Below are 57,671 nucleotides of genomic sequence, written 5' to 3'. Positions count from 1 at the left end.
GGTGGTCTCCTCCGGCTCCAGCTCGCTAACAGTGCTCGAAGTCGCCCCCGGCGGCGCGCTCAACCCGGCAGAACACGTGGTCGATAGCCTTGATACCCGCATGTCCGGCGTCACCGCGCTTGATGTCGTCGAGCTTGGCGGTGGGCGAGTGCTGGTGATCGCCGGGGGCAACGACGGCGGGCTCACCGTGTATTCTCTGCTGCCCGATGGCCACCTCGTCCCCTTTCAGGTCATCGAAGGCAGCACCGATGCACCGCTCGACAGGATCTCGGCCATCGGCACCAACCTCACCGGCGACAGCCTCGATCTCTTTGTCACCACCGAGGGCGCGCCCGGCGTGACGCAGTTCACCCTCGATGTGTCCGACATCGGCAACCTCGCCTTCACCACCTCCGGCACCCACCACGGATCCGCGCAAGGTGATCTGATCATCGCCGGGAGCGAGCCGGTGCAGGTTCATGCGGGTGCGGGCGATGACATCATCGTCGACGGTCAGGGCCGCGACAGGCTCACCGGCGACGCGGGCGCCGATACCTTCGTGCTGATCGACGGCGATGCAGAGCGAGACCGCATCCTCGACTACGAGTTCGGGGTCGACACCATCGACCTGAGCGCATGGAGCATGTGCTATGGCACCCAGTGGATGACCTATAAGGCCCTGTCCACCGGCGCCCTGCGGATCACCTGCGGCAACAACAGCTTCGACGTGTTTTCCTCCGATGGCACGCCAATGACCGTGGAGGATTTCAACCATATCTCCTTCACCTTCTCCAACAGCTACGATGTGGTGCGTGCCCCGCTGCAAGAGCCCGGCCCCAACACCGGGGCCGAGTATTTTGGCACGCATGAGGCCGATGTGCTGACAGGCACGGCGGGCGACGACCAGATGCACGGCGGCGGCGGGAATGATCTGATGATCTCCGGCGGCGGCGCAGATAGCTACTGGGGCGGCTCTGGCATGGATACCGTCAGCTTCGCCGGCACCGGCCAGGCCGTCCGCGTCAACCTCTCCGACGCCAGCCAGAACACGGGCGAAGCCGCCGATGACCTTTTCTACGATATCGAGTCGCTCACCGGCTGCATCGCCTCCGACCACATCACCGGCACCGACGCTGAAAACCGGCTTGAGGGCGGCAGTGGCAACGACTGGCTCGACGGTCTCGGCGGCGATGACGTGCTGATCGGCGGTGAAGGGCACGATGATATTCTCGGGCGCGGCGGCAATGACTACATGGAAGGCGGCGCGGGTGACGACAACATGCCCGGCGATCTGGGAAATGACGAAATCCACGGCGGCCTCGGCAACGACCTTCTCGGCGGGGGCGAGGGCAATGACCTGCTGTATGGCGACGACGGCCACGACTGGCTCGGTGGCGGCGCGGGCAATGATGCGCTCAACGGCGGCGCGGGCGATGACCAGATGTCAGCAAGCTATGGCGACGATTCCCTGACCGGCAACTCAGGCAACGACCAGATCGCAGCCGGCCCCGGTGCCGATCACGTGCTCGGCGGGTCGGGCAATGACAACATCGGCGGCGGCGCGGGCAAAGATGTGATCTATGGCGGCGTGGGCAATGATACCGTCGGGGCCGGTGACGGTGATGACCGGATCTGGGGCGACCATGGCAACGACACCCTCAATGGCGGGGCCGGGAATGATGTGATCAACGGTGGCTCTGGGGCCGACCGGATCAACGCCGGAGCGGGCAACGATGTGCTGACCGGCGGAGCCGACGCCGACACCTTCGTTTTTGCCACCCACGGCGCGGGCGAATACGATGTGATCACCGATTTCGAGGCCGATGGCACCGATGTGATCCAGATCGCCGGGGTGAGCGGCAGCTCCATGATGGATCGCTTCAACGCGCTCGATGCCACGCAGATCGGCGATGATGTGCACCTCACCTACGGCAGCCACACGATGGTGCTCGAAGATGTCTCGCTGCTCGAACTGGGCGTGGATGACTTTGTGTTCGTCTGAAGCGGAGCCAAGGCCCTACAGCGCGGGTGGCGGGCTCTTCATCAGCTCCTGATGATGGCGGATCGCCTCTGCAACATCGGTGTAATAGTGCATCTGGCCATTCTCCAGCACCGCGCCCTCGGTGCACAGCCGCTCCACCTGCCCCAGCGCGTGGCTGACAAAAATCGCCCCCGCCTCCTTGAGCCGCGCCTGAATCATCATCTCGGACTTCGCTTTGAAAGCCGCATCGCCCACGGCGGTGATCTCGTCGATCAGGTAGGTGTCAAAATGAATCCCCATCGACGCGCCGAAGGCAAGCCGCGAGCGCATGCCGCTGGAATAGGTGCGCACCGGCATCCTGAAGTGCCCGCCCAGCTCGGCGAAATCCTCGACAAAATCCACCAGTTCGCCGGTGTCGACACCATAGACCCGGGCCAAGAACCGCACGTTCTGCAACCCGGTCAGCTCTCCATGAAAGCTCCCGGCAAAACCCACGGGCCATGACACCGTGCCATGAATTTTCACCTCACCGCGGTCTGGCTCCATCGCGCCCGAGATCATCTTGAGCAGGCTGGATTTGCCCGCGCCATTGCGGCCCAAGATGGCAACAGCCGTCTGCGCCGGAAAGGTCATGCTGAGGTTGTCGGCCACCAGCTTGCGCTCCCCCTTCACGTGGTAGGCCTTGCTCAGGTTACGCAGTTCGATCATCGTTCAGCCGCCCGCGCCGGTCAGCGCCGGTCTCTCAGCGAGTAATACACCATCGTCAGCACCGTCCATGTGGTGGCAAGCGCGCCCAAGAGCGTCATCAATATGCTCCAACGGCGCGGAAACAGCGGCGTCTCGGCCAATTCCGGTTCGATGTATGTGGCAAGGTAGCGTGATTGGCGCTGGCCATCCGCCACCGCCACATCATATGCCGCCAGCGTCGCCACATAGGCCTCTTCAGCAAACTTCTGATCCACCGCCAGCGCCTCGTATTGGCCGATAAGCTGCGAATAGGCCTCGCGTTCTTCGTTGGCGTCGCCCTCGCTGGAAAAGCGCGCGCGCTCCTCCGAGATCCGCTGGCGGATCACCTCTACCCGGCGGTCGGCCTGCACGATACGCGGATCATCGTTGCGGCTGTTCTGGCGTAGCAAATCCAGCTCGATCAGCGCATTAGCCAACTCGCCCTGCAGCGTATTGAGCAGCCCCATACGGCCCCGAATATCCGCCTCCGGGTCAACGATCTGGTTGCGGGTGCGAAACTCCGTCAGCGCGGCGCGCGAGGCCTTGAGGCGCTCCAGCGCCCTATCCAGCTCTGCACGGGCATAGCGAGTGGCATCCTCACGGGCCACGGCAGACAGGGCGTTGATCGTCCGGTCGCTCTCCTTGCGTATGGCCAGAGCGATGGCATGGGCATCCTGAGGGGTGAAGGCCTTCACGCGTATCTCGATCAGGTGGTTCGAACGGTCGAAATACACCTGCACCATGCGCGTCCAATAGTCCGACATCGCCTCGATGCGGGTGTCTTCCCCGAGCGAGAAGACCGGGTCCGAAGCGCGGGTATAGGCCGCAACAAGGTCAACCTCCTGCATGACGGCGCGCACCATGTTCGGGCTCTGGATGTATTCAAACAGAATGTCGGTGTCGTTGGTCGATGAGCCCCCCGTCAGGTCGGTGATCCCGCCAAGGATCTCCACCGCACTGCCGGTGTCTTCCTTGCGCACCGAAAAACCGAGGGTGCTGGCGTATTGGTCCTCCGCCTGCGTGAAAAGATACCACGCCGCCACCGCCACCGGGGCAATCACCATCAGGATCATCGAGATGAGCAGGCCCCAATGCCGCCGCCGGGGCCGCGCACGCGGCGCAGGGGCGCGGACGGGCTGGGGAGGCGCGGCTTTGGCAGGGGGCGCGCCGGGCGGCGAGGCCGCAGGCCCGGCACGGTTTGCCGCGACCGGCCCGGCAGGCGGTGCCTTGTCGGGGGGGCTTTGGGGTGCTGCTGGGGCGGCGGCCTCGCTCTGGGGCGAGTCGCTCAATCTGTTGGCTTTCATCCTGCCGCTATGCAATCAAGAGGTAACTAACCCGTTGAGGTTGCGCTACCTGTGACAAAGTCACCCACAGATAACGACAAGGCACCTCTACCACCGCTCCCAGGCTCGCGGCCTGCCCGGTTTCGCACATGGCGTACGATTGCGGCGCTCTTCGTGCGCGAAATGTCCACAACCTACGGCCGCAACGCGATGGGCTATGCTTGGGCGGTGATTGAGCCCGTCGCCGGAATCGCGCTTCTGTCGCTGGTGTTCTCTCTGGCGTTTCGCTCGCCCTCACTGGGCACGAATTTTCCGCTGTTCTACGCCTCGGGCCTCCTGCCGTTTCTGGCCTACATGGACGTGAGCCAGAAGGTCTCGCTGTCGATGCGGTTTTCACGCCCGCTGATGTTCTATCCCGGTGTCACTTTCGTCGATGCTCTCGCCGCCCGGTTCCTGCTCAATTCGATCACCCAGATCCTCGTGGCCATGATCGTGATGGCCGGCATCATCCTGCTCTACGACATCCGCGTCATCCTCGACATACCCCGCCTGTCTCTGGGGATGGGGCTGGCGCTCTGGCTGGCTTTGGGCGTGGGCACGCTCAACTGCTACCTGCTCTCCACCTTTCCACCATGGGAGCGGACATGGGCCATTCTCAACCGGCCCCTCTTCATCGTTTCCTGCATCTTCTTCGTCTTCGACAGCGTGCCCCAGCCCTATCAGGATTGGCTCTGGTTCAATCCGCTGATCCACTGCATCGGCTTCATGCGCGCAGGCGTCTATGCAACCTATGACGCAAGCTATGCCTCGGTGGGCTACGTTCTGGCCTGCGGAGGCATATCACTGGCGCTTGGCCTGTTGTTTTTGCGGCGCCACCACAAAACGATCATCGACAACGGATAGAACAGCGCGGTGCATGCGCCGCAGCAAAAACGGGCGCAGGCGAGAATGCCCGCCGCGCCCGCCAATTCATATCGTCAGCCCTCAGACGAAGTCGAAGTGGTCCGACACGCCAAGCGCGTAATCCTCGGTGCCATCCACAAGCTCGCCGTCAAGGTCCAGCTCCACCGGCATGTCAAAATCCATCACCGGCTCACCAAGCTCCGCAGCGGTATTCTCGGTGTCTTGCTTGAAGATAAAGACATCCGCCTCGCTAACGATCATCTCTTCTTGGCCGAAGAGGACGCCGCCAAACAGGCCACCGCCTCCGCCGCCTGTGCTGCCGCCGCCACCGCCGGTCGAACCGCCGCCACTGCTGCCGCCACCGCCAAACAGGCCGTCGAACAAGCCGCCTCCGCCGCCCGTGCTGCCGCCGCCACCGCCGGTCGAACCGCCGCCACTGCCGCCGCCGCCGCCAAACAGGCCGTCGAACAAGCCGCCTCCGCCGCCCGTGCTGCCGCCACCGCCGCCGGTCGAACCGCCGCCACTGCCGCCGCCGCCACCAAACAGGCCGTCGAACAAGCCGCCTCCGCCGCCCGTGCTGCCGCCGCCACCGCCGGTCGAACCGCCGCCACTGCCGCCGCCGCCACCGAACAAGCCGCCGCCGAACAGGCCACCGCCACCGGTCGAACCGCCGGTCCCGGGTTCGGGCTCGGGCTCCGGTTCCGGCTCCGGCTCGGGCTCGGGCTCAGGTTCCGGCTCAGGCTCTGTGCCCGCCAGTTCAAGCATGTCCGAATAGGTGAGTGTGTCGTCGCTGAACTCGTAAACCTCGACGCTGCTGTAAGTGTCGGTGCCGAGGCTCGAAGTCACCTCAATCGTTCCGCCGCCCATGTCGGTGACAGTGATGCCGCCGGTGTCGATGGAATAGACCACGCGATCCGTGCCGCTGCCGCCGTTGAAAGTATCGTCGCCAAGGCCCTCAAAGTACCGGTCGTTACCGCCGCCGCCCTGGATGACATTGTTGGCGTCATTGCCATAAATCGTGTCGGCACCCGAGCCGCCAATGACGTTCTCGATCACGGTGCCCTGCGCGATGACGAAGCTGTGCATCGCGGCGGCGTTGCCGTTGTCTTGCCCGACAAGGCTGATCTGGCCTTCGCGCAGGTCGATGGTCTGCGCAACCGAGACGGTCGAGAAGTCGAAGGTATCGGTGCCGCCGGTATCAAGCACGGTCAGGGCCACGTCCCCGCCTCGGTAAATGCTGGAAGAGATGGCATCGCCATCCCAGATCGCACCCATCACATCGCCCGTCAGGCCACCGAGGGTGTTGTTGGCAAACCACGTGGTATCACCGCCATAAACCGAGACCGGCTCACCATAGAGCGCCCAGACGGCGGCAATATCGGCGATCATCGGCGTGATGACGTTGGCGTAGGGCGCAAAGCCCGCTTCTTCCATGTCGAAATACGACATGATGGTGAACATCGTGCTGTCGTTGTTGAAGTGGTTGTTCACACCCCAGTTGGCAAATCCATCGTAATTGCCCGAGTGCACGAGGCCCAGCGCGTGGCCGATCTCATGCATGTAGGTCAGGAAGGAATAGCTATCGAGCGTGGTGCCGTAAGATGTCAGCCAGCCTGCACCCACGTTCACGTCGGAGTAGTTGATCACCCCTGTGTTCGGGTTAAAGCTCGAAGGGCCGGCAAAGGCACCGCTCTGATCGTCATCAAAGCGAATGTCGGCGATGCTGGAGTTGTAGGTCACGGTAAAGGTGATGCCGGTCACAACCGACCACTGCTCAAGCGCCTGAAGCGCAAGCTGCTGGCCAGCCGGGTTCAGATTGGCGATGTAGACATACATCGTATCGCCGGTGTTCTCATCATGCCCGATCGCAGTCGGAATGCCCCAGCCAAACTCGGTCAGCTGGCTGACGATATCCTCGATGCGGAAATCATCGGTGGTGGTGCGGATGATATAGTCGCCAGTCGCATTGGAGTCATAGCCGCTGACGGCAATGTAATAGGTGCCGGTCGCCGGCACGGTGTATTCGATCAGCGAAAAGTAGTTCTGCCCGGAATAGAAGGCATCATCGTTGAAGGCGACCTGCGTGCCGTTCGAGTTGTAAAGAGTCAGCGTCGTGTCGGTGATCCCCGCAACGGCGCCATTGGTGCCATAGACGTTGATAACAACCGATTCGCCCGCCGTCAGCTCAATGGCCACCCAGTCGTCATCGCTGCCAGAGCTGATCTCGCCCTCAAAGGTATCGCCCAATTCGATGGTATAGGCCGTGCCCATGCCCGCAGCCGCATCAGCGCCTTCAAAGTGGTCTGCCGCTGGCAAATCGTTGAGGAAATGCTGGGTTAGGTCAGAGCCCTGCAAGGCACCAAAAATCGGAGAAAATGAAATCTGCGGGGTCGCCTGATAGCAAAGCTGACACATTTTAAACTATTCCCATCCATTCTGCGCCTGAACACGGAGCTTGGGCTCCGAACCAGTGGGCTGGACCCTGTCCGAGCCCGATGACCATTCTAGGGCGTATACATGACCGAAAAGTGCAAACCTGCCGTTACCGTAAATACAGCACATGCAGAAGCCACGCGCAGCCTTCCTCAAAGTTCAGCCCGCCCTACCGGCGGTTCTGACTTGTTCTACCCGACAGGCACAGCCGAGGGAATCGCAGATGCCACAGGTCGGCAGGATTACGTTGCAGTCATTATGGCGGTGTTTCGCCCCAACCACACTCAACTGGAGGCGCAGGTTGCAAGCATCGCGCGCCAAACCCTGCGCCCCTCGCTGCTGATCGCCGTCATCGCCGATCTGGAATCAGGGCCGCTGGTGCAAGAGATCGCCAGCCGCCATGGGCTTGAGTGTTCGCTTGTCGTGCCCGAGCAGGGGCTCGATGCGCCCCGCGCCTTTGCCGCCGGGCTCACGGCGGCAACCGAGCAAACGCCCCCCGGCGCACTCATCGCCTTCTCCGATCAGGATGACATCTGGCACCCCGCCAAGCTGGAGCGCGGGGCCGTGGCGCTCGATGACCCAAGCGTTAGCCTCGTGCACTCCGACGCCCGGGTTGTCGACGCCGCCGGAACGGTGATGCATCCCTCGCTCTTCGCGTTGGAGCGGCGGCAACGCAGGCCCGGCCTGCGCGACTTGCTGCTGCGCAACAACGTCACCGGGATGACAATGCTGTTCCGGCGCGAGCTGGCAGAGCTGTCACTGCCCTTTCCGGCGCAGGCGGGCGTGCACTTCTATCACGATCTGTGGCTTGGGCTTCTGGCCACCGCGCGGGGGCGGGTGGTGGTGTTGGATGAGCCGCTTGTCGATTATCGCCAGCACGAGGGCAACGCCATCGGCGCCCTGCAGCGCGGGCGGGGTGGGTGGCGCCCACAGTTCGGGCGCAAGGCGCTCTGGTCCTGGGGGCGGCGGCGCGCCACCAGCTATGCCCTTGCCCGCTACCTCGCCCGGTCGGTGCAGGCCCGCATCTCCGAGTTCGTGCTCGCCGGGCGGCTTGCGCCCAACACCGCCAACACCCAAGCGCTCAAGCCCTACCTGCGGCGGCGCGGGCTTGGGCTGCCGCTGGTGGCCGATGCCGCGCGCCTCCTGCTGTTCGGGCGGCTTGATCTGGCCCGCATTTCCATGTGCCACGCCACCATCACCGCCGGGCGGCTCGGGCTTTCGCTGCGTGAGGCGCTCAAGAGCGGGCTCAACGAGTCCCTTGGCCGCTTCGACACCCGGCTTTACGGGCTGTCACCCGGCGTCGCACCACCCGAGCTCGACAGCGGCGGCAACGTGATCATCAAGGAGCTGGCGCTGGAGCCCGCCCCGCCGCCCCAGCAACGCAGCAAACCCGCGTCGAGCTTTATCGACACCCGCAAACTGCCCTCTTGGCGGCCCCGGTTTGATGCGCCGGAGCCCGCGCTCACCCTGCTGGTGCCCACGCTCAACCCCACCGAGGCCTTTGCCGGCATCGCCACCGCTATAGACATCGGCATCGGCCTCGCCGCGCGCGGGCACAGGGTCCGGATGATCGCCACCGACCTGCCCATTGCCAACGCCGCAGCCTCTCGCGCCTTCGTCGAGGGCCGCATTGGCAATGGCGGGGCCGAGGCCGCCTCGCGGATATCGCTCCATTGCGGCATCACCGGCGACACCAGCGGCCCAGAAGGGCCGGAAATCTCGCAACACATTGATGATTGCTTCCTCGCCACCGCATGGTGGACAGCCCATGTCGCCCGGAGCCTGACCAAGGAATACAACATGGGGCAATGGCGTTTCATCTACCTGATTCAGGACTACGAGCCCAACTTTTACGCCTGGGGCACCACCTTTGCCGAAGCGGCCGAGAGCTATGGCATGGATTATCTGCCGGTTTTCAACACCACGCTCCTGCGCGATCACTGCGCCAATCTCGGCCTCTGCGCCCCGGATGCGCTGGCCTTCCGCCCTTCCATCGAGGTCGCGCGCTACAGCACCGGCACCCGCCCGGCCCGCAGCGGGCCACGGCGGCTGGCGCTCTACGGTCGGCCCGAGGTGGAGCGCAACATGTATCCGATGGCCATCGAGGCGCTGGAGCGCTTTGTGGTTGCCGAGGGGCTGGGCCGCGATGACATCGAGCTTGTCTCGGTCGGGCTCCAGCATGATCCGGTCGAGTTCTCCACCGGGGCCCGCCTCACCAGCCTCGGCAAACTCCCTTGGGAGGACTATCCGGGCTACCTGCTCTCGGTCGACCTCGGGCTTTCGCTCATGCTCTCCCCGCACCCCAGCCACCCGCCAATCGAAATGGCCGCCTCTGGCGTTCGCGTGGTCACCAACACCTACGGCAGCAAGGATCTTTCGCGGCTGTCTCCCGCAATCCTCTCGCCCCAGCCCACGGCGGAGGGCCTCTCTGCCGCCTTGTCCCACGCCTGGGCCGCAGGCCCGGTGCCTGACGCCGAGCGCAATATCGACCTCTCGCCACTCGGCCTGCCGATCGACGAGATGATGGACCAGCTCTCTAACCTGCTCTCGCAGATGCAAACCAAATCGGAGGCCGCCGCATGACCCGCTCCATTCTTCTTCACATCGGTATGCACAAATGCGGATCGACCTATCTGCAGCAGGTGCTCCTGCGCAATCAGCAGGCCCTCGCGAAGGCGGGCATTGCCTATCCGCATGACGGCAAAGGCCACCCCGGCAATGCCGAGGGGATCGAGCGGGCCGGGGCCGCCCGGCTGGAGGCCCTCTTTGGCCCGCATCAAAAGCTGGTGCTCTCCTTCGAAGACCTCATCAGCCTCGGCTCCAAGGCCCGGCCCTTTGCCCGCGCGGTGAAAAAGCTGGGCGCAGAGGTGGAGATTGTCACCTTCACCCGGCCCTTCAACGAATACATCTTCGGCGATTACTCGCAGATGATGAAGCAGCACTTTCGCACCTTCATCGCCTCCGCTGCACCCTACGGCGGCAAGAGCTTTGAGCAGTTCGTTGTCTCCCGCGCTCGCCAGATGAACCCCCGCGGCTGGATGAAGGCATGGCGAACGACCCTGCCGGAGGCGCGCTTCACCCTCGCCAGCCACCGCGCGATCCGCACCACCATCGAGCCGTTCTTGGAGGGGGCCACGCTGGATTGGGAGGTGCCCCGCGATCTCACCAACCCCTCCCTGCGCACCGAAGATTGCGACCGCATCGCCAAGATGATCCGGCTCGGCGAGGCCCCGAAAGAGATCGTCACCGCCGTAAAGAAGGCGCTGCACGAGCCCTCCAAACCCGACGCAGGCCGAACCTCGGAGCGCATCGCCTGGATCGAGGCCGTGTTTGAGCGGCACAATCAGGCCCTGCGCGAAGAGTTTGGCTACGACAATCAAGCGCCCCCCGCCTGACGCGCACGGCGGGGGGCGACCGCAAATCGGGAGAGCGGGCGCCGCTTACAGGCGCCCGAGGATCACCGAAAGCCACATCACCGAGCTGGCGAATTGCGTTTGTCGGTGAATTCCCACGTTGCGCAGCATCTTCATGCGCACAGCCAACGGCTGGTGCCGGGCAATGACCAATCGGCGCAACAGGCTGCGGTTCTCGGGGGTGAAATGCTTGGCACAGGCCTGCAGGGCGGCGAGATTCACCTCCATCCAGGTCTTGTAGGTGCCATCCAGTACCATCCGCAGCCGGCTCGCCCGGGCGCGCATGCCGTCATTCGCGCCAATCAGGTTGTCGCCGTGCTGGCGATACAGCAGGCTCGGTGCGTCGTCATGAATCACGGTGCCGCCCGCGCCGGTGATCAGCTGATACAGCCACCAATCATGCACCACCACATCCTCCACGTCATGCGAGGCGGCATGCACAAGGCGGCTGGCAGCCGGGTTCAGCACGATGGTGTTGCCACCGGCGATGTTCTGCACCAGCGCGTTGGCAAAGCTCGGTGGCCTGGGGCGGGCGGCAGACAGGCGATGATTGTCGAGCCCGACATCGGTAACGAGGCTCCGGCTATGATACATCGCTGGCGTGTTCCACGGCATGTCCTCAAGCCGCTCCACCGCCCGTCCCAGCTTGTGCGGAAGCCAAAAATCATCCTGATCAGAGAAGGCCCAGTAACTCCCCGGCTCCACCTCCCGCATCAGGTGCAAAAAATTCGCCGCAGCGCCCCGCCCGGGGCCGGCAATCCGGGTAATTCGCGCCGCAGAGGGGTGGGCCTCAAGGATGTCACCCGAGCCGTCATCTTCGCCATCAATGCTGGCAACGAGGGACCAGTTCTTGTGCTGCTGATCGGTCAGGCTATCGAGCTGTTCGGGCAGATGCGCCGCGCCGCGATGCACCGCCATCAACACGGTCACAGGCGGCCAATCGGCCCGCGCCTCATATCCACAAACTGCCGTCTGCCATTCCGGCGTTGCCTGCAACATGGCCATCCCCAAACCCTAGTTCCACTCCGCAAAGCCGCCCGAGCGAGCGCTGGCCCGTTCTTCATCACGGACCTACGGCAGCACGCCGCCGCAATCGCCCATCCCCCGCCTCGACGCAGGCAGCTTTTTTGCTCTTCGGAGTTTTGCAGACAGCCGTGAAAAGCCGGTTAATGCGGCCCTAGGAACGGTCCTGCGTCCAGGTCGACATACAGGGGATCTTGGACCTGTCGCAGCGCCCCGCATACTTCTGCGCAATTTCACGCACTTCCGCGATGACCCCTTCGGAAAGCCGGATCGGATCGAGCCCCATGCCGAGAAACCGGTCATTCGCCACATGCAGGTCGTTCTCGGCCGCCTCCTTGCGGGGGTTTTCCAGATAGGCAATCTCGGCCCCCACCTGCTCTTGCAGCAACTGCGCAAGATCCCGCACCCGGTGCGTCTCGGTCATCTGGTTCAGAATGTTGACGCGCTCGCCGGTCCGCGGCGGGTTCATCAGCGCCAGCTCAATGCAGCGGCACGTGTCCTGAATGTGGATAAAGGCCCGCGTCTGCCCGCCGGTGCCATGCACCGTCATCGGATAGTCAATCGCCGCCTGCATGATGAAGCGGTTCAGCACCGTGCCGTAATCGCCATCATAGTCGAACCGGTTGATCAGCCGCTCATCCATCGCGGTCTCATCGGTCTGGGTGCCCCAGACAATGCCCTGATGCAGATCGGTAATCTTCACCCCGTCGTTCTTGTTGTAGAACGCAAAGAATAACTGATCCTGGCTCTTGGTCATGTGGTAGATCGAGCCGGGGTTGGTGGGGTAGAGAATATCGGTTTCCGTCAGCCCCTCCGGCGTGTCCACCTTCACCTTCAGGTAACCCTCCGGAATCTTCATCCCGGCGGTGCCGTAGCCATACACCCCCATCGTTCCGAGATGCACAAGGTGAATATCCTGTCCGCTTTCCACGATGGCCGAAAGCACATCATTGGTGGCGTTCAGGTTGTTGGACACCGTGTAGCGCTTGTGCGCGCTGGATTTCATCGAATAGGGCGCGGCGCGTTGCTCGGCAAAGTGAATCACCGCATCCGGCTTTTCCTCGGCAAACAGCGTCAGCAGCCGGTGATAGTGCTCGCCCACCGTGAAGTCATGAAAGCCAATCTCGCGGCCCGTCAGCTCTTTCCACACCCGCAGCCGCTCCCCGATGGGGCGGATCGGCGTGAGGCTCTCCACTTCCAGCTCAATGTCGATCTTCCGGCGAGAGAGGTTGTCGACGATAATCACATCATGCCCGCGCGCCGACAGATGCAGCGCATTCGGCCAGCCGCAAAACCCGTCTCCACCCAAAACAACAATCTTCATGCTCTGCTCCTCAGCGCCTCGCACGGGCTATGGCGCAGTATTGCGGCGACAACAGGCAGCAATAAAGGAAATCCTGTGGGCGGGCGGATTAATTAAGCAGGCCAAGCAGATAGGCACCATATTCGTTTTTGGAAAAGAGCTTCGCGCGGTCAATCAGCTGCTCCCGCGTGATCCATCCGAGGGAAAAGGCGATCTCTTCGAGCGAGCCGGTCTGCAACCCCTGCCGCTGCTCAAGCGTGCGCACAAAGTTGCCCGCGTCCAGCAGGCTGCCATGGGTGCCGGTATCCAGCCAGGCATAGCCCCGGCCCATCAGCTCCACGTCCAGCTGGCCGTCGGCAAGGTAGCTCTCCAGCAGGGTCGTAATCTCCAGCTCGCCACGCGCCGATGGCTTCACCTGCCGCGCCCGCTCGGGTGCCGTGCCATCAACGAAGTAAAGCCCCGTGACAGCGTAGTTCGAGGGCGGCGTCTCCGGCTTTTCGATGATCGAGCGCACCTTGCCGCCCGGATCAAAATCCACCACGCCATAGCGCTCCGGGTCCGCCACTCGGTAGCCAAAAACGGTGCCGCCCGTGGCTTTGTCGCCCGCCGCGTGGAGCAGTTCGGGCAGCCCGTGCCCGAAAAAGATGTTATCCCCCAGCACCAGCGCCGAGGGCGCACCGGCGAGGAAGTCTTCCGCCAGAATGAAAGCCTGCGCCAGCCCGTCGGGCGAGGGCTGCGCGATGTAGGTGAAGGACACCCCCCATTGGCTGCCGTCTCCCAGAAGGCGGTGAAACTGCTCGGCGTCTTCCGGCGTGGTAATCACCGCGATATCGCGGATGCCCGACAGCATCAGCACGGAAATCGGGTAGTAGATCATCGGCTTGTCGTAGATCGGCAGCAGCTGCTTCGACACGCCCATGGTGATCGGATAAAGCCGCGAGCCGGTGCCCCCGGCCAGAATGATACCCTTGCGTTCGCCCATTCCAAACCTCTCTTGCCGGTCCGCCCTTACCTTGGGGCTGCGCCGGCTATTTCGTCAGCGCCCTCTGTGCGCTTCGTCCCGTCTTAATCAATCCACAACCATCAGGTCGGGGATGCGGCAGGGTGTTTCATCACCGAGCGTCGGTCATCTCGCCCTGCCTGTTCACCGCGATTTGCCCAGGCCGGGCCGCGGCTCGCCTCATCCGGTTCCCAGCCGCTTGCCCACACCGTCCCGGTCGCGGAGCGCCTGCCACCAGGCTTCATTTGCCAGATACCAAGCCACGGTTTTCTCCAACCCTTCGCGAAGGGTCACCGAGGGCCGCCAGCCGAGTTCTGTGGCAATGCGGCTCGGGTCGATGGCGTAGCGCAGGTCATGGCCGGGCCGGTCTGCCACAAAGGCGATGAGCTCCTCGCGGGGCCGCTGTGCCGGGCGGGCTTCGTCGAGAATGGCGCAGATCATCCGCACAAGGTCGATGTTGCGCGCCTCGTTTTCACCGCCGATGTTGTAGCTTCGGCCCAGCACGCCGCGCTCGATAACCGTCAGCAGCGCATCGGCGTGGTCCTCCACATAGAGCCAGTCCCGCACGTTTTCGCCCCGCCCGTACACCGGAATCGGCTGGCCCTCCAAGGCGTTCAGGATCACCACCGGCACCAGTTTTTCGGGGAAGTGGAAAGGCCCGTAATTGTTGGAACAATTGGTCATCACCACCGGCAAGCCATAGGTCTCGTGCCAAGCCCGCACCAGATGGTCGGAGCTGGCCTTCGAGGCCGAATAGGGGCTGCGCGGGTCGTAGGGCGTGGTTTCGGTAAACTGGCCTTCCGCGCCCAGCGAGCCAAACACCTCATCGGTGCTCACGTGATGAAACCGAAACGTCTCTGGCCGCCCGGACTCCTGCCAATAGGCGCGGGCCGCTTCCAGCAGGTGAAAGGTGCCGAGCACATTGGTTTCGATAAAGGTCGCGGGGCCGTCGATCGACCTGTCCACATGGCTCTCGGCGGCCAGATGCATGATCGCATCCGGCTTGTGCCGGGCCAAAATCGCATCCAGCGCGGGCCGGTCGCGGATATCGGCATGCTCGAAGCGATAGCCCGGATGGTTTGCCACGCTGGCCACGTTTTCGAGGCAGGCGGCATAGGTCAGGGCATCGAGGTTCACCACCTCATGGCCCTGCCGGATGGCGCGCCGCACAACCGCCGAGCCAATAAAGCCCGCGCCTCCTGTCACCAGCAGCTTCATGCGCCGCCCTCCCAGATGAACGGGCTGTCAAAGCCGTCGAGCCGTGTCGCCGCCGCGTCTTTTTCCGATAGCACCGGTGCCGCGCCGTCGAGGCCCCAGTCGATCCCGATGTCCGGATCGCTCCACAGCAATGCGCCTTCCGTCTCGGGGGCGTAGGTGTCGGTGCATTTGTAGATGATCTCGGTGTCCGGCACCCGTGTCACGAAGCCATGGGCAAAGCCCGCCGGCACCAAAAGCTGGCGGCCGTTATCCTCGGTCAGCTCCGCACCATACCATTGGCCATAGGTCGGGCTGCCCTTGCGGATATCCACCGCCACATCAAACAAAGCGCCCCGACCGCAGCGCACCAGCTTGTCCTGCGCGCGCGGCGGCGCCTGAAAATGCAGCCCGCGCAGGGTGGGGGCCTGTCGGCTCATCGAATGGTTGTCCTGCACAAACACCATCTCCACACCCGCTTCGGCAAGTTTGGGCTGCGAATAGGTTTCGGCAAAGAAGCCGCGATGGTCGCCGAACCGGGGCGGGGTGATGACAAGCACACCGGGGAGGGGAGTTTCTTCGATCTTCACGTTGCGTCGCTCTGCTGCTCGAATTGCGGTTGCCCGGGCGTTTCGGCCACGGAAGTTCAGGTCACGTCTGCTGGCTCAGCACCCTGTCCAGCGCCACCCGCCAATCGGGGCGCGGCAGGCCGAAGGTTGCCTCACTGGCGCGGCAGTCGAGCCGCGAGTTCAGCGGGCGGGCGGCGGGCGTTGGGTAGTCGCTGCTGGGGATCGGCGCGACCTCGCAGGGAAGCTTCGCGCGGGCAAATATCTCGCGGGCGAACTCTGCCCAGCTCACATCCGGCGCGCCGGAATAGTGATAGGTGCCGCTCTTTTCGGGCGCTTGCGTCAGCGCCCGGGCCATGGCCACGCAGGCTCCTGCGATGTCCGCCGCTGCGGTCGGCCCGCCACGCTGGTCATCCACGATGGTCAGCCGCTCGCGCTCAGCGCCCAGCCGAAGCATCGTCTTCACGAAGTTCGCGCCATGGGCCGAAAACACCCAAGAGGTGCGCAAGATGACATACACACCGCCCGCCGCCCGCACCGCCTCTTCTCCGGCGAGCTTGGTGCGGCCATAGGCCCCCAGCGGGGCAACCGCGGCGTCGGGGCTGCGCGGCGTAGTGCCGCTTCCGTTAAAGACGTAGTCGGTCGAGATATGCACAAAGGGCAGGCCCTTCCCGGCGCAGGCCCGCGCAATCGCGCCCGGCGTCACGGCATTGATCTGCCGCGCAAGCGCCTCTTCCTCTTCCGCCTTGTCCACCGCCGTATAGGCCACGGCATTGATCACCGCATCCGCATCACACTGCGCAACCACCTGCGACGCCGCATCGGGCTCTGCAAAATCGGCACGGCTTCGCGGCACCGTCTCTATCGTCAGGTCTTCGCCCGCGAGCGCGGCGATCTCCCGCGCGACCTGTCCGGTTTCTCCGAACACCAGCAACTTCATCTGTCGCAGCTCCCCGTTCCGGCTAGCTTACATATTCCGATTCATACCACCGCAACGTCCGGGCGATGCCGTCGTGTATACTGTGGCGTGGCACAAAGCCCAACTCGGCCGTGGCCCGGGCAATATTGGCGCAGTTGTGCCGGATCTCACCCGCCAGCGCCGGGCCTCTGGCCAGCTGCGGCGGGTGCCGGGCGCAGAGGCTGCGGAAGATCTCCACCACACCCATCAGCGGGGTCTCAACCCCCGTTCCGAGTTGATAAAGCCCCTTGGCGCGGGTCTCGATGGCGGTGACAATCGCCTGCGAAATATCATCAACATAGATGTAATCGCGCGTTTGCCGGCCATCGCCATTAACGGTGATCCGACCTTCTCCAAGCACCTTGCGGCAAAACTGCGGAATCACCCCGCCCTGCCGCCGTGAATACGGGCCATACACGTTGGAAAACCTCAGCGTCAGCGCCGTGAAATCCCAGGTGCTGCTGTAGGCGCGCAGCAAGGCTTCGGTGGCCAGCTTCGAGGCGCCATAGGGCGAAGCCGGGTTGGCGCTGGCCCGCTCATCAATCGGCCCTTCATCCTGCGAAACGGCCCCGGTTGAGGCAAAGATAAAATGCACGCCCGGTGCGTGCCTGCGCAGATGGTCAATCAGCCGATGGCTGCGGGCCACGTTGTTTTCATAGGTGCCGAGCGGGTCGATCATGCTCTGCTGCACCGAGGCCTGCGCAGCAAGGTGAACAACAACATCTGCGCCCGCCGCCAGGGCAAGGGCGGTATCGCTGGTGAAGCAGCCGATGTGCAGCGTGTCGAACACCGCACGTTCTTCCGCCCCGGCATCGCTGTAGCGGTCGATCCCGATCAGGGTGCAGGGCAGGCCTGAAGCGCGGAGATATCGTGCAAGGTTCTGGCCGATGAAGCCCAGCGCACCTGTAATCACCAGTTTCATCCCACGGCCCAGCCCGGCATTCTGCTCTCCATTTTCACACGCATTTCCACGCAAGGGCGCGTCACCCGGCAATGGCGCACAGCCCCACCGTGGCGCGAACGCCCGTAAACCAAGCCCGCCACCGGGCCCTCAACCTGCGAACAAGGCCCTTGGCCCGTCCCGGTCACTGTTCGTGGTTGGAATATCGCCAGAGTATCTAGATTGGGTTAACCAAACTCATTCTCTGGCGGCAGCGGCTTACACCCGCGCGGCCTTGGCCCGCAGCCTTTGCAGCCGCGCCCCGGGGAGAGACATCAACTTCCCCATCGTCAGGTAAAGAATGTAGAGATCGAAGCAAAAGCTCTGCCGCCGGCTGTAGAGCAGGTCAATCGCGGCCTTCCGGGGCACGCAGCGCTTCACATAGATCTCCTCGGTCTCCTCTGCCGACCGGCTGTTCTTCAACAGCTTTTCCTCGTGGCTGTGGTGCATGATCGTGGCCAGGCCGGTAATACCGGGCCGACTCTTCAGCACCTCGCCATAAAGCTCGGGAAACTGCTCAACATATTGGCGCATCGGCGGGCGCGGGCCGACAAAGCTCATATCGCCCTTCAGCACGTTGAAGAGTTGCGGCAACTCGTCAAAGCGGAAGCGGCGCAATGTACGGCCCAGCGGGGTGATCCGCCCGGCCTTGTCGCCACCGGAAACCCCCCTTTCCGGCCCCCCTCGTGCAATGCTCATGGTGCGGATCTTGTACAGCCGAAATGGCCGGCCTGGCGCTCGCATCCGCTCGGAGGTGTAAAAGGCGGGCAGGCCATCCTTCAGGGCGACGAGGCACCAGAGCAGGGCCATCAGTGGCAACCCGGGCACCAGCAGGGCCAGCGCCAAGGTGATGTCAAAGGCCCGTTTGCCCGCATTCACCGGCCCGGCCCCCGTTTTGCCTCAGCCCGCCACCGCCGTCAGATCCGGTTTGTCCTGCATGCCTTCCGCGTCGGGGCGGCCAACGCAAACATAGGCATCAAACCCGGCCTCCCGCGCATCTTCTGCGGAGTAGATGTTGCGCAGGTCGGCCATATGCGCGGTCGCCATCGACTCGGCCACACGCGACAGGTCGAGCGCGCGAAACTCGTTCCACTCGGTGAGCAGCACCAGCACATCCGCGCCCTCGGCGGCGGCGTAAGGGTCTTCTTCCCAAGTGACGCCGGGCAACAGCGCCTCGCCCTCGCGGCGGCCCTGCGGATCCACCACCCGCACATCCGCGCCCCCGCCCACCAGCGCGGGCACAATGGTAAGGCTCGGGGCCTCGCGCATGTCATCGGTGTTCGGCTTGAAGGTCACACCCAGCACAGCGATCTTCTTGGCATTGAAGGAGCCGCCGCAAAGATCGCGCAGCTTCTCCACCATCCGGCGCTTCATGTCCTCGTTCACGGCAATAACGGCCTCGGTGATCTCCAGCGGCACCGCATGGTCCTGCCCGATCCGGGCCAGCGCCTTGGTGTCTTTCGGAAAGCAGGAGCCGCCATAGCCCGGCCCCGCGTGGAGAAACTTGTTACCGATCCGCCCATCAAGGCCCATGCCCTTGGAGACAGATTTGATATCGGCGCCGACACGCTCGCAGAGCATGGCGATCTCGTTGATGAAGGTGATCTTCGTGGCGAGAAAAGCGTTGGCCGCGTATTTGATCATCTCCGCCGACTCCAGATCGGTGTAGACGATGGGAAAGTCGCGCAGGAACAGCGGGCGGTAGATATCGCCCATCACCGCCTTGGCCGGCTCTGTCTCCACGCCCACCACCACGCGGTCAGGCCGCATGAAATCGTCGATGGCCGCGCCCTCGCGCAGGAACTCGGGGTTGGAGGCCACGTCAAAGCTGCCTTCTTCGCAGGTCTTGGCGATGATCTCATAAACCTTGCGGTTGGTGCCCACCGGCACCGTCGACTTGGTGACAACCACGGTAAACCCGTCGAGCGACTGGGCGATCTCTTCGGCGGCGGCGAACACATAGGTCAGGTCGGCATGGCCATCGCCCCGGCGGGTGGGCGTGCCCACGGCAATAAACACCGCATCGGCACCCGCCACGGCAGGGGCCAACTCTTCGGTAAAGCTCAAGCGCCCGGCGGCCACGTTCTTTGCCATCAGCACATCAAGGCCGGGCTCGTAAATCGGCACCTCGCCCCGCGTCAGCTGCGCCACCTTCTCGGGGTTCTTGTCAACGCAGACAACCTCATGCCCGAAGTCCGAAAAACACACACCTGAGACGAGGCCAACGTAGCCCGTGCCAATCATTGCAATCTTCATGGTTCAACAATCCTTCCGCGCGGCGGCTATGACGGTTTTCTCAATGGCGGGAGCAGCGGGAAAATGCAACTTGTGCATCCGAGTTTCCTCATTCGCGCCTTAAAATCGCCCAAGCGAAAGGGTTGGCTGAGATCAGAGCAGATGGTGGGGGCCAGATGCTTGAGGTAACCAATGCACAAGGCATTTCGCCTGGCCTTCGGGGCCATGATGACAGTGGCGAGCCTGTCAACGACTGCAAGCGGCTGCATCCGGGGGGATGTGGCCGGTGCGGAAAACCCAATCAACCCAGCGCGGCTTGACCAGCCGTTGCTGGACGCGGTGATTGCGGTAGAGGTAAATTATCAGCGGTGCCAAAAGGGGCTACCCCGGCTGGCAGGCGCGGCACCGTTGCGGGATACGGCCTTCGGACACGCCAACTGGATGGCCTCGAAAAGCACGCTAAGCCACAAGTCCACCCGGCCGGGCCGGGCAACCGTGAAGGCGCGTATTCTCGCCTCTGGCCTCAAGGTCCGCCGCGGCTCCGAGAACATTGCCCGCGTCGCGCTCTACAAGGTTGAGGGCCAGCGTGGTTACAAGATAAGCAACGCCGCGCAGTGCAAGTTCACCACGCCTGACGGAACGCCCATCGGGCGGCACAGCTACGGCTCACTCGCCCGCTACACCGTGGCGCTCTGGATGGACTCTCCCGACCACCGGGTGAACATTCTTGCACGCAAGTACAAGATGGCCGCCTCCGCCATTGCCCTCGACCCCAGAGGCAAGGCCTGCGGCTCGCTCTACATCGCCCAGAACTTCGCCGGATAGGCAGGGCACCTCAACGCAATGGGCCCCCGGCTCTGGCCCATTGCCTGCCCACCTAAGCCGCCGCACCCGCCCGTTGCCGAGCGCTCAGGCTGCCCTCAGGCGTAGTGCTTGTCGTACCATTCAACAAAGGCGCGCACGCCATCCTGCAAACTGGTCTGCGGCATCGCCCCAACCAGATCGGTGAGCAGGCGGGTATCGGCCCAGGTCGCAGGCACATCGCCGGGCTGCATTTCCATCATGTTCTTCTCCGCCCGCTGGCCCAGCGCCTCTTCGATGGCCTGGATGAAGGCGCCAAGCTCCACCGGCGCGGCGTTGCCGATGTTCACCACGCGCCACGGCGCCACGGGCGAAAGGCTGTCTGCCTCGCCCACCGGCGCACCGCGCTCTGGCGGCACATCAACCAGCCGCCGGATACCCTCCACCAGATTGTCGATATAGGTGAAGTCCCGCTTCATCTTGCCGTGGTTGTAAACGTCGATCGGCGTTCCAGCCCGTATCGCCTTAACAAACTTGAACAGCGCCATATCGGGCCGCCCCCACGGGCCATAGACGGTGAAAAAGCGGAACATCGTGACAGGCAGGTGGTAAAGATGCGCATAGCTGTGGGCCATCGCCTCATTGGCGGCCTTGGTCGCGGCGTAAAAGCTCATCTGATGCGCCACGCGGTCTGTTTCGCCATAGGGCATGGCCTCATTCGCCCCGTAAACGCTGGAGGTCGAAGCCATCAGCATATGGGCCGGCGGATGGGCGCGCGCCGCCTCCAGCAGCCGGAAGGTGCCAATCAGGTTGGCCTCCACATAGCTCTCCGGCGCGTCGATCGAGTAGCGCACGCCCGCCTGCGCCGCGAGGTGGATAACAATCTCGGGCGCGTGCTCTTCCATCAGCGCCTCCAGCCGCCCCGGCTCCTCCAGCCGCGCCTCCACGGCGCTGAACCCCTGGCTCTGCAACAACCGCTGATGCCGCCGCTGCTTGAGGCTCACATCGTAGTAATCGGTCATCGCATCCAGCCCGATCACCCGAAAGCCATCATCCAAGAGGCGGCGGGCGATATGCGAGCCGATAAACCCGGCAGAACCGGTCACAAGGGCTTTGCGCGTCATGGTCTGGCTCCTTCTGTCCAACAATCGCCCGGCACCCGCCAGACAGTCTGCGGCCTGCGCCGAAACGCCCCCTCGTCGGGGGCAATCGGCTCCAGCGCCACGGCCCCCTCACAGGCCGGCGGCACGTTGCGTCGGCTGACGTAAAGCACATCGCCGGGGCTGCCTGCAAAGGCATGGCTCTGCACGTAATGGTTCGGCGGGCGGCCCCGCTCGGGCCGGGCATAGGCCTCCAGCCCGGTGATCTTGCCCGCCACGCCCCGGCCCCGGATACGATAGAACAGGTCGGCCAGCACATCGCGGTCATCGGCCACCACGACCGAAACGCCCTCGGCCTCGGCGCGCGCCGCGATGGCCGAGCTCATCGCGATCCGCCCAAGGTAACGCTCCATCAGCAGCGGCCCGTCGCCCAGCCGCAGCACCGGCGCAAACACCGTGGCCAGCACCAGCACAACGGCAAGCCCCGCGCCCAGCGCAAGGCTCACCCCCATCGCCCAACGCCCCCAGCCCCGCACCGTGATCACGGCGGCAATCGTGCCCGCGAGGTAGGCCGCGGCGGCCCAGTTGGCATAGGCCTTCGAAAGCAGCGCCTGCCCGCAGACCAGCACGAGGATCGGCAAGGCAAACCACAGCAGCATCGCGCTGCGCCTCTTCACCGCCGACCACAGAAGGCCCACCAGCAACACCGGCCCGAACACCACGAACTGACTGCCCGCAAATTCCCCCAACGCCGCCCAGTTCAACCCGGCCCGCGCCCCCGGATCACGCACCCAATCGGCGTTGTCCATGGTGTGCTCAAGTGTCGAAAGCCCGTTCTGGATGTTCCAGATGATGTTGGGCGAAATGACGATGAGCAGCGCCACCAGCGCCAGCCCCGCATCGCTCCAGCGCACCCTTGCGCCGGGCACGAACACCGCCGCCAGACCCGCGCAAAGCACGTAGTAGAGCCCGGCGTATTTGCTCATCACCGCCAGCCCCACCAGCGCCCCCGCCAGCACCGCCGCGCCCCAGCTCTGCTCGCGGATCACCCGCAGCCACGCCCAGAGCGCCCCGGCGAGGAAGGGGAACATCACCGTATCCGTGCTGATCAAAAAGCTACCCACCGCCACCAGCGGCAAGGTGATGTAGCTCGCCGCCACAAGGATCGCCGTGCGCCTGTCCGCCAGCTCCGCCGCAAGGCCCGCCAGCAACAGCGCCGTTGCCCCATGCAGCACCGCCGCCGGCGCGCGCAGCCAAAAGGCGGCATCGCTGCCCGCCAGCTCGGTTACGCCGCGCAGCAGCCAGCCAATCATCGGCGGCTTGGAGTAGTAGCCAAAGGCCAGCTCCTGCCCCCAAAGCCAGTATTGCGCCTCGTCCACAAACACCTCGGCCCGCGCAAAGGGCAGCAGCGCGAGGCGAAAGATCACCAGCGCCGCGACCACCGCAAACGCGGGGCCAAACCATCCGGCGCCGTCAGGCTTCACGCTTGCTGACATGGATCAGATAGAGGTTACGAACATAGATAAAGAGCCCCATCGCCTGCCCCAGCACGAACACCGGGTCTTTGCGATACAGCGCATAGGCCAGCAGGATCAGCCCGCCGCCGATCGAAAAATACCAGAAGGCAACCGGCACCACAGAGGCCCGCGCCCGCTCGCTGGCGATCCACTGCACCAAAAACCGGGCGGTGAACATCAACTGCCCGCCAAGCCCGATGACCACCCACCAGAACTCAACCCATGTCTCGACATGGAGCACCGCGAAGAGCCACTCAAACATCGGGCGTCACCTCGGTCGGCACCTGCGTCTTGCGCCGCCGGATCAGCCAGGCCACGCCGATCAGGTCGTAAATCCCCACAAGGGCGCGACCAAGGTTGTTGTACTTGCTCTGTCCCGCCGCACGTTCGGCATGGGTCACATCCACATGCGCCACCTCCCAGCCGTCCCGCCGCATCAGCGCGGGAAGGTAGCGATGCATGTGGTTGAAGAAGGGCAGACCAAGAAAGGCATCACGGCGAAAGCCCTTGAGCCCGCAGCCGGTGTCGCGCGTGCCGTCTTTCAGAATGCGGGCGCGCAGCCCATTGGCCGCCTTGCTCGCCCAGCGCTTGCTGGCGGTGTCCTGCCGGTCCACCCGCTGCCCGGCCACAAGCCCCAGCTTGCCGGTGGTGTCGGCAAAGAGCGGGCCATAAAGGTTCGGCAGTTCCTCGGGCGGGTTCTGCCCGTCGCCGTCCAGTGTCACGCAGATCGGCGCCCGGGCGGCATTTACCCCCGAATGCACCGCCGCGCTCTGCCCGGCAGGCTTGGGGTGTCGCAACACCCGCACGCGTGCATCGTCGCGCGCCAGCTTCAGCAGTTCCTCGCCGGTGCCATCGGTCGAGCCGTCATTCACGGCCACAACCTCAAACTCCACATCCCCACAGGCCGTCACGATCCGCCCGATCAGCGGCGCAACGTTCTCGGCCTCGTTCATCATCGGGATCACCACCGACACCTGCGGCGCGCTCATCACCTCAGCCCCGCTTCAGCGTGTCGCCCAGCGCCAGCACCGGCTCCAGCTCAATCACTGTGCCGCCACCCTCGCCGGCCAGATCGCCGCTGGCTGTTCGATCTGCGATAATCTTCGCCGCGGCCTCGCCAATCTCGCGCCGACAGGCATCCATCGTCGCCAGCTTCTGCGGGAACGCGCTCAGCATTTCGAGGGCATTGAACCCCGAAAGCCCCAGCTCTTCGGGGATGTTGATACCCGATGTCAGGCAATGCAGCATCCCGCCCGCGCCGATCATATCGTTGGAATAATAGATAAAATCCAGATCCGGCGAGCGGGCCAGCAGGGCTTCCGTCATCTCGCGCCCCTTCGCCAGCCCCGAGCCACCGGCATAAAACTCCCGGTCACGCACCTCCAGCCCGGCCCGGGCCAGCGCGGTGGTGAAGCCCTCAAAGCGTTTGCGCGCCCGGTGGTCCAGCGGCATCTTCGTGCCCGCAAATCCGATATTCTTGTAGCCCGCCCCGGCAATCGCCTCGGCCATCATCCGCCCTGCGCGGCGGTGCGATATGCCCACCATGGAGTCGATCGGCTCGCCGTCCACATCCATGATCTCAACCACCGGGCAGCCCGCGTTCGCCAGCATCGCCCGGGCGGCATCGGTATGCTCCAGCCCAGCCACGATCACCCCGCTCGGGCGCCACGACAGCATCTCGTAAAGCACCTTCTCGGCGCGTTCCGGCTTGTAATGCGTCACGCCAACGACAGGCTGCAACTCGGTGTCATCCAGCACCGTGCCAATGCCCGTCAGCACCTCGGGAAATACCATGTTGCTGAGCGAGGGGATCACCACAGCCACAAGGTTCACCCGGCTGCTGGCCAAGGCGCCGGCAATCTTGTTGGGCACATATCCCAGCCGCTTGGCCGCCTCCAGCACCCGCTCCCGCGTCGCCTGGCTCACATCGCCCCGGTTACGCAACACCCGGCTCACCGTCATTTCGCTGACGCCAGAGGCCTCGGACACATCTCTCAGGGTCAGCGGGCGGCGCGGGGGGATGGGCTTTGGGGCGTCCTGGTTCAACGGAGCGGGCCTTTCAACGGGTCTTTCTCCCTGCTTACCGCCTTATTCCCGCCACTCCAAGCAGTTGCGGCAGGCTGTAGGGTGGGTGAAACCCACCAGCCGTCAGATCTCGATATCCGGCAAGCTGTCGAGCGCCTGCGTCAGCGCCTCGCCCCAGCCGTTGCTGATGCGCTGAAAACTCTCGTCGTTCGCCTCAATGCGGTTCTGATAGCCCAGCACCAGGCTACCCTCTTCGTAGAACTGCAAATCCAGCGGCAGCCCCACCGTCAGGTTGGCCTTCACCGTCGAGTCAAAGCTCACCATCAGCAGCTTCACCGCCTCGGCAAAGCTCATCTCCGGGCGGTAGGCCCGCACAAGGATCGGGCGGCCATACTTGGTTTCACCGATCTGGAAGAACGGCGTGTCATCCCCCGCCTCGATAAAGTTGCCTTCCGGGTAGATCAGGAACAGCCGCGGCGCGGAGTCCGCAATCTGCCCGCCCAGAATAAGCGTTGCCCCAAAAGCACTCGCCTGCTGCCCGGCCTGCTCATGCTCGGCGATCACATCCTTCAGAACCTTGGCAATCATCCGCGCGACCTGAAACATGCTGGGCGCTTCCAGCAGCGAGGGGCTGCGATCTCCGGGGGCCTTGGTGCGCTCTTCAAGGATCGAAACCACCGCCTGCGTGGTGGCCAGATTGCCCGCACTCATCAGGGTGATCACCCGTTCGCCCGGCACCTCCCACGAATGCATCTTCTTGAAAACGCTGATGTTATCGACACCCGCATTCGTGCGCGTGTCTGACATGAAGACGAGCCCGCGATCGAGCTTCATTCCGACGCAATAGGTCATGGTGCTATTCTTGGCTCTGGCTCATCTGTTGCGCAACTTCTATGGCAACGGAAAGAGACTCCTCTTCGCCGCCTGTGCGCGTACCAGTTACCGGGGCGGCACCAGCATAGTCCAGCCCTGTTGCAACACGAACGTAGCGTGTGTCGGGCGATTGGTCGTTTGACGCGTCAAAGCCAACCCAGCCCAGCGCATCCACATGCACCTCTGCCCAACCATGCATCGCGGTCTGGCTCACCGTGTCGTCGAGCATCAGATAGCCCGAAACATAGCGCGCCGGGTATCCCAGATGGCGAGCGGCGGAAATGAAGACATGCGCCTGATCCGCGCAAACGCCTTTGCCAATCTCCAGCGCCTTCTCCGCCGTCCAATCCGGTTCCGATGAGCCGGCCTGATACTCTACAGCCTTGCCCACCGCCTCCATCAGCGCATGAAGCTGGTCAAGCCCCTCGCGGTCGCCAAGAGAGCGTGCCAGCTCCCTCACCTTGGGGCCGGGCTTTGTCTGCGGGGTCTGCCGGTCAAACAGCCAAAGCGGCGTCATGCCCTCATGCTGGCCGATCACACCGTTGTTGTCCGCCACCTCCACCTCGCCTTCGCTGCGCAGCAAAAGCTCGGTTTCGCCCGGCGTGATGCTGATCAGCTCAACCGTGTTGCGGTGCTGATCCTCGTATTGCAGCTGCTTCTCCCCGCCAATCACGCTGGTCTCCCAACTCAAAACCGACTGGTTCCGGTAGGATTTCGGCGATTTCCGCATCTGTTGCAGCCCATAGCGCACAGGCTCCGAAAAGCTGTAGCGGGTTTCGTGGGAGATCTTCAGGCGCATCTGTCCGGCCTATTCATAAAACCGATAATCCACTTCAATCTGACGGCTGAGGTCGCCTAGGGCAACGAGGGTCTCCTGTATGTGCTCATGCAGCCCCCCGTCGAAGATCTCGTCGATGGACTTTTCCTTCAGCTTCTTTCCGAGCTGAACGGCAAGGTCATGGCTGGTCGCGGTGCTGCCGTAGTCATGCGCGAGATAGCCGAGGTTGTCCTGCAGCTTCTTGGCGCAAAAGTAGAGACTGCGCGGCATGCGCCCGTCGAGGATGAGAAATGCCGCGATGTCGCGCGGCGTCGGGTTGTGGCCATAGACCATCCGAATGCCGCTTTCCCCGCTGACCGAGCGCAAAATGGTCTCCCACTGCACATTGTCGAGCCGCGAGCCAACGGCGGCAGCCGAGGGGAGAAGCACGTAGTATTTGACGTCGAGAATGCGCCCGGTGTTGTCGGCGCGTTCCAAAAAGGTGCCGATGCGGGCAAAGTCGTAAATGTCATTGCGCAGCAGCGTGCCGTGGGTGGCGCCGCGCACAAGCGCGGTGCGCTGCCGGATCAGGCCCAGCACATGCGGCAGGTCCCGCTCGTTGACCTTGCGCTTGAGCACCTCCTTGAGCCGCATCCAGCACAGGTTCATCGCCTCCCACACCTCATGGGTCAGGGCGGTGCGCACCTGCCGGGCATTGTTGCGCGCCGATTCCACCGAACTCATCACCGATGAGGGGTTTTCCTTGTCGCGCAGCATCCAGTCGATCACTGCATCCTTCGACAGCTCGTCATGCTTCTCGAAGTAGCCAAGATCCACCGAGGCCGTCTGCAGGACCGAGGCCCATTCGTCGCCGTTCTCCTGATTCCGGGTCAGGGCAATGCGCTGGCCGGTCTCCACGATGCGGGTGATGTTCTCTGCCCGCTCAAGGTAGCGGTACATCCAGAACAGGCCGCCTGCCGTTTTTCCTAGCATGGCCTAGTCCTCCAGCACCCAAGTGTCCTTGGTGCCTCCGCCCTGGCTGGAATTGACGACAAGGCTCCCCTTCTTCAGCGCCACCCGCGTCAACCCGCCGGGGGTAATCTTCACACCCTCGGGGCTGACCAGCACGAAGGGCCGCAGATCCACATGGCGCGGGGCAAGGCCCGCCTTTGTCATGATCGGCACCGTCGAGAGGCTAAGCGTCGGTTGGGCAATGTAGTTGCCCGGACGCGACTCCAGCTTCTTGCGAAACTCGGCAATCTCTTTCTTGCTGGCGGTCGGGCCAATCAGCATCCCGTAGCCGCCCGATCCATGGACTTCCTTGACGACAAGCTCAGACAGGTTGTCGAGCACGTATTTCAGGCTCTCCGGGTCATTGCAGCGCCATGTCGGCACGTTCTGCAAAATCGCCTTCTCACCGGTGTAAAACTCCACGATCTCCGGCATGTAGCTATAGATCGCCTTGTCATCGGCAATGCCGGTGCCCGGCGCGTTGGCGATGGCGAGGTTGCCCGCGCGATAAACATCCATGATCCCCGGCACGCCCAGCGCGCTCTCGGGGTTGAAGGTGAGCGGGTCGATATAGTCGTCGTCGATCCGGCGGTAGATCACGTCAATCGGCTTGTAGCCCTGGGTCGTGCGCATGGCCACGCGCCCGTCAACCACCCGCAGGTCAGAGCCTTCCACCAGCTCCACGCCCATCTGGTCGGCCAAAAAGGCATGCTCGAAATAGGCCGAGTTGTAGCTGCCCGGAGTCAGCACCGCGACGGTCGGGTTGCCCTCGGCGCAGGCCGGGGCGCAGGCCGAAAGCGAGCGCAGCAACGAACGCGGATACTGGCTCACCGGCCGCACCTTCGTCTTGCCGAAGAGTTCGGGGAACATCTTGTACATCGTCTCGCGGTTTTCGAGCATGTAACTCACACCGCTCGGCGTGCGCGCATTGTCTTCCAGCACGTAAAAGTCATCGTCGCCGGTGCGCACAAGGTCGATGCCCACGATATGGGTATACACCCCGCCCGGCGGGGTGACGCCGATCATCTCGGGCAGATAGGCCTCGTTGTTCTTGATCATCTCCACAGGCAGCCGCCCGGCGCGGACAATCTCCTGGCGGTGGTAGATGTCATGCAGGAAGGCATTGATGGCGCGCACCCGTTGCTCAATGCCACGGGTCAGCTTCTTCCATTCGTTACCACTGATGATGCGCGGCACGATGTCGAACGGAATGAGCCGCTCCTCCGCCGCCGCCTGCCCATAGACGTTGAAGGTGATGCCCGTAAGCCGAAAAACCTCCTCAGCCTCACGCTGCTTTGCGCGCAGCCGGGCCGGGTCTTCCCCTTCAAACCATTGTCCAAATTGGGAGTAGGGCGCTCTTAGCGAATCCTCCCTCCCCCACATCTCGTCAAACGTTTTTGTCATTGCTTCGATTATCCACGTCATAGCCGACATTACAAAGTGAAATGACAAACCCGGTGCTCGCGCGCGAAAACTGCCCACTTTTTAGGCGTCGGCCAGCCGCCGGAGCGTCTCCGCAATCGCATGAACCGCCGCGCCAAGATCTGCTGGGCTTGCGTTTTCGTCAGGCCGGTGGCTCACCCCGCCCCGGCAGCGGATGAAGAGCATAGAAATTGGGCAAAGGTCGGCCATCGCGCTGGCATCATGGGTGGCGCCAGATGTCAGTTCCAGCCCCCTGCCACCGCCTGCTTGCACCGCCTGCACCAACGCGCCCCTCAACGCCGGATCGCAGGGCGCGGCGGGCTGGGCATAGGTGCGGCGCGCCTCTAGTTCCAAGCCCATCTCATCGGCCACGCGCCGGGCAAATGCCTGAATTTCTGCGCCTGCCTCATCGCGGGCCGCGTCATCCTCGCTGCGCAACTCCACCGGCAGGCGCACCTCACCGGGCACCGCGTTCACCGCTCCGGGGCGCACATCCACTTGGCCCACCGTCGCCCGAATCCCCGGCGTGGCCCGCGCCAGCCGGTCAACCTCGGTGATCACCCGCGCCGCGCCCACTAGCGCATCCTTGCGCGCCGCCATCGGCACCGTGCCCGCATGGCCGGTTTCGCCCACAAAACGCAGCGTATGGCGCTCGATCCCGCAGATCCCGGTCACAACGCCCAGCGCCTCGCCCTCGGCCTCCAACACCGGCCCCTGCTCGATATGCGCCTCAAGATAGCCCAGCGCCCGGTTTCCTGTCCGCGCAATGGAGGGAATACCCGCCGGATCGCAGCCAAACCCCTCCAGCGCCGCCCGCAGGCTCACCCCGTCGCGGTCTTCCATGTCGAGCACCGCCATATCCACCGTGCCCGCCACCGCCCGGCTGCCGACCAGCGCCGTCGGAAAGCGCACACCCTCTTCGTCGGCAAAGCCCAGCACCTCCACCGCAAACGGCAGTTGCACGCCCTCTTCGGACAGCATCTGCATCGCCAGCACCGGCAGCACCACGCCCGCAATCCCGTCAAACGCTCCGCCTTCTGGCACGCTGTCCTGATGGCTGCCCATATAGAAGGTGCCCGCACCGCCGCCCTCTGCCCGGCCCACCAACGTGGCCGCCGCGTCGAGATGCACCGCCAACCCGGCCCCCTCCATCATACCCGTCAAGTAGCCCACCGCAGCGCGATGCTCTGGGCCATAGGGCATCCGCGTCACACCCGGCCCCGGTGCGCTGAACCCGGCCAGCGCCTCCAGATGGTCCGCCGCGCGTGCGCCCCAGTCCGTCACTCCTCGGGCTCCGGCACCAAGGTGCCCACCAGCCCCTCATCCAAGACCCGCTGAGGTTTTGCGAGCGTGGGCACCTGCCGCGCCCAATCGCCATAATCGCCCGTGGTCGCCCGCTGCAACAGGTCTCCAAGGGCCTCCAAGGGCTGGTCCGAATGGTCGATCCTCAGCGTTAGCGGCGCCGCATCAGGGCGCAGCACAAGCAGCGCCGCCGAGAGCAGCCCCCGCTTGTCGCTGCCGTCCCGCGCAGCAGCCCAAAGCGCCGCAATCAAACGCTCCGGCAAGCTGCCTTCCGCCTCCATGTATCGGCGCGCCATCGCCTCCGGCACCGTCCGGCTCCCCAGCATATTGCCCGAAGCAACCCCACCCTTGAACACATGCGAAGCCGTGAGTGCGGTATTCTTCGTGCCGGTAAAGCAAGCCGCCGCGCCAGACATGTCCAAGGTCGCAAGCTGGCGCCAGTCCCGCCCGGCATCAGGGGCCGTCACCCTGTTTAGGGCAAGGCTCGCGCCCGCACCGCCTTCCATCTCGTCCAGCACCTGCTCGCCCCAAAGCGTCGAGGGGGCCGCCCCCTGACTCGCGCTCATGCCCGCGCCCCATCGCCCCCGCAGCACCCAGCCGCCTACACACAGACTCCCAGTCGCTGCCGCACCGGCAATGGCGTTTGTTTGGGCGTCATGCACAAGAATTGAGAATGTCATGCGGCTCCTTTACTCTCCGCAAAGAAATTTATCATGATAAATTGACCTGTCAAATTTATCATGATTAATTCCTCACACGAACACCCGGCTGCCCGCAAGGGACAGGCCGCATAAAAAACCACAGGGAGATGCTCCAATGACCCTCTTCAACTGGACACGCCGCGCCGTGATCGCCGCCGGTGCCGCGATTGCGCTGGCCCCGATGGCCGCAACGGCGCAAACCCCCGAAGGCGTGCTGATCGTCGGTCAGGTGGCCGAGCCCAAGTCGCTCGACCCGGCTGCGGTGACCGCGGTGAACGATTTCCGCATCCTCGTGAACCTCTACGAGGGCCTCACCCGCTACAAACCCGGCACGCTCGAAGTTGCCCCCGGTCTGGCCGAAAGCTGGGAAGTGTCGGAGGACGGCACCGAATACACCTTCAAGCTGCGCGAAGGCGTCACCTTCCACGATGGCACGCCCTTCAACGCCGAGGCGGTCAAGTTCAACTTCGACCGGATGCTGAAAGAAGATCACCCCTTCCACAACACCGGCCCCTTCCCGCTGGCCTTCTTCTTCTCCTCGGTCGAAGAGACCACCGCGGTTGATGACACCACCGTCAAGTTCAAGCTCTCCGCGCCCTACGCGCCCTTCCTCAGCAACCTCGCCTACCCCACCGGCCTCATGGTCTCCCCCGCCGCCGTCGAGGCCGGCGGCGCCGAGTTTGGCCGCGCCCCCGTGGGCACCGGCCCCTTCAAGTTCGTCGAATGGCGCGCCAACGAGGCCGTGGTGATCGACAAGTATGAGGACTACTGGGGCGAGCCCGCAGGCGCGCAGGCCGTGGTCTTCCGCCCGATCGAAGACGCCAACACCCGCGTCGCCGAGATGATCGCAGGCGGCATCGACATGATGGTCGAAGTGCCCCCAACCGCGCTCAGCCAGTTTCAGGGCGATGAGTTCAACGTCGTCGAGCAGGCAGGGCCGCACGTCTGGTTCCTGATCCTGAACGCCAAGGAAGGCCCGATGGCCGACAAGAAGGTGCGTCAGGCCGTGAACTACGCGATCAACAAGGAAGCCATCGTCAACGACGTGCTCGAAGGCACCGCCGAAGTCGCCGCAGGCCCCACGCCCCCGGCCTTCGCGTGGGCCTATAACGACGCGCTTTCGCCCTACCCCTACGACCCTGAAAAGGCCAAGGCGCTGCTGGCCGAAGCCGGGGCCGAGGGCGCCTCGCTCACCTTCTATGTCACCGAAGGCGGCTCCGGCATGCTCGATCCGGTCGCCATGGGCACCGCGATTCAGGCCGACCTCGCCGCCGTGGGCCTCGACGTGAAGATCGAAACCTACGAGTGGAACACCTTCCTCGGCAACGTGAATCCGGGGCTGGAGGGCAAGGCAGACATGGCCGAAATGGCATGGATGACCAACGACCCCGATACCCTGCCCTACCTCGCCCTGCGCACCGATGCATGGCCCGAAAACGGCGGCTTCAACTCCGGCTACTACTCCAACCCCAAGGTGGACGAGCTGCTGGAATCCGCCCGCACGGCAATTGATCAGGAAGAGCGCGCAGCGCTCTACAAGGAGATGCAGGAGATTGTGCAGGATGATGCGCCTTGGGCCTTCATCGCCAACTGGAAACAGAACGCGGTCACAAACAACCGCGTCGAGAACTTCTCGCTGGAGCCCTCGTTCTTGCTCCAGCTTGAAAAGGTAGTGAAGAAGTAGCGAGTTATCACAGTTCGCTCTTCGGCCTTCGGGCCGGAGAGCACCTTTGCGGAAGCTGTCCACCGCCTGCAGCCTGCCGCAACCCCTAGCCGCCGCCGCGAGAACGTCTCGAAGGACGGACGAGCGCGACCCAGCCAGACAGGAGACCCCCGTCATGGGCAGCTACATCCTCAAACGCCTCGCCGCCGCAATCCCGGTGCTCATCGGCGTCTCCGTCCTCGTTTTCTTCATCATGGCCATGATCCCCGGCGATCCGGCGCTGGCCATTCTCGGCTCATATGCAACGCCCGAAAACGTCGCCAAGCTCAACGCCGACCTCGGCCTCGATAAGCCGCTGGTGCAGCGCTACTTCATCTGGCTCGGCAACATGCTCACCGGCGATTTCGGCCGCAGTTATTCGCAGAACAAGCCGGTGATCGACGAGGTGCTCGGCCGCTTCGGCAACACCCTCATCCTCGCCGGTGTCGCCTTCGTGCTCTGCTCGATCCTCGGCATCCTCGCCGGGGTGGTCTCCGCCGCGCGGCAGTACGGGCTGGCAGATAAGGTGATCACCTTCACCGTCCTCATCGGCATCTCCATCCCCAGCTTCTTTCTGGGCATGATCCTCATCATCCTCTTCGCCCTCAAGCTGCGGATGTTCCCGGTCTCGGGCATGTATCTCATCTACGGCGGCGGCGGCCCGGTGGACCTGCTCAATCACCTCGTCCTCCCCGCCTCCGCGCTGGCCGTTGTCGCCACCGGCGTCATCGCCCGCCTTTCCCGCTCCGCCATGCTCGAGGTGCTCCGGCAAGACTACATCCGCACCGCCCGCGCCAAAGGCGTCGGCGAACGGCGGGTGATCATGGGCCACGCGCTGAAGGCCGCGATGGTCTCAATCATCCCTGTGCTCGGCATCCAGGCCGGTTTTGTGGTGTCGGGCGCCGTTTACATTGAGATGGTCTTCGACTGGCCCGGCATCGGCCAGATGCTGGTCAACGCCATCTCCCAGCGCGATGTGCTGCTGGTCCAAGGCGGCGTCGTGGTGGTCGCGGCCTGCTACGTCCTCTTCAACATCGTGGTCGACGTGGCCCAAGCGATGCTCGACCCGAGGATCAAGACATGAGCACCGCCGCCCCCACCCTCGCGCCGTCATCCTCGGGCCCGACCCGAGGATCTCTCCGCCACGAGATGCTCGAGTCAGGCCCGAGGATGACAGCCCAACACGACGGAACCTCCCGATGACCGCCTTCCTCAAGCTCCTCTTCCGCAACCGTCTCGCCGCCATGGGCGCCGTCGTGCTCTCCGTCATCCTCCTGCTCGCCCTCGCCGTACCCATCCTGCCGCTGGCCGACCCCAACATCACCAACACCGCCGACCGTTTCGCCCGCCCCTTCTCTGAAGGCTACCTGCTCGGCGCCGATCACCTCGGGCGCGACCAGCTCTCCCGCCTCCTCTACGGCACCCGAACCTCGCTGATGGTCGGCGCCGTTGCCGCCTTCCTCGCCGCCTTCTTCGGCTCCACCATCGGCATCCTCTCGGGCTACTTCGGCGGGCGAACAGACAACATCCTCATGCGCCTGATCGACATGCTGATGGCCTTCCCCTACATCCTTCTGGCGCTCGCCATCGTCGCCGCGCTGGGCACCGGCCTCATCAACGCGCTCATCGCCGTGGCTGCCGTCAACATCCCCTTCTTCGCCCGCAACATCCGCGGCATCACCGTCGGCCTCTCGCACCGCGAGTTTGTCGATGCGGCGCGGCTCGCGGGCAAGGGCCATGTGCGCATCATCCTCACCGAAGTGCTGCCCAACGTGCTGCCGGTCATCGTCATCGCCATGTCCACCACCGTCGGCTGGATGATCCTCGAAACTGCAGGCCTCTCCTTCCTCGGCCTCGGCTCCCAGCCGCCCGACTCCGACCTTGGCTCCATGCTCGGCCAGGCCCGCGCCGCCTTCACCACCCATCCGCACACCTCGATCATCCCCGGCGTGATGATCTTCCTGATCGTCATGTCGGTGAACCTGCTGGGCGATGGCGTGCGCGATGCGCTCGACCCGCGCCTGCGCTCCGGCGCCCTTTCGCGCCCTCTGCCGGTGACCAATGTCGCAAAAGATCGCAACGTTCCGGCAGAAGACACCAGCGCCAACGCCGCCCTGCTCGATATTCAGGAGCTGGAAACCCAATTCCACGTGGGCGACCGTATCTATGAGGCGGTCGGCAAGGTCTCCCTCTCGGTCAAACCCGGCGAATGTCTCGGCATCATCGGCGAATCCGGCTCCGGCAAATCGGTCACTGCCCTCTCCGTCACCGGCCTCGTCGCCTCGCCCCCCGGTGTCATCACCGGCGGCGCGGTGCGGCTGGAGGGCAAAGACCTGCTCTCCGCCAATTACGAGCAACTCCGCTCGGTGCGCGGGAACCGCATCGCCTATATCTTTCAAGACCCGCTCAGCACCCTGCACCCACTCTACACCGTGGGCGATCAACTGGCCGAGGCGATCCGCGTGCATGACAGCCGGGTGAGCAAATCCGCCGCCCGCGCCCGTGCACTCGAACTGATGAAACAGGTCCGCATCCCCAACCCCGAGTCCCGCCTCGGCAACTACCCGCACGAACTGTCGGGCGGGATGCGCCAGCGCGTCGGCATCGCCATGTCGCTGGCGAATGAACCCGACATCATCATCGCCGACGAGCCAACAACCGCGCTGGATGTCACTGTTCAGGCCCAAATCCTTTCGCTGCTGAACGACCTGCGCCGCGAGCGCGGGCTGGCGATCATCTTCATCACCCACGATTTCGGCGTGGTTGCCCAACTCTGTGACAGGGTCGCGGTCATGTACGCGGGCCGGATCGTTGAAGATGGGCCAACCCAATCCGTGCTCGACGCCCCCGCCCACCCCTACACCAAGCGCCTCATCGCCTGCGTCCCCGAGCTGGGCGGCGGGCGGCGCGAGCTGGCCGCCATCCCCGGCCTGCCCCCTGTGGTGGATGACCTGCCGCCCGGCTGCCACTTCGCTCCGCGCTGCCACAAGGCCACCGCCGCGTGTCAGGTCGGATACATCGGGCTTGAGGGCGACGATGCCCGCACCGTGCGCTGCATCCACCCCGAGGAGAACGTCGCATGACCAAACTCGCCCTCAAGGTCGACAACCTCTCCAAAACCTTCCCCATCGGCGGCGGCCTGTTTTCCAAGCCCAAGGCCGGGGTCCGCGCGGTGCGTCCCGTATCCTTCGAGGTGCCCGAGGGCGAAACCCTTGGCATTGTCGGAGAGAGCGGCTGCGGCAAGTCCACCTTCGCCCGCATGCTCGTCGGCCTGCTGGAGCCCACCACCGGCACCATCGAAATCGCCGGAAAGGCCCTCGACAACGCCGACCCGGCGGCTTTCGGGCGGCTGATCCAGTACATGTTCCAAGACCCGATTTCGTCCCTAAACCCGCGCAAAACCATTCGCCAAATCATGGAAGCCCCCCTCAAGCTGCTCCACGGCATGGACAAACCCCAGCGCGATGCTCGCATCTCCGAAATCTTCGCCTCCGTGAACCTGCGCGAGGAGTTCCTCACCCGCTACCCGCACGAGTTTTCCGGCGGTCAGGCCCAGCGCATCGGCATCGCCCGCGCCCTTGCCGCCTCGCCCGAGATCATCATCCTCGATGAGCCGGTCTCGGCGCTGGACGTCTCTGTGCAAGCCCAAGTCCTCAACCTGATGGCCCGCCTCAAGGCCGAGTTCGGCCTTACCTACCTGTTCATCAGCCACGACCTCGCCGTTGTGGAGGCTGTCTCCGACAGGATCATGGTGCTCTACTTCGGCTCGGTGGTGGAGATTGGCCGCGCCGAAGATGTCTTCCGCACGCCCAAACACCCCTATACAAAGCTGCTCGCCAGTTCCGCCCCGGTGGTGGGTCGCCCGCTCACCGCGCCCGAAAGCGCCGCCGCCGAGTTGCCCGACCCGCTCAACCCGCCCCCCGGATGCCCCTTTGCAGGGCGCTGCCCGCGGGTCACCGACGAATGCCGCAAAAAAGAGCCGCCCCTGGTGGCCATGGGAGAAAATCAATTTGCCGCCTGTTTCCATCCCCTCTGACGGTCGCATGAGCCGCCCTGTTCAAGTCGCCGAGGCGATCAAGTCCTGGGTCGTCGAGCACGGCCTGAAATCCGGTGATCGTCTGCCCGCCGAGGCCGAGCTGATCGAGCGCTTCGGCATGGCCAAGGGCACGATCCGCGAGGCCATGCGGATACTCGAGGCGCAGGGCCTCGTCAAAACCCGCACCGGCCCCGGCGGCGGCGTGTTTGTTCACGAAGTCAGCCGCGAGCGGGCGCGGGCGCTCTTGGGCAACTACTTCTACTTCAAAGATCTCACCATCGCCGACATCTACCAGCTCCGTCAGGCTTTGGAGCCCGAGCTTGCTGCCTCACTGGCAGGCACCCTTTCTGAAGAAGCGCTGGCCGAGCTGGAAGCAAACATCGCCACCTATTCCGAGCCATCCAAGTCGATCGAAGAGGAGCGCGAGCAGCACATTGCCTCGCTCCGTTTCCACGCCATCCTCGCCGGCCAGTCGCCCAACCCGCTCCTGAGTTTCTGCATCGACTTCATGATCGCCCTCCTGTCCGACCTCACGGTCTACCGCGAGCTCTATGCGCCGCCCAATATCGAGCTCTGGCAGAAGGGGCGTGATTTCCAGTCCCGCCTCGTCACCGCCCTGCGCGAAGGAAAGGCCGACGAGGCCCGCACGATCATGTCCAACCACATGGCCACCGCGCGGGAGTTGATGGAAGGGCAAGAGGCCGTCATGGCCCAGCGGTTCATGACCGGCTGAGATTGGCCCCTTAACAAGCCCAACCGGCGCCTTTGACGAAGGCAAACCGCATCGCCTGACGTGCACCCCAACCCAGCCCCGGGCCATACCCGGCTGTTGCACTTGCAGGCCCATGAGCCCCACTCTAACATCGCGCCCGGCAGGTAAAGCGCCTAATGCGCCTGTCCCTGCCGCGCCCGCAGCGCTATCCGACGCTGCCAGCCAAAACCCATCATGAACACTATTCCTGAGGATCCGCTGTGGGCTTCATGCACTCAATGACGTGTCAAACCGACGGCATCCACAGCACCGCACCGGTCCGTTGGCGCTCCTTTGACGGGATGTGCGCGGTGCATTGGGAGGCGCGCGGAGAGGCCGGAGCACGGGGCTATTACCGCTCCCCTGATCCACGAATCATGCTCTTCTTCAACGAGGTCTCGCACTGCATCGCCATGTCGGAGCAGAAGGCGGCGGCGAGCCCGGGCTGGCGGCCGATGCTGCGCGCGCTCTTCGTGCCATCCGGCATCCCGATATGGACGCAATTCAAAGCGCGGCACGAGTTCTCGCATCTCGATCTCCACCTGCGCCGAGACTGGCTGCTGGAAAGGCTCACTCCGATGATGGGGGAGGCCACAGCCGAGGAGGCGTTGAGGCAGCCTGTGGAGCTGCAGGACGTCGGCGCCTTGGCCACCATCGCCACCACGCTTGCCTCCGAAATCGGCGCGCCCAGCCGGGGGCCGCGCTTTGCAGAAAGCCTCGCAATCGCCCTGATCACCGGGCTGATCGACCCACCGCAGCAGGCTCACCTGCAGCCCAGCGCGCAAGGCGGCCTGACGCCAAGCCAAATGCACCGGCTTCGCAAGCTGATCGGCGAGCAGAAACGACGGATGACAAATCTTGAGCTGAGTCAGGCCGTGGGTCTGTCAGAGGGCTGGTTCTGTCATGCCTTCAAGAAAACCACCGGCAAAACGCCTCTCCAGTGGCAACAGGAGCTGCGCATTTCGATGGTGAAGGAGAGCCTGCTGATGGACGATCTGACAATCGCAGAAATCGCCCTGCGCCACGACTTTTCTGACCAAGGCCACCTGACGCGCGTGTTCCGCCGGTGCGAGGGCACAACGCCCTCCGCATGGAGGCGAGCCGCCAAAACGCGCGGCTAGCGGCGTGCCCGCTCCAAGCGGGAGCGAGCACCGTGGTCTTGCCTCACCAGCTGTGGTTCAGCGTCAGATTGATCTCGCGACCAGGGTTGTAATAGTTCGATGAGAAGCCCTTTTGCGCCACATGCTGCTCGTCAAACAGGTTGGCCACCGTCAGGCGCAAATCAGTGTTGTCGGCAATCTCGTAGCCCACCGAGGCATCAAAGATCCAAGCCGCGTCAATCTGATCGGTATTGGCAGTCGAGGTCCAATATTCACCCGTGTAGCGCGCGCCCAGCCCCAGATCGAGGTCACCACGACGGCCCGCGCCCGGCACAAGGTAGTTCACCCAAACAGAGGCCTGGTTCTTCGGCGTATGGGGAAGTTCATTGCCGTTGTTCGCCCCGTTGTCCGACTGGATGATCTCGGTTTCCAGATAGGTGTAGGCCGCAGTGAAAGAGAGCTGGTCGTTCACCTCCGCCTTGGCTTCAAGCTCCAGCCCACGCACCCGCGATTCTCCCACCGGCTCGGCCAAAAGCGAGTCCGGGTCCGTGACGGTTTGGTTGTACTTGGTCAGCTCGAAAACCGAGGCGGTGAACAGCGCCCGCATGGTCTCGGGGCGATATTTCAGGCCAATCTCGTATTGCTTCCCGCGCTCCGGTTCGAGGTCAAAGCCATTGGCATCCGAAAAGCTCGCAGGCACGACCGACTCCGCATAGCTGCCGTAAACAGAGAGCTCGGGCGTGATCTTGTATGTCAGCCCTGCGCGCAGCGTGGTCTCATCAAAGGCGCCTTCCACCAGATCGGGGCAGGCCCCAAAGGCGTTCGCATGGCAGCGGAAGGTCTGGTCAATCCAGTCGTGCCGCAGCCCCACCTGCGCAATCACCCGATCCCAGCTGAGTTCCTGCTGAAGGTAAAGCGAGGTCACATTCACGTCGTTGGTGTTGCTCTGGTAGGGCGCGGTGCTGCCAAGATCCAATCCGCCCGAGTACACCGGATCATCCGGGTCAATCGAACTGGCAGGGGTGTACCACAGCGTGTTGCTGCGATGGTTATCGCGGTATTCCACCCCGGCCATGGTGCGGCTGTGAACAGCGCCAAAGCCGGCCTCGTAAAGCAGATGCGCATCCACGACAAAGTTCTCAAACTCCGCCTCGTTGGCAAAGTAGAACCGCTGTGTAAGGGACGGGTCGTTCAGGTCGGCGCTGCCCAAAAAGACATATCCAAACCCGCCAGTGCCCTTGGTGTAGCGCGCGGTCGAGCCAAAGCTCAGGCCATTGCCAAAATCATGCTCGACCTTCAGCGTCAGCGTATCGCGGTCGGTGTCGAGATAGTTGAAGTCAGGCTCACCCAAAAAGAGATCCCGCGCATAGTCCCGCCCATCCGCCGGGTAGCCGGAGGAGTTGGGATAACCGTCGCGATAGAGCTTGTCGTAAACCACGCTCACCGTCGTCGCATCACTCGGACGCCATGCCAGACCAGCCATGAAAAAGCTCTCGTCGTCGTTGGACTCGTCGGTCTCCGCCTCCGCATCCTTGATCTTGCCGGTCACACGCCACGAAAACGGGCTGCCCTCCCCGAAGCTGTCCCCCATGTCGAAGCCCAGCTCCTTGCGGTTGAAGGAGCCATATGTGCCGTAAACCTCGCGCAGGCGCTCGCCGGTCGGGTTCTTGGTGATGAAATTCACCGCGCCGCCCGGGTCCGCGAGGCCGAAGGCCGTGGAGTTTGCGCCCTTCAGCACCTCCACCCGGTCAAAGGCAAAGGGCTCTTCACGCACGCCCCCGAAAGCATCGCCAATGAGCATCCCGTCGCGGTAGGTGGTCGCGTCGTAGCCCCGGATCTTGAAAAAATCATAGCGGTCGTCACGGCCATAAAAGTCAGTCGTCACCCCCGCGCTATATTGCAGCACCTGTTCGGTCGTGCGCGCACCGCGCCGCTCGATCTCCGCCGAGGTAACAACAGAAACCGAGGCCGAACTGTCCAATATGTCGCTCGGCAGGCCCGATCCGCTGCTGATCTGGCTGGCAACGGTGGTTTCACTGTCGGCATCACCCGGCCCGGCGCTTTCAATGAAGATCGTGCTCAACTCGTAAACCGGGCCACCCTCCTGCGCAAAGCTTGGGGCCGCAGCCGTGAGCAGCGCAGCACTGGCGCAGGTGGATAAAAACCGGACTGGCCGGCGCGGGGGGAGAGGATCGTTCACGTCAGGCTGGCTCCTGTTCTGATCTTGGCCATATGTCATGACTTCTGGCTGACCGCGGAGCGGATGGCGGCGAAGGCGGCACGCCGAAATGCGCGCGGCGGCGCGGCGGCAAAACCCCGGGGTCACACCACCTGCTCCAGCGCCTCTACCAGTGTTTTCAGCCTCGATCTTGGAGGTTCCTGTCGTATTTGGCAGTTTCTGACTAAAAGAGTGCGGATTGGGGGTGATTGGCGCGCCGCGCTTCGTTACGCAGGGCGCAGCGCAGCCTCTGGGGATCGCCCGGACGTGACAGGAGAAGCCCGATGCCGCTCAAGACCTTTCTCGCAACCCTCGCGCTGGCATGCGGCCTTGCGAGCGCTGCGGTGGCGCAAACGGTCTATCCGGTTGAGATCGAGCACGCCTATGGCACCACCGTGGTGCCAGAACCGCCGCTGCGGGTCGCCACGGTCAACTGGTCCAACCAAGAGGTTCCGATCGCCCTCGGCGTGGTGCCGGTCGGCATGGCGGCGGCCAACTTCGGCGACGACAACGGCGATGGTGTCTTGCCCTGGGTCGCCCAAAGACTTGCGGAACTGGGGGGTGAGAGCCCGGTTCTGTTCGATGAGGGCGACGGGATCGACTTCGAGGCGGTCGCGGCCACCGAGCCAGACGTGATCCTCGCCGCCCATTCCGGGCTGTCCGAGCAGGATTACCGGATTCTGAGCCAGATCGCCCCCACCATCGCCTACCCCCACATGCCGTGGACAACGACCTGGCGCGAGATGATCCGGATGAACAGCGCCGGCATGGGCATGGCCGAGGAGGGCGAAGCGCTGATCGCCGAGCTGGAAGCCCGGATCGCCGAGGCGGTTGCCGCCCATCCGATCTTGGCGGGCAAGAGCGCCATCTTCGCCACCCACCTCGACCCGACAGACCTAAGCCGCATCCCGTTCTACACCGACAATGACACCCGCGTCGCCTTCCTCCACGATCTCGGCCTCACCTCCCCGGCCCTGGTCAATGATCTCTCGTCCACCGGGCGTTTTGCTGGTGAGGTCAGTTCCGAGCAGATCGACCTGCTGAACGACATCGATATCGTCGTCACCTACGGCAACAGCGGGCTGATCGACCGGCTTGGCAGCTACATGCTCACCAGCAAACTCCCCGCAATCTCGCGCCGGTCCATCGTCTTGCTGCAAAATGACCCGCTCGGCACCGCCGCCCACCCCTCGCCGCTCTCCATCCCATATGTGCTCGAGGATTACGTGAGCATGCTCGCAGACGCCGCCGAGAAGGCGGAGTAGCGCCCCATGCCCCCGATCCGGCCCCATCAGAGCCGCAGAGCGGCGTGGTTTGTCATTCTGGCGGCGCTGCTTGCGCTCGCGGCCTTGGCGTCGCTCACCTTCGGTGCGCGGGTAACATCGCTGGCCGATCTCAGGGCGGCGCTCATCGGCACCCCGCAAACCATGGGCGAAGTGGCCGTCGCAAGCCGCGTGCCCCGCACTGCGCTCGCCGCGCTTGCGGGGGCGGCGCTGGGGCTTGCGGGCGCGGGGATGCAGGGGCTCACCCGCAATCCGCTGGCCGATCCGGGCATTCTGGGCGTCAACGCTGGCGCGGCACTGGCCGTGGTGATCACACTGGCGAGCGTTGGACTCGGGTCACCGCAGGGCTACATCCTCGCGGCCACCCTCGGAGCAGGCCTCGCCGCCGCGGGTGTCTATATCATCGCCAGCCTCGGCGCTGGTGGGGCGACCCCGCTCAAACTGGCGCTCGCGGGGGCTGCGCTAACAGCAGCACTCACCTCCCTGACCACCGCAGTCGTCCTGCCCCGAGGGGACATCGCCGGGCTGGTGCAATCCTGGCTCGTGGGCGGTGTCGGCGGCGCAACATGGGACAGGGTCACGCCGCTGCTGCCCTTCCTCGCTCTCGGGGCCGCCCTCTCGCTTGTATCAGCGCGCAAGCTCAACCTGCTCGCCCTCGGCGATGACACCGCAGCAGGCTTGGGTGAAACCGCATGGCGCGCGCGGGCGATGGCCGCGCTCGGCGCCGTCATTCTCTGTGGCGCCACTACAGCCGCCTGCGGACCCATCGGCTTTGTCGGCCTGGTCGTGCCGCATCTCTGCCGCCTGCTGCTCGGCGTGGATTACCGCTGGATCCTGCCCGCCTCCGCGCTCAGCGGTGCCGTCTTGCTGCTCCTCGCCGATGTCGCCGGGCGGATTGTCGCGCGCCCGGCAGAGCTTGATGTGGGCATCGTCACCGCCTTTATCGGCGCACCGGTGTTTATCTGGATCGTGCGGCGCAAACGGGTGGCAGCACTGTGAGCCTTGCCCCCGATACCGCCCGGATGCGCCACAGGCTGCACAATCGCCGCCGCATGGTGCTGGCGGCCCTCTTGGCCCTCGTCCTCAGCGCTGCGGCGCTGACCCTGACAACCGGGCAATCCTTCATCCCGCCGTCGACCGTGCTCCACACGCTTCTCGGCAGCACAGACGGGAGCGAGGCCTTCACAATCAACGTGTTGCGCGGGCCGCGCGTGCTGGTCTCCGTGCTGGCGGGCATGTGTTTCGGCATGGGGGGCGTCGCCTTCCAAACGCTCCTGCGCAACCCGCTCGCCAGCCCCGATATCATCGGCATCAGCTCCGGTGCCAGCGCAGCCGCCGTGTTCTGCATCGTCATGCTCTCCGCATCCGGCACCTTGGTGGCAGTCGTCGCTGTCGCAGCGGGGCTGGGGGTGGCCCTGCTGATCTTCCTGCTCTCGTGGAAGGGCGGCGCTGCGGGGGCGCGGCTGATCCTCGTGGGCATCGGCGTGTCGGCCATGCTGCAAAGTTTCACCGCCTATGTGCTGACGCAGGCCCCAAGCTGGTCACTCCAACAAGCCCTTCGCTGGATGACCGGCTCGGTCAACGGCGCACAGCTTTCCCAAGCGCTGCCGCTCGCGCTTGCCCTGCTGGTCTTCGGCGGGGCACTCCTCGCGGTGCGGCGCAATCTTGAAACCCTGCGCATGGGCGATGACATGGCCGCAGGGCTCGGCGTCGGCGTTGGCCTCACGCGGCTCACCGTCATCTGCGCCGGGGTCGGGCTGGTCGCCTTTGCCACGGCCGCCACAGGGCCAATCGCCTTCGTCGCCTTTCTCTCCGGCCCAATCGCCACCCGCCTGACTCGCAATGGCGGCTCTCTGCTGCTGCCTGCCGCCCTCACCGGGGCAGCGCTGGTGCTGCTGGCCGATTTTGCAGGGCAGGTGCTGCTGCCCGCCCGCTACCCGGTTGGCATCGTCACAGGCGTGCTCGGTGCGCCCTACCTCATCGCCCTGATCCTCAGGGAAGATCGCTCAAGAGGTGCCCTGTGAGTGACGCTATCCTGAACATCCATCGCTTGGTCGCGGGCTACGGCACCGGGGCCGTGCTGAACGACCTCAGCCTCGCTCTGCCGCGCGGCAAGATCACCGCCATCGTCGGGGCCAACGCCTGTGGCAAGTCCACCCTGTTGCGCGCCATGTCGCGCCTGCTCAAGCCCGAGGCCGGGGAGGTGCTGCTCGACGGGCAGCCGGTTCATGCGGTGCCGCCGCGCAGGCTTGCGCAGCGGCTCGGCCTGTTGCCGCAATCCCCCATCGCACCCGAGGGCATCACCGTGCTCGATCTCGTCAGCCGAGGCCGTCACCCGCACCAAGGCCTGTTCGGCCGCTGGACCGCAGCCGATGAGGCCGCCGTCGCCGAGGCTCTGGAGATGACGGGCATCGCCCCCCTCGCAGACCGCTTCGTCGACGATCTCTCCGGCGGGCAACGCCAGCGCGTGTGGATCGCCATGGCCCTCGCCCAGCAAACCGAAGTGCTCCTGCTCGATGAGCCAACCACCTTTCTCGACATCAACCATCAGGTCGAAGTGCTCGATCTGCTGACCGACCTGAACCGCGCGCGCGGCACCACCGTGGTGATGGTGCTGCATGACCTCAACCTCGCCGCCCGCTATGCCGATACGCTGGTCGCCGTGGCCGCAGGCCGGGTGCACTCCGCCGGGCCACCCGAAGCGATTCTCACCGAAAAGATGGTGGCCGATGTCTTCGGACTCACCGCCCGCATCACGCCAGACCCGGTAACGCAAAAGCCGATGATGGTTCCGATCGGTCGCCACGGCAGCAAGCCACCCCGCCCGATCACTGAGCCAAGCCCAAAGGGAACCCCAGCATGAAACACAGCTCCGTTGCCGAGTTCTGCCACGACGAAGGCCAAAGGCTGCTCTCCTTCTGGCGCGCTGAATATACCGAACACCAGATGGATCCGCAGGAACCCGCGCCCGGAACGCTCGTGGCCGATGCCGGGTTCGTCCGGGTGACAGTCAAGGTCGAGGAGCGGGCCTGCCAGATCGAAGTGGCTGCGGATGACGAGAGCATTCTTCCAGACGTCCGCACGGGCATTTCCCTGCATATGGCAGAATTCGATCCGGCGCTGCCGCCGCTCACCTGGTCGGGCCAAAGCAAGGCCGGCGCATTGCCCCCCACACTCGCCATCGGCGAGGTCTCTGGCTGCACGCCGCTGGGCAGGGCATGGTGGCGGATGTCGGTCGCGCTCTCGCCGGATGGCTACAGCCGTTTTGCGAGCGACGACCATTGGCACTTTCGCTTGCTCCGCGCGAAAGGGCGCCATCAGCCGCCCGTTTGGCCAAGGCTCGACGAGAACGGCGTGATCCAATGGCCCGAGGGCGACCAGAAGCTGACAGACCGTGTCTTCACCGCCCGCGCCTGCGATCCAGAGGCGCAGAGCATCACATTCGACATCTTTCGCCACCCCGGCGGGCCCACGTCCGACTGGGCCGCAACGCGCCCCCTCGGCCAAACAGTCGGCTTGATGGGGCCGGGCGCAAAGACCGGGCCGGAGGTGGTGGATGCAACCGATGTGCTGCTGGTCGGCGGCGACGAAACCTCGGCACCGGCAATCCTGCGCGCTCTGGCAAGGCTCCCCGCAGGCACGGCTGGCGAAGTCTTCCTCTTGGTCGGCTCAGAGGCAGACAAACAACCATCGCCACCCGGCCCAAGGCTCAACTGGCTCCTGCGCTCCGAGGGCGCAACAGAAGAAACCCTCACATCCTCGATGCGCGCAGCGCTCACTAGCGCACCGCCCTCCACCCGGCTCTGGTTCGCCGCAAGCAAACAAGCCGCACGAAACATCCGCACCTTCGCCCTCCAAACGGCACAGCTCCCCAAGTCACGGGTTCATTCCGTCAGCTACTGGTCCTAGCCGTGGCGACTTCGCCATAAACGGTTGCCGCTGCAATGGAAGAGGGCCCAGAGCGCACGGTCCATTGATTAATGCCCCCTATGTCATCCGACATGTGCATAGGATGTGCATCACTTGTGCACAGGGTGTTGCCCTGTGCTTTTCGGGGTTAACGCCCGTTCATTACCCCGGCGCGCGCTCCGCCCAACCGGCAAAGATGCTCTCCAGCCAGACCACGATGTAATAGAGCAGGATGCCCAGCGCCGCGAGGGCGATCAGAACCGCAAACATCAGCGGATAATCCGAGTTGGTCTTGCCGCTATCAAACAGCGCGCCAAGCCCTCTCCCGTGGGGCGAAACGATCTCCATCAGGTTGGTTCCGATGAAGGCCAGCGTCACCGCCACCTTGAGCGCGCCAAAGAACTCCGGCAGCGTTTTCGGCAGGGCGATCTTCCAGAAGATCGTGCTCTGCGAGGCCCCCAAAGCCCTTAGAATATCACGATATTCCGGCTCCAGCGTGCTGAGCCCGATGCTGATGCTCACGGCAATCGGGAAGAAGCTGATCATGAAGGCAATCAGCACCGTGTTGAAGTCATGCGCCCCGACGAACATCAGCGCCACGATGGGCACCACCGTCGCCTTGGGTATGGCGTTGAAGCCCACCAACAAGGGGTAAAGCGCCTCCCGCATCACGCGCGAAAAGCCCATCACCATGCCAATGGCCACGCCAACGATGATGGCAAGGACCAGCCCCATCACCGTGCGCCAAAGCGTCTGCCAGCCCATCACAAGGAACAGCTCCCAGTAGCGGGTGTAGGCAGGCACCAGGTCTGATGGCGACGCCATCTTGTAATTCGGCCAACCCATTGCCCAAACAAGGAATTCCCATAGGATCAGGAAGACGACAACAGCCGCCACGGGCACCGCCACCTTGCGCAATCGCGGGCTCATGCCGCGCCCTCCTCAGCCGGAGCCCGCCCCTGCGCCACCTCGATCTGGTGCCGCAGAATGGCCAGCATTTCCGCCGATTCAGGCGTATATAGCTGCTCGATATCATGCCCCCGGTCCGGCACATCCAGCACGTATTGGGTGCGGGCGGGGCGGCCCGAAAGCACCACCACCTGATCGGCGAGATAGATGCTTTCGCGCAGGTCGTGGGTGATGAGTACGCCGGTGAAGGGCTCCGCCTCTTTCACCTTCTGCATCGTCTGCCACAGGTCCTCCCGGGTGAAGGCATCCAGCGCGCCAAACGGCTCATCCAAAATCAACACTTCAGGCTTGTGAACAAGGGCGCGGCACAGGCTCGCCCGCTGGCGCATCCCGCCCGAAAGCTCGCTTGGGCGCTTGTCTTCAAACCCCTCCAACCCAACGAGAGAAAGCAGGTAACGCGCCCGCTCTTCCTGCTCTTTCCGGCCCATCTTGGTGGGCACAATCTCCAGCGGCAGCATCACGTTCTTCAGGATCGAGCGCCACTCCAGCAGCACCGGGTTCTGGAAGGCCATGCCCACCGTCGCACGTGGCCCCTTCACCCGCTCGCCATGCAGCCAAACCTCACCCTCATCGGGCTTCATCAGCCCCGCGACCAACCGCGTCAGCGTGGACTTGCCACAGCCTGACGGTCCGACCACGGCCACAAAGCCACCTTCGGGCACCGCCACATCCAACCCGTCCAGCACCGGCAACGGCCCGCTTGGGGTTTGGTAGGCGTGGCGCACGCCCTTGATTTCTATAAGGTTCGTCATGCTGCGCGGCCCGTAGGGTGGGCAATCTGCCCACCGCCACGAGGCCCTCCAATCACTTCAGCGCAAACCCGCCCTCGGGCAGATACTCTTCGGTGAAGTAGAGCGACACATCAGGCTCGTTGACAAACTCGTAGGTGGTTTTGATCTGCTCTACCGAGCTGGCCAGCCGGTCTTCGTCGATGGTGCCAAAGCCACTTTCCATCGCGTAGTCGGTCGCCACATTGGCGTCGATCGAAAGTTGCAACCGGCGCTGCTCCAGCGCGGCATCGGCCGCCGGGTTGCGCTCTATCAGGCTCGCTGTCGCGGCGGCCGGGTCGGCAATCGCATCTTTCCAGCCCGCGGCCACGGCGGCCAAAAAGCCCTTCAGCGCATCGCCGTTTTCGGCGGCCCACTCGGTGTTGACGATGATGGCATTCCCGTAAAGGTCCACCCCGTAATCAGCCATTAAGATTGTTGAGATATCGTCCTCTTCAATCCCGAGCCGCACAAGGTTCAGGTAGGAGCTGAACGAGAAGCCGGTGATCGCGGCCACATTGCCTTCGGCCAGCATCGGCTCACGGGTCGGGAAGCCTACGGGCTCCACCGTGATCGTGGCCATATCGAGCCCGTTCTCGGCGGCAAAGATCGGGAACTGCGCCCATGCGCCATCGGGCGGCGGCGCGCCGAGCACTTTGCCCTCAAGGTCTTTGGGTTCGGAAACGCCGAGCGATTTGCGCCCAATCACGGCAAAGGGCGGCTTGTCGTAGATCATCATCACCGCCGTCACGGGCGCGCCGGGGTTCTGGTCGAGGAACTTGATGAGCGAGTTGATATCGGCAAAGCCTACCGGGAAGGCACCGGTGGCCACCTTGGGGATCGCATCGAGCGAGCCGGAGCCTGCGGTGATCTCGACGGAGAGGCCATTCTCTTCGAAGTGGCCGTTGTCGATGGCGGCGAAATAGGGGGCCGAGGGGCCTTCGAACTTCCAGTCGAGGGCGAATGGCAACGCCATGGCGTGGCTTTCACCCTTGGCGTCCTGCGCTGCGGTGAGCGTGGCGGCTGCAATGGCCCCAGCGCCGATAAGGGTACGAATGAACACGGGCGAAATCCTCCGTTTCAGGTGTTGAGCGGCCCGACTTAGGCATGACACCGCACCCGGGGGGAGTTGCCGCAGGAGCAGGAGTAGCACGGGGGCCGCATCCGCTCAATATTTGGGCATTCTTCTGAAGGCGTGCCGCTGAAATTGGCAGCAAGGCCATCCGCCCGTTAGCTGGCATTTTAGCCGTTTGGCCCTCGTCAGGCCGGCATCCTCAACCGCGCCTTAAGACATCCGCCTTAACCTCCGTGCCCAAGGCGGCACTTTCCTCAGCCGCTCTGCCATGCCCTACAAACCGGAGTTCCCATGTTTCGCAAAGCCCTCGCCCTCGCCGCCTTCACCGTCTTCGCCCTGCCTGCAACCGCGCAGGATTACCGCGCCGCGATGACAGACTATCTCTCCGCCAGCATTGCCAACTGGGCCTCTGACGAGGTGATTGTGGCCGCGATCAAGGCTGCCAATGCCGAGCGCGCCGCGCTGACCCAGGCCGATATTGACGCCATGGATACAGCGTGGCGCTCTGAAGCGGACGGCGGCGCTGGCCCCACCATCGACCCGGTGCTGCGGAGTGCCGCTGCCGATTTTTTGCGCAAGCAGGTCTCCGCCTCGGGCGGGCTGATCTCTGAAGTTTTCATCATGGATACGCACGGCCTCAACGTCGCCGCTTCCACCGTCACCTCCGACATGTGGCAAGGCGATGAGGACAAACACGCCAAAACCTATGCCGCAGGCGCCGGTGCCATGTTCATTGACGAGGTCGAATTTGATGAAAGTTCAGACACCTATCAGGGGCAGGTCTCGATGACGATTTCAGACCCTGAAACCGGCGAGCCGATCGGCGCAATCACGGTCGGGCTCGACGTCGAGTCGCTCTGAAACGGCCCGGCAAAACCGGCCGGGTTCGCGCCCGGCCGGCCTCCGGATGCGCCCCCGGCATAATGCTTGCTAGGCATCGCTTCGCATATGCGGCATAAATCGTGTGTTCCACTCATCCAAGGACGCACCCAACAGCATGGCCATTCTCGCAAGCATCTATCACCTGACGCATTACAAGTATGACCGCCCTGTTACCCTCAACCCCCAGATAATACGCCTGCGCCCGGCCCCGCATTCGCGCACCCGGGTTCTGTCGCACAGCCTCAAGGTCTCTCCGGGCGGCCACTTCGTGAACCACCAGCAGGATCCCTACGGCAACTGGCTGTCGCGCTTTGTCTTTCCCGAGCCGGTCCGCGAACTGAAGATCGAGGTGGACCTGACGGCGGATATGACCGTCTACAACCCCTTCGACTTCTTCGTCGAAGAGAGCGCCGAAAAGTGGCCCTTCGACTACCCCGAAGACCTGCGCGAAGACCTGTCCATCTACCGCCGCCCGGAGCCCGAAGGCCCCAAGCTGGCGCAGTTTATCGGTGGGCTCAACTTCGGCACCGACGGCACCGTGGATTTCTTGGTCGCGCTCAACGCCCATGTCTCGCAGGTGGTAAATTATACCATCCGCATGGAGCCCGGCGTGCAAACGCCCGAAGAGACGCTCACCATCAAGTCCGGCTCCTGCCGCGACAGCTCTTGGCTGCTGGTGCAGACCCTCCGCCACCTCGGGTTCGCCGCCCGTTTCGTCTCAGGCTACCTGATACAGCTCAAGCCGGACGTGAAGGCGCTTGATGGCCCTTCTGGCACCGATGTCGATTTCACCGACCTGCACGCATGGGTCGAGGTCTACATCCCCGGCGCTGGCTGGATCGGGCTCGACCCAACCTCCGGCCTGCTGACGGGCGAAAGCCACATTCCGCTGGCCGCCACCCCGCACTACTGCAACGCCGCGCCGATCACCGGAGGTTTTGCTGCCGCGGGCACCCCCGAAGTTGATTTCGCCTTCGACATGAAGATCGACCGCGTGGCCGAGCACCCGCGCATCACCAAGCCCTTTTCCGACGAGTCCTGGGCCCGGCTGAACGCATTGGGCGAGAAGGTGGATGAAGATCTCAAAGCCGCCGACGCCCGGCTGACCATGGGCGGCGAGCCCACCTTCGTTTCCATCGACGATTTCGAGGGCGAAGAGTGGAACACCGCCGCCGTCGGCCCCGAAAAACGCGCATTGGCCGACCAACTGATCCGCCGCCTGCGCGACCGTTTCGCCCCCGGCGGCTTCCTGCACTACGGCCAAGGCAAGTGGTATCCGGGTGAAACCCTGCCACGGTGGACCTTCTCGCTCTACTGGCGCCGGGACGAAAAGCCGATCTGGTCCGATGACGCGCTGATTGCCGAAGAAAAGCAAGACACTGGCGCCACAGCCGAGGATTCGCAGAAATTCCTTGAGGGCATGGCGAAAAACCTTGGCGTCGACGCCGATTACGTTGCCCCCGCCTACGAAGACCCCGCCGAGTGGATCATCAAGGAAGGCAACCTGCCCGAAAACGTCACCCCCGAGAACTCCAAGCTGAAAGACCCGGAGGAACGCGCTCGCATTGCCAAGGTCTTCGAGCGCGGGCTGACGGAGGCGGCCGGCCACGTGCTGCCAATCCAGCGCTGGCAGGCCAAGGCGAGTGGCCACAAATGGCGCTCTGAAAAGTGGAAGCTGCGGCGCGGCAAGGTCTTTCTGGTTCCGGGCGACAGTGCCGTTGGCTACCGCCTGCCCCTCGGCACCCTGCCCTACGTCAAGCCCTCAGAATTTCCCTACACCTACGTTACCGACCCTTCGGTCGAGCGCGGCGCGCTGCCCGATTACCATGACGAGGCGGGGGATGCGCTGCCCGAGAGCAGCGAGGAGCGCAAGCAGCCCGTGTCGGCCCCGCAGGCCACAGGCCCCACGCAAGAAGTTGTGGAGCAGGAGCTTGGCAGCATCGGAGGTGCCGTGCGCACCGCGATTTCTGTAGAGCCACGCGAGGGGCGTCTCTGCGTGTTCATGCCGCCCGTTGAGGACGCCGAAGACTATCTCGACCTGCTCGCCGCAGCCGAGACGACCGCAAAGGACATGGGCCTGCCGATCCATATCGAGGGGTACGCCCCGCCACATGACCCGCGCATCAACGTCATCCGCGTCGCCCCCGATCCGGGGGTGATCGAGGTCAACATCCACCCGGCCTACGACTGGCAGGACTGTGTGGCGACGACCGAGGCTATCTACGAAGAGGCGCGCAATTGTCGCCTTGGGGCCGACAAGTTCATGATCGACGGGCGCCACACCGGCACCGGCGGAGGAAACCACGTGGTTGTCGGCGGGGCCACGCCCACCGACAGCCCCTTCATCCGCCGCCCCGATCTGCTGAAGTCGCTCATCCTGATCTGGCAGCGCCACCCGTCGCTCTCTTACCTCTTCTCGGGCATGTTCATCGGCCCAACCTCGCAGGCCCCGCGCATTGACGAGGCCCGGCATGACACGCTCTACGAGCTGGAAATGGCGCTGGCGCAAGTGCCCAAGCCCGGCGAGGGAGACATGCCCCCGCCTTGGCTGGTCGACAGGCTCTTCCGCAACATGCTGACAGACGTCACCGGCAACACGCATCGCGCCGAGATCTGCATCGACAAGCTCTATTCACCCGATGGCCCCACCGGCCGCCTCGGGCTGGTGGAATTCCGCGGCTTCGAAATGCCGCCACACCCGCGGATGAACCTCGCGCAGCAATTGCTCATCCGCGCCATCATTGCCCGTTGCTGGAAGGCTCCGGTTGAGGGCAAACCGGTGCGCTGGGGCACCGTCCTGCATGATCGGTACATGATGCCAGAGTTCCTCTGGGCCGACTTCCTCAAGCTGCTGGAAGACCTCGCGCAGCACGGCTACGAGCTGGACCCTGTCTGGTACGAGGCGCAGGCCGAGTTCCGCTTTCCGTTCTGCGGACAGGTCGAGGTGGAAGGCGCGCATCTGGAAGTGCGGCAAGCACTTGAGCCGTGGCATGTGCTCGGCGAAACCGGCGCCATCGGCGGCACGGTGCGCTACACCGACAGTTCGGTCGAGCGGCTTCAGGTCAAGCTCACAACCCAGCATCAGGGCCGCTACCGGATCATGGTCAACAAACGCCCTGTGCCGCTGAGCGCGGGCAACGAGAGTGGCACTCACGTCGGCGCGGTGCGCTACAAGGCCTGGCAGCCGCCCGAGGCGTTGCACCCGGTGCTGCCGGTCAATACGCCGCTGCACTTCGACATCTACGATGATTGGACAGGCCGGCCCATCGGTGGCTGCACCTATCACGTGGCTCACCCCGGCGGGCGCAACTACGAGACCTTCCCGGTCAACGGCAACGAGGCCGAGGCGCGCCGCCTTGCGCGGTTCGAGCCCTACGGCCACGCCCCCGGCGCCTATCGCCCGGCGCCCGAGCGCCCGCATCCCGAGTTTCCCTGCACGCTCGACCTGCGGCGAGATCCGAGGCTTGACGCTTGAGCAAGTCCAGCGCCCTCCGCACCAACAGGCTTCCGCCTCTTCTGGCAGGCTACGCGCCGCGCCCGGGGACGGCGGATGAGCTGATTGATGCGGAGGGGCAAATGCGCCCTGTGTGGCAAAGCTTCATGTCCGCTCTCGGCAGCCTTTCGCGGCAGGAAACAGAAGACATCTTTGCCCGTGGCTCGAATTACCTGCGCGATGCGGGCGTCTATTTTCGCCAGTACTCCAACGACCCAGCACCAGAGCGAGATTGGCCCTTCAGCCATGTGCCCGTGATCATTCACGAGCAGGAGTGGTTTTCTATCTGCGACGGCCTCGCTCAAAGGGCCGATCTGCTGGAGCAGGTCATGGCAGACCTTTACGGACCCGCAGATCTGGTCAAGGGCGGCCATCTTCCGGCGGAGCTTGTGGCGCGCAACCCGCAATGGCTTCGCCCGATGGTGGGGATCACCCCGGCAAGCGGGCATTTTCTCCACGTTATCGCCTTCGAAATTTCCCGAAATCCCGATGGCTCATGGTTTGTGCTGGGCGATCGCACACAGGCCCCCTCCGGCGCTGGCTTCGCGCTGGAAAATCGGATGGCCACCGCCCGAACCTTTCAGGATCCCTTCCCCCGCGCCAACATCCACCGGCTGGCGGGCTTCTTCCGGGCATTCCGCGCCGCGTTGGATGGGCTCTCCGGGGACGCCGGGCGCCGGGCCGCGATCCTCACTCCCGGGCCCGGAAATGACACCTACTTCGAGCACACCTATATCGCCCGTTACCTCGGGATGATGCTGCTCGAAGGTGAAGATATGATCGTCCACGACGGTCAGCTCAAGGTCCGCACCGTCGAAGGGCTGGAACCCCTTGGCACCCTCTGGCGGCGCCTCGACAGCGAGTTTGCCGACCCGCTTGAGCTGGACGAAAATTCATACCTTGGCACGCCCGGGCTTGTGCAGGCGCTCAGGCTCGGAACTCTCTCCATGGTTAACGCGCTCGGGGCAGGCGTGCTGGAGATGCGGGCGATGCAGGCCTTCCTTCCGCGCATTTCCGAGGTGCTCACCGGCCAGCCCCTGAAGTTGCCCAACATCGCCACATGGTGGTGCGGCACCGAGAGCGAGCGCGCGCATGTGCGCAGCCACACCTCCGAGATCATGATCGGCCATGCGCTGGCCTCTGATCTGCCCTTCGAGATGGGGGCAACAACCGCAGAAGGTGGCAGTTTCCGCGAGAGCGCCCAGCCTTCCATCGACGCATGGATAGAGGCGGAAGGCGGCAATCTTGTGGGGCAGGAGCTTGTGACGCTCTCAACGACCCCGGCCTGGGAAGATGGCCGCCTTGTGCCGCGCCCGATGACCGTTCGGGTCACGGCGGCCAGAACCCCGACAGGCTGGACCTTCATGCCCGGCGGCTATGCCCGGATTGGCGCATCCAACGACCTTTCCGCATTGGCCATGCAACGCGGCGGCACCGTGGCCGATGTCTGGATCATGGGCGACACCGCAGTCGCCGCCGAGTCGATGCTGGGCCGCTCATCGGCCCTATCGCCCCGCAAGGGGGCCCTGCCTGCGCGCGCCGCTGAAAACCTGTTTTGGCTCGGTCGCTACGTTGAGCGCTTCGAGGGGGCGGTTCGGCTGCTCAGGGCCTATCACTTGCGCTTGGCCGAAACCGGAGACCGCAAAGATCCGCGCCTCGTCGCCCTAGCCAAATACATGAAGGCCTTCGGTATCGACACAAACGACGCCGTGCCCGACGCCCTGACAGGCCTTCTGTCCTCCGCCCGTTCTTGCGCCGGAAAGGTGCGAGACAGGTTCTCTATCGACGGCTGGAACGCGCTTTCCGATCTGGCGCGGAGCCTCGATGCGATCATCGGCATGACCTATCCCGGCGATGGGGCGGCCCATGAAATGGGAGTGCTGCTCCGCAAGATCACCGGGTTTTCCGGCCTTGTGCAGGAAAACATGTATCGCTCCATCGGCTGGAGCTTTCTGGCCTTCGGGCGGGCGCTGGAGCGCTCTGATGCGCTCGCGTCAATCCTCGCGGCTTTCTGTGATGAGAAGCAGCCGCAGGGCAGCCTCGACATTGCGCTTGAACTTGGCGACGCCGTAATGACTCATCGGCAGCGCTACCCGATTGACGCCAGCCGCAGCACGGCGATTGATCTGCTCGCTCTCGACCCAAACAACCCCCGCGCCATCGTTTTTCAGCTCACCGAAATGCACGAGCTGTCGAAAATGTTGCCGGGCCGGGCCGCGCCCGGTCGGCCCACGGCGCTGACCCGCGCCGTGATGCCCATAGAAACCCGGTTGCGAACCGCCGATTCCGGTGCGCTGACCCCCGAGTCCTTCCTGACGCTTCGCGACGATCTGGCGAATCTCTCCAACCTCGTCTCAACGCTCTATCTGAGGTGATCGCTTGCGCTATGATGTGAAACTCCTGATCGAGTATGAATATGCGGGCACCTCTGACCATGCCCGTAACCTGCTCCATCTTCTGCCCGCCGAGATCCCTGATCGGCAGCGCATCTCCGCCAGCCTGCTGACGGTAGACCCGATGCCGCAAGAGCGGCGTGACCTGTTCGATTTCTACGGCAACCTGATGACCTTCATCGGCTTTCACGAACCGATAGACCGGATATCGCTGTCTCTGACGGCCCGCGCCGAACGGCTGTTGCAGCCTCCGGGGCTGGAGATCTCGCCACCGCTGGCCGCCCTCCCGCGCGAGATTGCCGAGGCAAGGCACATAGATGGCACCGCGCCGCACCACTTCATCGGCCCAAGCCCAAGGGTTTCGCCCGACGGGGCGATGAGCAGCTTCGCCAAGGGGTTGGTGTCGGCAAACATGCCAACGCTTGAAGCGGTGCGCGCAATCGGCCGTGCCCTGCACAAAGAGATGACCTTTGATCCAGACGCCACCGAGGTGGATACACCGGCGGCAGATGCCTTCAAGGCACGCCACGGCGTGTGTCAGGATTTCTCGCATATCATGATCGCCTGCCTGAGATCGCTCGGCATTCCTGCCGGATATGTCTCTGGCTTCCTGCGCACGATCCCGCCCGAGGGTGAGGAGCGGCTGGAAGGGGCCGATGCGATGCACGCATGGGTGCGGGCATGGTGCGGCACCGAAGTCGGCTGGATCGAGTTCGACCCGACAAACAACATTTCTACCGGGATGGATCATATCACCGTCGCCGTCGGGCGCGACTACGGCGATGTAGCACCTGTGAAGGGAGTAATCCGCACGGTGGGTAATCAAGACACCAGCCACAGCGTCGACGTCATCCCGCTGCCAGCGGCCTGACGAAGGGCGTTACGCGGCGGGGGGCCGGTTCCGGAACTTTCTGAGAAAACTGGTGCCGCTGAAGGGACTCGAACCCCCGACCCCATCATTACGAATGACGTGCTCTACCAGCTGAGCTACAGCGGCAACCGGCGCGGTCTATAGCGCGGACGCTTCGCGCGGGCCAGCCCTATTTTGCCTTCTCTTCCACCGGGGCCTCTTCTTCGGGCTCCACAGTCTCGGCCTCTTCCACCTCACCCTCGTGCAAGACAAGCGGGGCCTCCTCCGGCTCCGGCTCAGGGGCGGGGCCAACAAGGAGCGGGAGCATTTCGACGCCGCCGGGCATGGTGACTTCGGCCTTGGGCGGCTCACGCCATGAGAGCGTGTCGAACGCGCCGCAATTGTCGCAGGTGGGCGACCATTGGCCGTGGATGTTCTGGCATTTCTCACAAACCCATGCGGGGCCACGCGGCGCTGTCAGGGCACGTGCCAGCCAAGCGCGAACCACGTGATCATCGCCCCCTTCGCCGCGCTCGACAGCGGCCATGATGGTAAGCGCCCGGGCATTGGCACCTTCCGCGCTGGCGAGCTGCGCAACCGCCTTGCGAGCCGCCGGAAAGTCCTCTGCGGCGAGGTTGAGCTCGGCCAGCAGTAGTTTGGTTTCCTCATTCTCAGGATGCGAACGCAGAAGCGGCTGAAAGCGCTTGAGCCGGGCTTCGGGGCTCTCATCGGGCTGAATCGCGGCAAAGGCGGCAGCAAGATCAGGGTGCGGCTGGGCTTCCCACGCCTTCTTGATC

The 57,671-nt window shown here is 64.1% G+C and carries 48 protein-coding genes and 1 tRNA gene (2 of these 49 running past the window's edge); 20 read left to right on the top strand and 29 right to left on the bottom strand.

Features of this window, described 5'->3' with window-relative positions:
• Positions 1-1,981: the 3' portion of a calcium-binding protein gene (locus tag FHY55_RS01970; RefSeq protein ID WP_140012590.1), read on the top strand. Its footprint begins 683 nt before the window's first position; the window shows 1,981 of its 2,664 coding nt (coding positions 684-2,664); its start codon lies beyond the left edge, outside the window; the stop codon is at positions 1,979-1,981.
• A 15-nt stretch (positions 1,982-1,996) separates the two neighbouring features.
• On the opposite strand, the gene FHY55_RS01965 is transcribed toward FHY55_RS01970, so the two are convergent.
• Together FHY55_RS01965 and FHY55_RS01960 are read right to left on the bottom strand one after the other, a co-directional pair.
• A complete protein-coding gene (locus FHY55_RS01965; RefSeq protein ID WP_140012589.1) occupies positions 1,997-2,668 on the bottom strand; it encodes an ABC transporter ATP-binding protein in 672 nt (223 codons plus the stop codon).
• 20 nt (positions 2,669-2,688) lie between these two features.
• Positions 2,689-3,975, bottom strand: a complete 1,287-nt coding sequence (locus tag FHY55_RS01960; RefSeq protein ID WP_254695397.1) for a sugar transporter — start codon at positions 3,973-3,975, stop codon at positions 2,689-2,691.
• Between the two features lie 177 nt (positions 3,976-4,152).
• On the opposite strand from FHY55_RS01960, the gene FHY55_RS01955 reads away from it, so the two are divergent.
• Positions 4,153-4,872 (top strand): ABC transporter permease, encoded by a 720-nt coding sequence (locus FHY55_RS01955; protein ID WP_140012588.1) that lies wholly within the window; start codon positions 4,153-4,155, stop codon positions 4,870-4,872.
• Between the two features lie 81 nt (positions 4,873-4,953).
• Here the strand turns inward: FHY55_RS01955 and FHY55_RS01950 are convergent, their stop codons facing one another.
• Entirely contained in the window at positions 4,954-7,227 is a 2,274-nt protein-coding gene (locus FHY55_RS01950) for a M10 family metallopeptidase C-terminal domain-containing protein (RefSeq protein WP_168222910.1), read from the bottom strand.
• A 264-nt stretch (positions 7,228-7,491) separates the two neighbouring features.
• Between FHY55_RS01950 and FHY55_RS01945 the strand changes: the two genes are divergently transcribed.
• Both FHY55_RS01945 and FHY55_RS01940 read left to right on the top strand, forming a co-directional pair.
• Positions 7,492-9,888, top strand: coding sequence for a glycosyltransferase (locus FHY55_RS01945; RefSeq protein ID WP_254695396.1), 2,397 nt, complete (start codon positions 7,492-7,494; stop codon positions 9,886-9,888).
• Entirely contained in the window at positions 9,885-10,700 is an 816-nt protein-coding gene (locus FHY55_RS01940) for a hypothetical protein (protein ID WP_140012586.1), read from the top strand. Before FHY55_RS01945 ends, FHY55_RS01940 begins: the two co-directional genes overlap by 4 nt.
• Before the next feature lie 45 nt (positions 10,701-10,745).
• Here the strand turns inward: FHY55_RS01940 and FHY55_RS01935 are convergent, their stop codons facing one another.
• The 9 genes from FHY55_RS01935 to FHY55_RS01895 form a co-directional block, all read right to left on the bottom strand.
• Positions 10,746-11,723 (bottom strand): glycosyltransferase, encoded by a 978-nt coding sequence (locus tag FHY55_RS01935; protein ID WP_254695395.1) that lies wholly within the window; start codon positions 11,721-11,723, stop codon positions 10,746-10,748.
• A gap of 172 nt (positions 11,724-11,895) precedes the next feature.
• Entirely contained in the window at positions 11,896-13,065 is a 1,170-nt protein-coding gene (locus FHY55_RS01930; RefSeq protein WP_140012584.1) for an NAD-dependent epimerase/dehydratase family protein, read from the bottom strand.
• Between the two features lie 88 nt (positions 13,066-13,153).
• Positions 13,154-14,026 carry a glucose-1-phosphate thymidylyltransferase RfbA gene (gene rfbA / locus FHY55_RS01925; RefSeq protein ID WP_140012583.1) on the bottom strand — a complete coding sequence of 291 codons (873 nt, stop codon included), beginning with the start codon at positions 14,024-14,026 and terminating at the stop codon, positions 13,154-13,156.
• Between the two features lie 198 nt (positions 14,027-14,224).
• Positions 14,225-15,262 carry a dTDP-glucose 4,6-dehydratase gene (gene rfbB / locus FHY55_RS01920; protein WP_140012582.1) on the bottom strand — a complete coding sequence of 346 codons (1,038 nt, stop codon included), beginning with the start codon at positions 15,260-15,262 and terminating at the stop codon, positions 14,225-14,227.
• Complete coding sequence (gene rfbC / locus FHY55_RS01915; RefSeq protein WP_140012581.1) at positions 15,259-15,828, bottom strand: dTDP-4-dehydrorhamnose 3,5-epimerase; 570 nt, start codon at positions 15,826-15,828, stop codon at positions 15,259-15,261. The genes rfbB and rfbC overlap by 4 nt, the downstream gene beginning before the upstream one ends.
• Before the next feature lie 61 nt (positions 15,829-15,889).
• Positions 15,890-16,744: a dTDP-4-dehydrorhamnose reductase gene (rfbD, locus tag FHY55_RS01910; RefSeq protein WP_140012580.1), complete on the bottom strand. Its 855-nt coding sequence runs from the start codon at positions 16,742-16,744 to the stop codon at positions 15,890-15,892.
• A gap of 22 nt (positions 16,745-16,766) precedes the next feature.
• Positions 16,767-17,684 (bottom strand): NAD(P)-dependent oxidoreductase, encoded by a 918-nt coding sequence (locus FHY55_RS01905; RefSeq protein WP_140012579.1) that lies wholly within the window; start codon positions 17,682-17,684, stop codon positions 16,767-16,769.
• A 237-nt stretch (positions 17,685-17,921) separates the two neighbouring features.
• Positions 17,922-18,581 (bottom strand): sugar transferase, encoded by a 660-nt coding sequence (locus FHY55_RS01900; protein ID WP_140012578.1) that lies wholly within the window; start codon positions 18,579-18,581, stop codon positions 17,922-17,924.
• A gap of 21 nt (positions 18,582-18,602) precedes the next feature.
• On the bottom strand, positions 18,603-19,958 hold the full coding sequence (locus FHY55_RS01895; RefSeq protein ID WP_140012577.1) for a UDP-glucose/GDP-mannose dehydrogenase family protein: 1,356 nt from the start codon (positions 19,956-19,958) through the stop codon (positions 18,603-18,605).
• Between the two features lie 171 nt (positions 19,959-20,129).
• Here FHY55_RS01895 and FHY55_RS01890 point away from each other — a divergent pair, with 171 nt between their 5' ends.
• Complete coding sequence (locus FHY55_RS01890; protein WP_140012576.1) at positions 20,130-20,762, top strand: CAP domain-containing protein; 633 nt, start codon at positions 20,130-20,132, stop codon at positions 20,760-20,762.
• Between the two features lie 95 nt (positions 20,763-20,857).
• On the opposite strand, the gene FHY55_RS01885 is transcribed toward FHY55_RS01890, so the two are convergent.
• The 11 genes from FHY55_RS01885 to FHY55_RS01835 form a co-directional block, all read right to left on the bottom strand.
• Positions 20,858-21,862 carry an NAD-dependent epimerase/dehydratase family protein gene (locus tag FHY55_RS01885; RefSeq protein ID WP_140012575.1) on the bottom strand — a complete coding sequence of 335 codons (1,005 nt, stop codon included), beginning with the start codon at positions 21,860-21,862 and terminating at the stop codon, positions 20,858-20,860.
• Entirely contained in the window at positions 21,859-23,334 is a 1,476-nt protein-coding gene (locus FHY55_RS01880; RefSeq protein ID WP_140012574.1) for a glycosyltransferase family 39 protein, read from the bottom strand. The genes FHY55_RS01885 and FHY55_RS01880 overlap by 4 nt, the downstream gene beginning before the upstream one ends.
• A complete protein-coding gene (locus FHY55_RS01875) occupies positions 23,312-23,617 on the bottom strand; it encodes a lipid-A-disaccharide synthase N-terminal domain-containing protein (protein WP_140012573.1) in 306 nt (101 codons plus the stop codon). Before FHY55_RS01875 ends, FHY55_RS01880 begins: the two co-directional genes overlap by 23 nt.
• The gene (locus tag FHY55_RS01870) at positions 23,610-24,344 is read right to left on the bottom strand and encodes a glycosyltransferase family 2 protein (protein ID WP_140012572.1); all 735 of its coding nucleotides are present in this window, start codon (positions 24,342-24,344) and stop codon (positions 23,610-23,612) included. The genes FHY55_RS01875 and FHY55_RS01870 overlap by 8 nt, the downstream gene beginning before the upstream one ends.
• Before the next feature lie 4 nt (positions 24,345-24,348).
• The gene (locus FHY55_RS01865) at positions 24,349-25,401 is read right to left on the bottom strand and encodes a LacI family DNA-binding transcriptional regulator (protein WP_140012571.1); all 1,053 of its coding nucleotides are present in this window, start codon (positions 25,399-25,401) and stop codon (positions 24,349-24,351) included.
• Positions 25,402-25,503: 102 nt separating this feature from the next.
• Complete coding sequence (locus FHY55_RS01860; protein WP_140012570.1) at positions 25,504-26,232, bottom strand: proteasome-type protease; 729 nt, start codon at positions 26,230-26,232, stop codon at positions 25,504-25,506.
• Positions 26,233-26,236: 4 nt separating this feature from the next.
• The gene (locus FHY55_RS01855) at positions 26,237-27,052 is read right to left on the bottom strand and encodes a transglutaminase family protein (protein WP_140012569.1); all 816 of its coding nucleotides are present in this window, start codon (positions 27,050-27,052) and stop codon (positions 26,237-26,239) included.
• A gap of 9 nt (positions 27,053-27,061) precedes the next feature.
• A complete protein-coding gene (locus FHY55_RS01850) occupies positions 27,062-28,003 on the bottom strand; it encodes an alpha-E domain-containing protein (RefSeq protein WP_140012568.1) in 942 nt (313 codons plus the stop codon).
• Positions 28,004-28,006: 3 nt separating this feature from the next.
• Complete coding sequence (locus FHY55_RS01845; protein ID WP_140012567.1) at positions 28,007-29,425, bottom strand: circularly permuted type 2 ATP-grasp protein; 1,419 nt, start codon at positions 29,423-29,425, stop codon at positions 28,007-28,009.
• Positions 29,426-29,506: 81 nt separating this feature from the next.
• On the bottom strand, positions 29,507-30,727 hold the full coding sequence (locus tag FHY55_RS01840) for a M20 family metallo-hydrolase (protein ID WP_140012566.1): 1,221 nt from the start codon (positions 30,725-30,727) through the stop codon (positions 29,507-29,509).
• A complete protein-coding gene (locus FHY55_RS01835) occupies positions 30,724-31,425 on the bottom strand; it encodes a DUF1028 domain-containing protein (RefSeq protein WP_140012565.1) in 702 nt (233 codons plus the stop codon). The genes FHY55_RS01840 and FHY55_RS01835 overlap by 4 nt, the downstream gene beginning before the upstream one ends.
• A 136-nt stretch (positions 31,426-31,561) precedes the next feature.
• Here FHY55_RS01835 and FHY55_RS01830 point away from each other — a divergent pair, with 136 nt between their 5' ends.
• From FHY55_RS01830 to FHY55_RS01805, 6 genes are all read left to right on the top strand, one after another.
• A complete protein-coding gene (locus FHY55_RS01830; protein ID WP_140012564.1) occupies positions 31,562-33,130 on the top strand; it encodes an ABC transporter substrate-binding protein in 1,569 nt (522 codons plus the stop codon).
• A 154-nt stretch (positions 33,131-33,284) separates the two neighbouring features.
• On the top strand, positions 33,285-34,232 hold the full coding sequence (locus FHY55_RS01825) for an ABC transporter permease (RefSeq protein WP_140012563.1): 948 nt from the start codon (positions 33,285-33,287) through the stop codon (positions 34,230-34,232).
• A 115-nt stretch (positions 34,233-34,347) separates the two neighbouring features.
• Complete coding sequence (locus FHY55_RS01820; protein ID WP_140012562.1) at positions 34,348-36,231, top strand: dipeptide/oligopeptide/nickel ABC transporter permease/ATP-binding protein; 1,884 nt, start codon at positions 34,348-34,350, stop codon at positions 36,229-36,231.
• Positions 36,228-37,184, top strand: a complete 957-nt coding sequence (locus FHY55_RS01815) for an ABC transporter ATP-binding protein (protein ID WP_140012561.1) — start codon at positions 36,228-36,230, stop codon at positions 37,182-37,184. Before FHY55_RS01820 ends, FHY55_RS01815 begins: the two co-directional genes overlap by 4 nt.
• 7 nt (positions 37,185-37,191) lie before the next feature.
• The gene (locus FHY55_RS01810; RefSeq protein WP_140012560.1) at positions 37,192-37,917 is read left to right on the top strand and encodes a FadR/GntR family transcriptional regulator; all 726 of its coding nucleotides are present in this window, start codon (positions 37,192-37,194) and stop codon (positions 37,915-37,917) included.
• A gap of 257 nt (positions 37,918-38,174) precedes the next feature.
• Positions 38,175-39,056 carry an AraC family transcriptional regulator gene (locus FHY55_RS01805; protein ID WP_254695394.1) on the top strand — a complete coding sequence of 294 codons (882 nt, stop codon included), beginning with the start codon at positions 38,175-38,177 and terminating at the stop codon, positions 39,054-39,056.
• 43 nt (positions 39,057-39,099) lie between these two features.
• On the opposite strand, the gene FHY55_RS01800 is transcribed toward FHY55_RS01805, so the two are convergent.
• Positions 39,100-41,235, bottom strand: a complete 2,136-nt coding sequence (locus tag FHY55_RS01800) for a TonB-dependent siderophore receptor (protein WP_210410523.1) — start codon at positions 41,233-41,235, stop codon at positions 39,100-39,102.
• A gap of 302 nt (positions 41,236-41,537) precedes the next feature.
• On the opposite strand from FHY55_RS01800, the gene FHY55_RS01795 reads away from it, so the two are divergent.
• Genes FHY55_RS01795 through FHY55_RS01775 form a run of 5 tightly spaced genes read left to right on the top strand, consistent with a single transcriptional unit; the run spans position 41,538 to position 46,445 of the window.
• On the top strand, positions 41,538-42,518 hold the full coding sequence (locus FHY55_RS01795) for an iron-siderophore ABC transporter substrate-binding protein (RefSeq protein ID WP_140012557.1): 981 nt from the start codon (positions 41,538-41,540) through the stop codon (positions 42,516-42,518).
• A gap of 6 nt (positions 42,519-42,524) precedes the next feature.
• A complete protein-coding gene (locus FHY55_RS01790) occupies positions 42,525-43,535 on the top strand; it encodes an iron ABC transporter permease (RefSeq protein WP_140012556.1) in 1,011 nt (336 codons plus the stop codon).
• A gap of 23 nt (positions 43,536-43,558) precedes the next feature.
• Positions 43,559-44,560 (top strand): iron chelate uptake ABC transporter family permease subunit, encoded by a 1,002-nt coding sequence (locus FHY55_RS01785; RefSeq protein WP_140015963.1) that lies wholly within the window; start codon positions 43,559-43,561, stop codon positions 44,558-44,560.
• Positions 44,557-45,399: an ABC transporter ATP-binding protein gene (locus tag FHY55_RS01780; RefSeq protein WP_140012555.1), complete on the top strand. Its 843-nt coding sequence runs from the start codon at positions 44,557-44,559 to the stop codon at positions 45,397-45,399. The genes FHY55_RS01785 and FHY55_RS01780 overlap by 4 nt, the downstream gene beginning before the upstream one ends.
• Positions 45,396-46,445: a siderophore-interacting protein gene (locus tag FHY55_RS01775; RefSeq protein WP_140012554.1), complete on the top strand. Its 1,050-nt coding sequence runs from the start codon at positions 45,396-45,398 to the stop codon at positions 46,443-46,445. The genes FHY55_RS01780 and FHY55_RS01775 overlap by 4 nt, the downstream gene beginning before the upstream one ends.
• A gap of 162 nt (positions 46,446-46,607) precedes the next feature.
• On the opposite strand, the gene FHY55_RS01770 is transcribed toward FHY55_RS01775, so the two are convergent.
• Genes FHY55_RS01770 through FHY55_RS01760 form a run of 3 tightly spaced genes read right to left on the bottom strand, consistent with a single transcriptional unit; the run spans position 46,608 to position 49,157 of the window.
• Positions 46,608-47,375: an ABC transporter permease gene (locus FHY55_RS01770; protein WP_140012553.1), complete on the bottom strand. Its 768-nt coding sequence runs from the start codon at positions 47,373-47,375 to the stop codon at positions 46,608-46,610.
• The gene (locus FHY55_RS01765; protein WP_140012552.1) at positions 47,372-48,166 is read right to left on the bottom strand and encodes an ABC transporter ATP-binding protein; all 795 of its coding nucleotides are present in this window, start codon (positions 48,164-48,166) and stop codon (positions 47,372-47,374) included. Before FHY55_RS01765 ends, FHY55_RS01770 begins: the two co-directional genes overlap by 4 nt.
• A 52-nt stretch (positions 48,167-48,218) precedes the next feature.
• A complete protein-coding gene (locus tag FHY55_RS01760) occupies positions 48,219-49,157 on the bottom strand; it encodes an ABC transporter substrate-binding protein (protein WP_140015962.1) in 939 nt (312 codons plus the stop codon).
• 390 nt (positions 49,158-49,547) lie between these two features.
• On the opposite strand from FHY55_RS01760, the gene FHY55_RS01755 reads away from it, so the two are divergent.
• From FHY55_RS01755 to FHY55_RS01740, 4 genes are all read left to right on the top strand, one after another.
• On the top strand, positions 49,548-50,117 hold the full coding sequence (locus FHY55_RS01755; RefSeq protein ID WP_140012551.1) for a hypothetical protein: 570 nt from the start codon (positions 49,548-49,550) through the stop codon (positions 50,115-50,117).
• 136 nt (positions 50,118-50,253) lie between these two features.
• Positions 50,254-53,613 (top strand): DUF2126 domain-containing protein, encoded by a 3,360-nt coding sequence (locus FHY55_RS01750; RefSeq protein ID WP_140012550.1) that lies wholly within the window; start codon positions 50,254-50,256, stop codon positions 53,611-53,613.
• Positions 53,610-56,006, top strand: a complete 2,397-nt coding sequence (locus FHY55_RS01745; RefSeq protein WP_254695393.1) for a circularly permuted type 2 ATP-grasp protein — start codon at positions 53,610-53,612, stop codon at positions 56,004-56,006. Before FHY55_RS01750 ends, FHY55_RS01745 begins: the two co-directional genes overlap by 4 nt.
• A gap of 4 nt (positions 56,007-56,010) precedes the next feature.
• Positions 56,011-56,895 carry a transglutaminase family protein gene (locus FHY55_RS01740; RefSeq protein ID WP_140012549.1) on the top strand — a complete coding sequence of 295 codons (885 nt, stop codon included), beginning with the start codon at positions 56,011-56,013 and terminating at the stop codon, positions 56,893-56,895.
• A 50-nt stretch (positions 56,896-56,945) separates the two neighbouring features.
• Here the strand turns inward: FHY55_RS01740 and FHY55_RS01735 are convergent.
• A tRNA-Thr gene (locus FHY55_RS01735) sits at positions 56,946-57,021 on the bottom strand.
• A 43-nt stretch (positions 57,022-57,064) separates the two neighbouring features.
• Positions 57,065-57,671 carry the 3' end of a heme biosynthesis protein HemY gene (locus FHY55_RS01730; protein WP_140012548.1) on the bottom strand. It continues 884 nt past the right edge of the window, so only the last 607 of its 1,491 coding nucleotides appear in the window; its start codon lies off the right edge, out of view; it ends in the stop codon at positions 57,065-57,067.

This window comes from Oceanicola sp. D3 (genome assembly GCF_006351965.1).
Taxonomy (GTDB): domain Bacteria; phylum Pseudomonadota; class Alphaproteobacteria; order Rhodobacterales; family Rhodobacteraceae; genus Vannielia.
Note: the sequence above shows the minus strand (reverse complement) of the source record. Positions and strands in the feature narration are given on the sequence as shown.

Bases quoted from the DNA above. Each gene is read 5' to 3' on its own strand.
- FHY55_RS01870 (WP_140012572.1), bottom strand. From the start codon at position 24,344: ATGAGCGCGCCGCAGGTGTCGGTGGTGATCCCGATGATGAACGAGGCC.
- FHY55_RS01905 (WP_140012579.1), bottom strand. From the start codon at position 17,684: ATGAAACTGGTGATTACAGGTGCGCTGGGCTTCATCGGCCAGAACCTT.
- FHY55_RS01790 (WP_140012556.1), top strand. From the start codon at position 42,525: ATGCCCCCGATCCGGCCCCATCAGAGCCGCAGAGCGGCGTGGTTTGTC.
- FHY55_RS01755 (WP_140012551.1), top strand. From the start codon at position 49,548: ATGTTTCGCAAAGCCCTCGCCCTCGCCGCCTTCACCGTCTTCGCCCTG.
- FHY55_RS01775 (WP_140012554.1), top strand. From the start codon at position 45,396: ATGAAACACAGCTCCGTTGCCGAGTTCTGCCACGACGAAGGCCAAAGG.
- FHY55_RS01895 (WP_140012577.1), bottom strand. From the start codon at position 19,958: ATGAAGATTGCAATGATTGGCACGGGCTACGTTGGCCTCGTCTCAGGT.
- FHY55_RS01875 (WP_140012573.1), bottom strand. From the start codon at position 23,617: ATGTTTGAGTGGCTCTTCGCGGTGCTCCATGTCGAGACATGGGTTGAG.
- FHY55_RS01795 (WP_140012557.1), top strand. From the start codon at position 41,538: ATGCCGCTCAAGACCTTTCTCGCAACCCTCGCGCTGGCATGCGGCCTT.
- FHY55_RS01845 (WP_140012567.1), bottom strand. From the start codon at position 29,425: ATGACAAAAACGTTTGACGAGATGTGGGGGAGGGAGGATTCGCTAAGA.
- FHY55_RS01955 (WP_140012588.1), top strand. From the start codon at position 4,153: ATGTCCACAACCTACGGCCGCAACGCGATGGGCTATGCTTGGGCGGTG.
- FHY55_RS01810 (WP_140012560.1), top strand. From the start codon at position 37,192: ATGAGCCGCCCTGTTCAAGTCGCCGAGGCGATCAAGTCCTGGGTCGTC.
- FHY55_RS01850 (WP_140012568.1), bottom strand. From the start codon at position 28,003: ATGCTAGGAAAAACGGCAGGCGGCCTGTTCTGGATGTACCGCTACCTT.
- FHY55_RS01880 (WP_140012574.1), bottom strand. From the start codon at position 23,334: ATGTCAGCAAGCGTGAAGCCTGACGGCGCCGGATGGTTTGGCCCCGCG.
- FHY55_RS01935 (WP_254695395.1), bottom strand. From the start codon at position 11,723: ATGGCCATGTTGCAGGCAACGCCGGAATGGCAGACGGCAGTTTGTGGA.
- rfbB (WP_140012582.1), bottom strand. From the start codon at position 15,262: ATGAAGCTGCTGGTGACAGGAGGCGCGGGCTTTATTGGCTCGGCGGTT.
- FHY55_RS01890 (WP_140012576.1), top strand. From the start codon at position 20,130: ATGCACAAGGCATTTCGCCTGGCCTTCGGGGCCATGATGACAGTGGCG.
- FHY55_RS01940 (WP_140012586.1), top strand. From the start codon at position 9,885: ATGACCCGCTCCATTCTTCTTCACATCGGTATGCACAAATGCGGATCG.
- FHY55_RS01770 (WP_140012553.1), bottom strand. From the start codon at position 47,375: ATGAGCCCGCGATTGCGCAAGGTGGCGGTGCCCGTGGCGGCTGTTGTC.
- FHY55_RS01825 (WP_140012563.1), top strand. From the start codon at position 33,285: ATGGGCAGCTACATCCTCAAACGCCTCGCCGCCGCAATCCCGGTGCTC.
- FHY55_RS01885 (WP_140012575.1), bottom strand. From the start codon at position 21,862: ATGACGCGCAAAGCCCTTGTGACCGGTTCTGCCGGGTTTATCGGCTCG.
- FHY55_RS01785 (WP_140015963.1), top strand. From the start codon at position 43,559: ATGCGCCACAGGCTGCACAATCGCCGCCGCATGGTGCTGGCGGCCCTC.
- FHY55_RS01860 (WP_140012570.1), bottom strand. From the start codon at position 26,232: ATGACCTATTGCGTCGGAATGAAGCTCGATCGCGGGCTCGTCTTCATG.
- FHY55_RS01805 (WP_254695394.1), top strand. From the start codon at position 38,175: ATGACGTGTCAAACCGACGGCATCCACAGCACCGCACCGGTCCGTTGG.
- FHY55_RS01820 (WP_140012562.1), top strand. From the start codon at position 34,348: ATGACCGCCTTCCTCAAGCTCCTCTTCCGCAACCGTCTCGCCGCCATG.
- rfbD (WP_140012580.1), bottom strand. From the start codon at position 16,744: ATGAAGTTGCTGGTGTTCGGAGAAACCGGACAGGTCGCGCGGGAGATC.
- FHY55_RS01830 (WP_140012564.1), top strand. From the start codon at position 31,562: ATGACCCTCTTCAACTGGACACGCCGCGCCGTGATCGCCGCCGGTGCC.
- rfbA (WP_140012583.1), bottom strand. From the start codon at position 14,026: ATGGGCGAACGCAAGGGTATCATTCTGGCCGGGGGCACCGGCTCGCGG.
- FHY55_RS01815 (WP_140012561.1), top strand. From the start codon at position 36,228: ATGACCAAACTCGCCCTCAAGGTCGACAACCTCTCCAAAACCTTCCCC.
- FHY55_RS01930 (WP_140012584.1), bottom strand. From the start codon at position 13,065: ATGAAGATTGTTGTTTTGGGTGGAGACGGGTTTTGCGGCTGGCCGAAT.
- FHY55_RS01965 (WP_140012589.1), bottom strand. From the start codon at position 2,668: ATGATCGAACTGCGTAACCTGAGCAAGGCCTACCACGTGAAGGGGGAG.
- FHY55_RS01760 (WP_140015962.1), bottom strand. From the start codon at position 49,157: ATGGCGTTGCCATTCGCCCTCGACTGGAAGTTCGAAGGCCCCTCGGCC.
- FHY55_RS01835 (WP_140012565.1), bottom strand. From the start codon at position 31,425: ATGACATTCTCAATTCTTGTGCATGACGCCCAAACAAACGCCATTGCC.
- FHY55_RS01765 (WP_140012552.1), bottom strand. From the start codon at position 48,166: ATGACGAACCTTATAGAAATCAAGGGCGTGCGCCACGCCTACCAAACC.
- FHY55_RS01750 (WP_140012550.1), top strand. From the start codon at position 50,254: ATGGCCATTCTCGCAAGCATCTATCACCTGACGCATTACAAGTATGAC.
- FHY55_RS01855 (WP_140012569.1), bottom strand. From the start codon at position 27,052: ATGCGCCTGAAGATCTCCCACGAAACCCGCTACAGCTTTTCGGAGCCT.